At 71.4% G+C, this 57671-nt stretch carries 54 protein-coding genes (1 of these 54 only partly in view); 28 read left to right on the top strand and 26 right to left on the bottom strand.

What is annotated here, in order from left to right; all coding sequences use genetic code 11:
* The 8 genes from DEJ20_RS16580 to DEJ20_RS16545 form a co-directional block, all read right to left on the bottom strand.
* Nucleotides 1-1649 carry the 5' end (the start) of a type VII secretion EssC family protein gene (locus DEJ20_RS16580; RefSeq protein WP_111234672.1) on the bottom strand. 2722 nt of this gene lie to the left of the window's left edge, so only the first 1649 of its 4371 coding nucleotides appear in the window; its start codon is at nt 1647-1649; its stop codon lies beyond the left edge, outside the window.
* 736 nt (nt 1650-2385) lie between these two features.
* Nucleotides 2386-2967 (bottom strand): hypothetical protein, encoded by a 582-nt coding sequence (locus DEJ20_RS16575; protein WP_111234674.1) that lies wholly within the window; start codon nt 2965-2967, stop codon nt 2386-2388.
* Between the two features lie 22 nt (nt 2968-2989).
* Nucleotides 2990-4234, bottom strand: coding sequence for a hypothetical protein (locus tag DEJ20_RS16570; RefSeq protein ID WP_146245359.1), 1245 nt, complete (start codon nt 4232-4234; stop codon nt 2990-2992).
* A gap of 217 nt (nt 4235-4451) precedes the next feature.
* Nucleotides 4452-4976: a hypothetical protein gene (locus DEJ20_RS16565; protein ID WP_146245360.1), complete on the bottom strand. Its 525-nt coding sequence runs from the start codon at nt 4974-4976 to the stop codon at nt 4452-4454.
* Nucleotides 4973-5644, bottom strand: a complete 672-nt coding sequence (locus DEJ20_RS16560; protein WP_111234677.1) for a hypothetical protein — start codon at nt 5642-5644, stop codon at nt 4973-4975. The genes DEJ20_RS16565 and DEJ20_RS16560 overlap by 4 nt, the downstream gene beginning before the upstream one ends.
* Entirely contained in the window at nt 5641-6906 is a 1266-nt protein-coding gene (locus DEJ20_RS16555) for a WXG100 family type VII secretion target (RefSeq protein ID WP_111234678.1), read from the bottom strand. The genes DEJ20_RS16560 and DEJ20_RS16555 overlap by 4 nt, the downstream gene beginning before the upstream one ends.
* Nucleotides 6906-7199 (bottom strand): DUF6317 family protein, encoded by a 294-nt coding sequence (locus DEJ20_RS16550; protein ID WP_111089240.1) that lies wholly within the window; start codon nt 7197-7199, stop codon nt 6906-6908. Before DEJ20_RS16550 ends, DEJ20_RS16555 begins: the two co-directional genes overlap by 1 nt.
* 104 nt (nt 7200-7303) lie before the next feature.
* Nucleotides 7304-7597, bottom strand: coding sequence for a WXG100 family type VII secretion target (locus DEJ20_RS16545; protein ID WP_111089241.1), 294 nt, complete (start codon nt 7595-7597; stop codon nt 7304-7306).
* 120 nt (nt 7598-7717) lie between these two features.
* Here DEJ20_RS16545 and DEJ20_RS16540 point away from each other — a divergent pair, with 120 nt between their 5' ends.
* Nucleotides 7718-8227, top strand: a complete 510-nt coding sequence (locus DEJ20_RS16540; protein ID WP_181431462.1) for an FHA domain-containing protein — start codon at nt 7718-7720, stop codon at nt 8225-8227.
* Here the strand turns inward: DEJ20_RS16540 and DEJ20_RS16535 are convergent.
* From DEJ20_RS16535 to DEJ20_RS16520, 4 genes are all read right to left on the bottom strand, one after another.
* Entirely contained in the window at nt 8200-9012 is an 813-nt protein-coding gene (locus DEJ20_RS16535) for an oxygenase MpaB family protein (protein WP_181431463.1), read from the bottom strand. The two genes, DEJ20_RS16540 and DEJ20_RS16535, sit on opposite strands and share 28 nt — an antisense overlap.
* Nucleotides 9013-9077: 65 nt before the next feature.
* Nucleotides 9078-9443, bottom strand: a complete 366-nt coding sequence (locus tag DEJ20_RS16530) for a hypothetical protein (RefSeq protein WP_146245361.1) — start codon at nt 9441-9443, stop codon at nt 9078-9080.
* A gap of 50 nt (nt 9444-9493) precedes the next feature.
* Nucleotides 9494-9793, bottom strand: coding sequence for a hypothetical protein (locus DEJ20_RS16525; RefSeq protein WP_035809242.1), 300 nt, complete (start codon nt 9791-9793; stop codon nt 9494-9496).
* 184 nt (nt 9794-9977) lie between these two features.
* Complete coding sequence (locus tag DEJ20_RS16520) at nt 9978-11609, bottom strand: RecQ family ATP-dependent DNA helicase (RefSeq protein ID WP_111234681.1); 1632 nt, start codon at nt 11607-11609, stop codon at nt 9978-9980.
* Between the two features lie 224 nt (nt 11610-11833).
* On the opposite strand from DEJ20_RS16520, the gene sucC reads away from it, so the two are divergent.
* The 8 genes from sucC (at nt 11834) to DEJ20_RS16480 (ending at nt 23004) form a co-directional block, all read left to right on the top strand.
* Nucleotides 11834-13003, top strand: a complete 1170-nt coding sequence (gene sucC / locus DEJ20_RS16515) for an ADP-forming succinate--CoA ligase subunit beta (RefSeq protein ID WP_111024796.1) — start codon at nt 11834-11836, stop codon at nt 13001-13003.
* An 11-nt stretch (nt 13004-13014) separates the two neighbouring features.
* Entirely contained in the window at nt 13015-13902 is an 888-nt protein-coding gene (gene sucD / locus DEJ20_RS16510; protein WP_071404667.1) for a succinate--CoA ligase subunit alpha, read from the top strand.
* Nucleotides 13903-14006: 104 nt separating this feature from the next.
* The gene (locus DEJ20_RS16505) at nt 14007-16040 is read left to right on the top strand and encodes a cell division protein PerM (protein WP_181431464.1); all 2034 of its coding nucleotides are present in this window, start codon (nt 14007-14009) and stop codon (nt 16038-16040) included.
* Between the two features lie 41 nt (nt 16041-16081).
* A complete protein-coding gene (gene purN, locus DEJ20_RS16500) occupies nt 16082-16675 on the top strand; it encodes a phosphoribosylglycinamide formyltransferase (RefSeq protein ID WP_071404669.1) in 594 nt (197 codons plus the stop codon).
* Nucleotides 16672-18306, top strand: coding sequence for a bifunctional phosphoribosylaminoimidazolecarboxamide formyltransferase/IMP cyclohydrolase (gene purH / locus DEJ20_RS16495; protein WP_111234682.1), 1635 nt, complete (start codon nt 16672-16674; stop codon nt 18304-18306). Before purN ends, purH begins: the two co-directional genes overlap by 4 nt.
* Before the next feature lie 522 nt (nt 18307-18828).
* Nucleotides 18829-20637: an ABC transporter ATP-binding protein gene (locus DEJ20_RS16490; protein ID WP_111234683.1), complete on the top strand. Its 1809-nt coding sequence runs from the start codon at nt 18829-18831 to the stop codon at nt 20635-20637.
* 101 nt (nt 20638-20738) lie between these two features.
* The gene (locus tag DEJ20_RS16485; RefSeq protein ID WP_111234724.1) at nt 20739-22538 is read left to right on the top strand and encodes an ABC transporter ATP-binding protein; all 1800 of its coding nucleotides are present in this window, start codon (nt 20739-20741) and stop codon (nt 22536-22538) included.
* A 37-nt stretch (nt 22539-22575) separates the two neighbouring features.
* Nucleotides 22576-23004 (top strand): DUF805 domain-containing protein, encoded by a 429-nt coding sequence (locus DEJ20_RS16480; RefSeq protein ID WP_111234684.1) that lies wholly within the window; start codon nt 22576-22578, stop codon nt 23002-23004.
* Nucleotides 23005-23051: 47 nt separating this feature from the next.
* On the opposite strand, the gene DEJ20_RS16475 is transcribed toward DEJ20_RS16480, so the two are convergent.
* Both DEJ20_RS16475 and DEJ20_RS16470 read right to left on the bottom strand, forming a co-directional pair.
* Entirely contained in the window at nt 23052-23435 is a 384-nt protein-coding gene (locus tag DEJ20_RS16475) for an MGMT family protein (protein ID WP_258377101.1), read from the bottom strand.
* A gap of 14 nt (nt 23436-23449) precedes the next feature.
* On the bottom strand, nt 23450-23905 hold the full coding sequence (locus DEJ20_RS16470) for a GNAT family N-acetyltransferase (protein WP_027466669.1): 456 nt from the start codon (nt 23903-23905) through the stop codon (nt 23450-23452).
* Between the two features lie 85 nt (nt 23906-23990).
* Here DEJ20_RS16470 and DEJ20_RS16465 point away from each other — a divergent pair, with 85 nt between their 5' ends.
* From DEJ20_RS16465 to DEJ20_RS16455, 3 genes are all read left to right on the top strand, one after another.
* A complete protein-coding gene (locus DEJ20_RS16465; RefSeq protein ID WP_111234685.1) occupies nt 23991-25289 on the top strand; it encodes an ROK family transcriptional regulator in 1299 nt (432 codons plus the stop codon).
* Nucleotides 25290-25397: 108 nt separating this feature from the next.
* On the top strand, nt 25398-26351 hold the full coding sequence (locus DEJ20_RS16460) for a hypothetical protein (protein ID WP_181431465.1): 954 nt from the start codon (nt 25398-25400) through the stop codon (nt 26349-26351).
* Nucleotides 26352-26619: 268 nt separating this feature from the next.
* Complete coding sequence (locus tag DEJ20_RS16455) at nt 26620-29049, top strand: lamin tail domain-containing protein (RefSeq protein WP_181431466.1); 2430 nt, start codon at nt 26620-26622, stop codon at nt 29047-29049.
* 178 nt (nt 29050-29227) lie between these two features.
* On the opposite strand, the gene DEJ20_RS16450 is transcribed toward DEJ20_RS16455, so the two are convergent.
* A complete protein-coding gene (locus DEJ20_RS16450) occupies nt 29228-29740 on the bottom strand; it encodes a hypothetical protein (RefSeq protein ID WP_111234687.1) in 513 nt (170 codons plus the stop codon).
* A gap of 138 nt (nt 29741-29878) precedes the next feature.
* Between DEJ20_RS16450 and DEJ20_RS16445 the strand changes: the two genes are divergently transcribed.
* From DEJ20_RS16445 to DEJ20_RS16405, 9 genes are all read left to right on the top strand, one after another.
* Entirely contained in the window at nt 29879-30433 is a 555-nt protein-coding gene (locus DEJ20_RS16445) for a DUF805 domain-containing protein (RefSeq protein ID WP_111234688.1), read from the top strand.
* Nucleotides 30434-30442: 9 nt separating this feature from the next.
* Nucleotides 30443-31285 (top strand): PhzF family phenazine biosynthesis protein, encoded by an 843-nt coding sequence (locus DEJ20_RS16440; RefSeq protein WP_111234689.1) that lies wholly within the window; start codon nt 30443-30445, stop codon nt 31283-31285.
* Nucleotides 31286-31506: 221 nt separating this feature from the next.
* Nucleotides 31507-32865: an extracellular solute-binding protein gene (locus DEJ20_RS16435; RefSeq protein WP_111234690.1), complete on the top strand. Its 1359-nt coding sequence runs from the start codon at nt 31507-31509 to the stop codon at nt 32863-32865.
* Nucleotides 32866-33039: 174 nt separating this feature from the next.
* Nucleotides 33040-33990: a carbohydrate ABC transporter permease gene (locus DEJ20_RS16430; protein ID WP_027466664.1), complete on the top strand. Its 951-nt coding sequence runs from the start codon at nt 33040-33042 to the stop codon at nt 33988-33990.
* A 5-nt stretch (nt 33991-33995) separates the two neighbouring features.
* Entirely contained in the window at nt 33996-34889 is an 894-nt protein-coding gene (locus tag DEJ20_RS16425; protein WP_371830315.1) for a carbohydrate ABC transporter permease, read from the top strand.
* A 39-nt stretch (nt 34890-34928) separates the two neighbouring features.
* The gene (locus tag DEJ20_RS16420) at nt 34929-37964 is read left to right on the top strand and encodes an alpha-mannosidase (RefSeq protein WP_111234691.1); all 3036 of its coding nucleotides are present in this window, start codon (nt 34929-34931) and stop codon (nt 37962-37964) included.
* A gap of 364 nt (nt 37965-38328) precedes the next feature.
* Entirely contained in the window at nt 38329-39288 is a 960-nt protein-coding gene (locus DEJ20_RS16415) for a hypothetical protein (RefSeq protein ID WP_111235631.1), read from the top strand.
* A 119-nt stretch (nt 39289-39407) separates the two neighbouring features.
* Nucleotides 39408-40148 (top strand): histidine phosphatase family protein, encoded by a 741-nt coding sequence (locus tag DEJ20_RS16410; RefSeq protein ID WP_111235632.1) that lies wholly within the window; start codon nt 39408-39410, stop codon nt 40146-40148.
* Nucleotides 40138-41001: an NAD(P)H-hydrate dehydratase gene (locus tag DEJ20_RS16405; RefSeq protein WP_111235633.1), complete on the top strand. Its 864-nt coding sequence runs from the start codon at nt 40138-40140 to the stop codon at nt 40999-41001. The genes DEJ20_RS16410 and DEJ20_RS16405 overlap by 11 nt, the downstream gene beginning before the upstream one ends.
* 169 nt (nt 41002-41170) lie before the next feature.
* Here the strand turns inward: DEJ20_RS16405 and DEJ20_RS16400 are convergent, their stop codons facing one another.
* Nucleotides 41171-41608 (bottom strand): YdeI/OmpD-associated family protein, encoded by a 438-nt coding sequence (locus DEJ20_RS16400; RefSeq protein WP_111235634.1) that lies wholly within the window; start codon nt 41606-41608, stop codon nt 41171-41173.
* Nucleotides 41609-41792: 184 nt separating this feature from the next.
* Here DEJ20_RS16400 and DEJ20_RS16395 point away from each other — a divergent pair, with 184 nt between their 5' ends.
* From DEJ20_RS16395 to DEJ20_RS16380, 4 genes are read left to right on the top strand one after another with little or no spacing between them, the layout of a single operon-like run.
* Nucleotides 41793-42938 (top strand): ABC transporter substrate-binding protein, encoded by a 1146-nt coding sequence (locus tag DEJ20_RS16395; protein WP_111235635.1) that lies wholly within the window; start codon nt 41793-41795, stop codon nt 42936-42938.
* Between the two features lie 5 nt (nt 42939-42943).
* A complete protein-coding gene (locus tag DEJ20_RS16390) occupies nt 42944-43939 on the top strand; it encodes an ABC transporter permease (protein WP_258377182.1) in 996 nt (331 codons plus the stop codon).
* The gene (locus DEJ20_RS16385) at nt 43936-44850 is read left to right on the top strand and encodes an ABC transporter permease (protein ID WP_111235637.1); all 915 of its coding nucleotides are present in this window, start codon (nt 43936-43938) and stop codon (nt 44848-44850) included. Before DEJ20_RS16390 ends, DEJ20_RS16385 begins: the two co-directional genes overlap by 4 nt.
* Nucleotides 44847-45917, top strand: coding sequence for an ABC transporter ATP-binding protein (locus DEJ20_RS16380; protein WP_111235638.1), 1071 nt, complete (start codon nt 44847-44849; stop codon nt 45915-45917). The genes DEJ20_RS16385 and DEJ20_RS16380 overlap by 4 nt, the downstream gene beginning before the upstream one ends.
* 153 nt (nt 45918-46070) lie before the next feature.
* Here the strand turns inward: DEJ20_RS16380 and DEJ20_RS16375 are convergent, their stop codons facing one another.
* Together DEJ20_RS16375 and DEJ20_RS16370 are read right to left on the bottom strand one after the other, a co-directional pair.
* On the bottom strand, nt 46071-46277 hold the full coding sequence (locus tag DEJ20_RS16375; protein WP_258377183.1) for an NUDIX hydrolase: 207 nt from the start codon (nt 46275-46277) through the stop codon (nt 46071-46073).
* Nucleotides 46274-46555, bottom strand: a complete 282-nt coding sequence (locus tag DEJ20_RS16370; protein WP_258377184.1) for an NUDIX domain-containing protein — start codon at nt 46553-46555, stop codon at nt 46274-46276. The genes DEJ20_RS16375 and DEJ20_RS16370 overlap by 4 nt, the downstream gene beginning before the upstream one ends.
* A 60-nt stretch (nt 46556-46615) precedes the next feature.
* Here DEJ20_RS16370 and nagB point away from each other — a divergent pair, with 60 nt between their 5' ends.
* Nucleotides 46616-47401 (top strand): glucosamine-6-phosphate deaminase, encoded by a 786-nt coding sequence (gene nagB, locus DEJ20_RS16365; protein ID WP_111235639.1) that lies wholly within the window; start codon nt 46616-46618, stop codon nt 47399-47401.
* 15 nt (nt 47402-47416) lie between these two features.
* Here nagB and DEJ20_RS16360 read toward each other — a convergent pair whose 3' ends face one another.
* Together DEJ20_RS16360 and DEJ20_RS16355 are read right to left on the bottom strand one after the other, a co-directional pair.
* Nucleotides 47417-48592: a MalY/PatB family protein gene (locus tag DEJ20_RS16360; protein ID WP_111235640.1), complete on the bottom strand. Its 1176-nt coding sequence runs from the start codon at nt 48590-48592 to the stop codon at nt 47417-47419.
* Nucleotides 48593-48636: 44 nt separating this feature from the next.
* A complete protein-coding gene (locus tag DEJ20_RS16355) occupies nt 48637-49209 on the bottom strand; it encodes a TetR/AcrR family transcriptional regulator (protein WP_111235641.1) in 573 nt (190 codons plus the stop codon).
* A gap of 77 nt (nt 49210-49286) precedes the next feature.
* Between DEJ20_RS16355 and DEJ20_RS16350 the strand changes: the two genes are divergently transcribed.
* Together DEJ20_RS16350 and DEJ20_RS16345 are read left to right on the top strand one after the other, a co-directional pair.
* Nucleotides 49287-50177: an SDR family NAD(P)-dependent oxidoreductase gene (locus tag DEJ20_RS16350; RefSeq protein WP_111235642.1), complete on the top strand. Its 891-nt coding sequence runs from the start codon at nt 49287-49289 to the stop codon at nt 50175-50177.
* 101 nt (nt 50178-50278) lie between these two features.
* Nucleotides 50279-52726, top strand: a complete 2448-nt coding sequence (locus DEJ20_RS16345; protein WP_258377185.1) for a GH92 family glycosyl hydrolase — start codon at nt 50279-50281, stop codon at nt 52724-52726.
* 16 nt (nt 52727-52742) lie between these two features.
* On the opposite strand, the gene nagA is transcribed toward DEJ20_RS16345, so the two are convergent.
* The 6 genes from nagA to DEJ20_RS16315 form a co-directional block, all read right to left on the bottom strand.
* Complete coding sequence (gene nagA / locus DEJ20_RS16340) at nt 52743-53909, bottom strand: N-acetylglucosamine-6-phosphate deacetylase (RefSeq protein WP_111235644.1); 1167 nt, start codon at nt 53907-53909, stop codon at nt 52743-52745.
* Nucleotides 53906-54313: a YrdB family protein gene (locus tag DEJ20_RS16335; protein WP_111235645.1), complete on the bottom strand. Its 408-nt coding sequence runs from the start codon at nt 54311-54313 to the stop codon at nt 53906-53908. Before DEJ20_RS16335 ends, nagA begins: the two co-directional genes overlap by 4 nt.
* Nucleotides 54314-54321: 8 nt before the next feature.
* Nucleotides 54322-55182, bottom strand: a complete 861-nt coding sequence (purU, locus tag DEJ20_RS16330; protein WP_110861849.1) for a formyltetrahydrofolate deformylase — start codon at nt 55180-55182, stop codon at nt 54322-54324.
* A gap of 91 nt (nt 55183-55273) precedes the next feature.
* Nucleotides 55274-56605, bottom strand: coding sequence for an MFS transporter (locus DEJ20_RS16325; protein ID WP_111235646.1), 1332 nt, complete (start codon nt 56603-56605; stop codon nt 55274-55276).
* Between the two features lie 114 nt (nt 56606-56719).
* Nucleotides 56720-57154 (bottom strand): MarR family winged helix-turn-helix transcriptional regulator, encoded by a 435-nt coding sequence (locus tag DEJ20_RS16320; RefSeq protein ID WP_220035000.1) that lies wholly within the window; start codon nt 57152-57154, stop codon nt 56720-56722.
* 56 nt (nt 57155-57210) lie between these two features.
* Entirely contained in the window at nt 57211-57666 is a 456-nt protein-coding gene (locus DEJ20_RS16315; RefSeq protein WP_111235647.1) for a MarR family winged helix-turn-helix transcriptional regulator, read from the bottom strand.
* Nucleotides 57667-57671: the final 5 nt, after the last annotated feature.

Here is a 57671-nt window from a genome sequence, read left to right as displayed (position 1 = left end):
CGCTGCGCGGCGACCCGGATGCGTTCCGGCCCGACGGTGACGACGACGGAGCACTCCTCGGGCAGCAGCCGTGCCTCTTCCTCGATGCAGATCGCCCGGACGCCGACCGCCGGCCCTTCCTTGAGGATGCGGATCAGGCCGGGCAGTGCTCGGAGCCGCCGGGCACCGTCGAGCACGACGACGATGTCCGGGCCGGGGATCCCGCGCACGTTGGACTCACGCATGGCCCGCTGTCGCGCATCGATCAGCTGACCGACCTCGGCCACCCGGGCACCGAGCGTCTCGGCGTCGTTGCCGATCGCGATCACGGCGTCCTGCCCGAAGCCCGGCCGGGCCTGCGGGATCCACCGCAACCACGCCCACGCATCGGCCGACCGGGCGTCCGTCAGCACGACGAACTGCGTGTCGCGCGGACTCTGGAGCACCGCGAGCTGCGCCACGAACCACGACGTCAGGTGCCGCGTGTGCTCGTCTCGGCCCGCGACGCCGACGACGCCCTGCACGCCGAGGTCGACGATCACCGGCACGTCCTCTGCCAGCTTGTCGACCGCGCGACGGTGCTCAAGCGCCGACGGGTCCTCGAGCACGACGCCGGACGGGACGTCAGCGGTCCCGACGCGGAGCGTCAGGTAGTCGGGATCGGTCCGGCGGCGCTCCCACAGGCGAGCGCGACGCCGCAACGCGACGTCGAGCACGGTTGCGGGGTCTGGTGCGCTCGTCCGCAGCTCGCGCTGGTACCGGACCACTGCCTCCAGGGCGTCCGCCTCGACCGCCTTCTTGGTCTCTTCGTACTCGGCAACGCGCTGCTTGTGGGTCTTCTTGCCGTTCCGGCGGTCCCACCAGGCGTTGCCGAACATGATGATCGGCGACATCAGACCGAACGCGAGGTACGCGACGTTGTGGAAGATCGAGATCATCACGGCGGCCATGCCGAGCGGCGCGAGCGCCGCGATGATCGGGATGGACCGACGTGACTGCTGCGCCGGCACGGCCGGCAGCTTGAACACGGACGGGTGGTCCTCGGGCAGGAGCCGCGGCGGCCGGGTGTAGTCGAGCGAGCCGCCACCGGCGGTCAGGGTGATCGCCGCTCGGTCGGCGTCCGGCACCGCGACCGACAGCAGGGTGTCGCCGATCGTGACGATGCTGCCCGGCTCGACCGGGGTCTCGTCGTCGACCTCGGCGCGGTCCACCAGCACCGTGGAGCCTTCGGTCGGGGTGATCGTGAACCGACGGTTGAGGTCGAGCCGCAGGATCGCGGCGTACTCCGGGGCGGTGCGGTCCGGCAAGGGCACCGTCGCGTCAGGCGCGGAACCGACGTGGGCGATGCCCGCATCGAGCACCACCACGGTGCCGGCACCCGGTCCGCCGACGATCCGTACGCTCGGCAGGTCACCGGGCAGGGGCAGGACCGGAGCCGGGGCCCCGAACGTCAGCCGAGCACCTTCGAGCAGCACACCGTCGCCGATGCGCGCGTGCGGGGTGGTCGGGACGGAGTCGACCGCGACGTCGACGATCGACGCAGCCCCTTGCCCGAGCCGCTTGGCGACGACCTCGACGATCTCGCCGAGCAGGGTGTCCTCGTCGCACTCCACCACGAAGTCGGCGGAGGCGCTCGACGGAAGGTGACTCGCGGTGAACGTCAGGCGCACGTGGGGCGCCCCGCACCGGAGATCGTGGTCGTCGTGGTCGCAGCGCGGTGGTCGGACGAAGCCCCCCGCAGCGTCATGCTGCCGCTCATGGGTCGATTCTCGCAGGTTCCTGCGTCGTGCAGGCCGGGTTGCGTCCGGCTTGTGGATGGGCGCTCGGCCTGGAGGTGCGGTGTGGGGGAGCGGGTCGGTTCACCTCGACGCGGGCTCAGTGCAGCCCCCATCGGTCACGTCGCGCCGTGGATGCGTCGGACACGAACGGCCAGGTCATGCGCTGCACGTGCGCGGGCGGTGCGCCGCCGCCAGCGGGCGTCGTCATCGTCCGCCCCTCGATGGACGGGATGCCTTCAGGTGACGACTCCCAATGACGACGCCGACGACCAACGCGAATGCCCACACGACGTACCGGATGAGCCACGCGGTCGGTCCGTCCCAGGGACCCGTGTCGTACTTGCCACCTGGGAGGAGGGAGACGCCGACACCGATGACCAGCACGATCACCGTGTCGCGGGCGAATGCGGCCCAGCGGCGTCCGGGTGTGCGGGGGAGTCGTCGTGTCATCGCTTCCTTCGCGGGTCGGTGGTCGTGGTCGTGGTAGTTGTCGTGGTCGTTCTCACTCGGCATCTGGAGTGAGCACCAGCCCGAGGGCGAACTGGTCGACCAAGGGCGCGGCGAACGACTCGTCAGCTTCTGTCGACGAGCCGCTCGACCGTGCGACGGAGCTTGGCCACTTCAACGATCAGCTCTCGTCCTGAGTCGTCACGATGCTGAGGGCGAAGTCGTCCACCAGGGGCAGGACGAGCGGTTCGTCGATCGACCGAGGGATCACGGTCGAGAGGGTGATCGTGACGTCTCGAGGTGAGTCGGTGATGGGGCGTACCCACTGCACCTGGGTCGAGCCGGCCCCGCGAGCCCAACGACGCTCCACACCGCGGAAGCGCGTGACGATGCGATGGGCGTCTCCATGAGCGGTGTTGGTCATGGTCATCTCGTGATCGCCTGCCATGCCGGGGTGCTGCGCGAGAGCCGCCTCGAGGGTCTCCTCGAGGGCGTGCGGTGCGGAGTCGTAGGTGATGAAGGAGTAGGCGAGCAACTGCACGACCGGTGCATTGCTCGTGAGCACGAACGTGTCGTGTGCGCCGAGCTCGTCCCGGGCGACCGCGACCTGTGTCAGGTCGTCCACCAGCGCGGACAGCGCACGCCGTGAAGGTCGCTTCTCAGCCGACAGGACCGCCAGGTCGGCTGCCGTGGTCGCCACGGCACGCGCATCACCCTCGCGCAGTTTTGTCCACGCGTCCACATGGTCGAACACGATTCCCATCAGCTCTCCGATCCTTTGCCTGTCAACGAGGACACCCCGCTCGCAACCAGCGAGAGAACGGGAGGATCCCGCGACGCTCGCCGACCGCTCTGTGGCGGTAGAGCACCCAGACGAAGGGCGCTCCGGCGAGGCCGACCAGGATCGCGTATCCGCCGGTGCCCCAGTCCCCCGTCATCAGGAAGAACGCAGCGACGGCTGCTGCCGCGAGGTGCCAGATGACCAGGCGCAGGATCGTCTGGGCTGACGCCGGTGATGGCGCCTCGACCTGCGGCAGCCGGGAGCCGAGTTCCACCGCGGCCGTGATGAGCATGATGCACACGGAGGAAGAGAACAGGGCCGTCGCGGTGGCGGCCTGAGCGAACCCCCCGAGTTCACTCGCGGCCACCGCTGCGACCATCAGCTGGAGGACGGCGATGCGAAGCGGTGAGAGCAACGGGAGCACACCGAGCGAGGTCGGAGCGACCAACGACAATCCGGGTTCCTCGATGCGCGACAGGGGGTCCATGCGCCCCGTCCGAGCAGAGCGCCGATCACGTCCCTGTTCGATGACGGTACCTGCTTGGACGAGCAACGCGGTGACGGGCTCCTCGGGCCACAGCGAAAGAGGCAGCTCGGCACGGACCACGTCCTCGGCGTCGAGCACGAGCAGTCGAGGTCTGGAACCGCCTGTTCTGCGCGCGCGGACGACGGCGGAAGGGGAGAGCGTCGATCCGGGAGCCGCGAGGAGGAGCGCTACTCCACGTCCTGCATCGACCTGGAGTGCGCCGCGATCGCTCAGCCACAACGTTGCACGACGCCGGAACCACTTCGGACCGGCGACTGGCCGGACGACCGACCCCGTGGTTTCGGGTGCCGTCCGCACACGGCCAGTACACACGACGAGTGTGAACACCGTGCCTACGGCGGACGCGCCGCAGCAGACCCACACCCAGAACTCGGGCTCCCACCCCAGCGCCCGTCCGACGACGACGAGGAGCAACGGTCCGAGCAGGACGGTACCTGCCAACAGCAGTGCTGTGGCCAAACCGAGCCGCCGAGCGATGAGGTCGATTCGCCTTGATTGCGGGACATGGAGGAGCGGATCGCGAAGCGGTGGCGGCGTCTCGCTCTCCTCCGCGCTGATCAGTGGGACGTCGAGTTCTTCGACGAGTGTGCTGAAGCCACTCGAGCGAAGCGCGGTCTCACCGGTCGATGGCGGCGTGGGTGACATCCACCAATCGTCGATGGGAAAGAGGTGATCGCGATCGGCATCAGAGAGGATGACCACCCCAGCCGCGGAGATCGGTCGGCCCTTCGAGGGAGGGAGGGCGTCCCAAGGTGTCCACCGTGCGGCAAGGATCGGCCCCGTCAACATTTCGGTCGCACCGGTTCTCTCGACCGCCGTCACGAGTCGGTCCTGCACCGTCAAGCCGACGAACTGATGGCGTGCCCACCATCGATCGCTCACAGTCGCTGCGCGAACCAGCAACGGTGAGCGCGGGGCTTCATTCTGAATGACGAACTCCCTCGGCGATCAGATCGACCTGCGCTTCGACCCAAGCGGCGTGATCCAGGGACGTCGTGTTGGACCGGAGGACCAAGAGCTTCGCGTCGTCGAGCACCCAGGACCACGTGATGTTCACGCTGACGATCCTTGCATCCTCGTCATCTGCTGTCGGCAGTGGTACCGGGACGCGTTCCGAGATCTTGAGTGCCGGGCCGATTTCCGTCTCGCGAACCGCTTCGAGCCGGTCCCACGCTGCGTCCTCGCGGTGACCGAGCCGTACCTGCCCTGGTGTGCGGCCGTCGAGGCGTTCGATGGAGACTGCGATCCACGACGCGATCTCCTCGTCGTCCGGGTCGAGCAGCGCCCACGCCGCATCCTGGCCCATGGCGTGCAAGAGACTGCCGAGCGCGCGGAGGTCGTCACGGACCGTTTGGGGGCTCGCGTCGTCCGCAACTGCGAGACGAGCTGAATCGATGGGCAGCCGCACCATCGAGCCGGTCTCGGGCACCAGGAGCAGCGTCACGTGGTCCACCCGAAACCGGCCATGAGGAGATCGAAGTGCGCAACGCGCTCGGCAATGCGATGCGGTCCGGGGGCACTGAGGGACGCCAGAACGAATGTTCCTGGTTCGTCGGGTATCGGTGTGACGTAATCCACGACCGTCCGCTCGACCAACACGTCGCCCTGATGCGCGACGATTCGTTCCAGGTCGGCGACCATCGCTCGCGTGCTCGCGGAGAGAGGCGGGTCTGAGAGCACGTCATCTTGCGGGACCCGATCACGGGCCGGTGCAGTGGTGACCTCGAGCGATCGGATCATCAAACCGGCAGGGAAACGCACGACCTGGTGATCGCGGTCACCGAAGAGGCCTTCTGCAACCGTCTCAAGGGGCATCGCAGCAAGCGTGGGCCCGAGGTACAGGACCGAGATTCCGAAGGTCATCGGCAGCCGTTCGCCCTCCACGACACCTTCGAACGAGTACAGGTCCACGCCCCCGACGTCCGCAGCTGCTCGGAACGACGAGGCGAGCTCGGCCTTCACCTTGCGGCGCGCCAACACTGTGTCGGGATCGTCCCCGCTGCGGGACGGCGGGTTCGTTCGATCGACCAGCCTGCCTGCTTCGCGCTCGGGATCCGAGGTCAGGCGGACTCGCCACCAGCCATCCGGCAGCTGGATCCGGTACTGGGTCACAGGGATCCGATCTCCACCTTCGTCGCCTCACGCCAGTACGTCCCGTGGACGAGGTTTCCGCTGTCGTCCCAGAGCTGCTGGAAACCATCGAGTGTCGGCTTGAGGCCCAGCACCGAGGCGATGAGGGCGGGCCGGAGGATCTGGGGAAGTGCTTGCTGGGCGATGGGGCCGCCCTTGGCCAACGTGCGGATCAGTGTGGGTGCAAGTGCGCCGTTCAAGAAGATCCCGTCGAAGATCTTCACGCCGACGAAGCCCTCGATCTTGGCGACCTTCGCCGTGAGTTCTGCGGACTTGGCGGCCATTGCTGGTCCTTCTGCCAGGCCAGCACCACGAGCGAAGTTCCCGGCGGTCCGCACACCGGATCGGATCGTCGAGGTCGTCAGCGGACGCAGGAACTGTCCGGCAGCCTTGACGGCACCGACGCCCACGGCCGATGCGGCGACTCCCACGGCTGCCCAGAGCACGTCCTCCGTCGTTGCGTCACCGGCAGCTGCCTGCGCGGCGGTGATCAGGAAGACCGCGGTGGCGATCGCAACGCCTGCCCAGGCGATGGCGATGAGGACGTTGACGCCCGGGATGAACATCGCGACGACGAGAAGGGCGATGGCGACGACGTTCAGGACACTCTTGATCGCCTCGAGCACCCCCTTGGCATCGTGGATCGCCTGCTTCACGTGGTCGAACCAGCCGTCCTTCATCCCGTCGTCCGCACCGTCCCGGATACGGCTCGCAACACGGTCGGAGAGGTCCCCGTACTCGCCTGCCAGCCCGGACGGGCCAGCGATCCGGTGGATGATCGCCTTCGCCGCGTCGATGTCGCCCTGCGCCGCACTCAGCGCGCGGTCCTGCGCGTCGACCTGGTCCTGGTGGTCCGGGCTGTCGGCCGCGGCGGTGATCGTCTGGTTCGCCGCCGCGCGGTGCGCATCCCGCGCGTCCTGCGCCTGCACCAGGGCCGCGTCGGCCTCGCGCTGGATGCCCTCGAGCCCGTTCGCCCAGTCGTCGAGCGCCGCGGCGAGCTGGGTGTAACGCCCCTTCGCCTTCTCGATGGCGCCAGCGAGGTCACCGGCCGAGTCGCGGAACTTGGTACCCGACTCGCTCTCCCAACCCTCGCCGTCCTTGAGGGAATTGAGGCGGTTGACCTGCTCGGAGATCGCCCGTTCGATCGAACGAGCGCCCGATGCGGACTGGCGGATCTCCGCGGGATCGCCGGGCACCGGGTCGATCGGCAGGTCGACGGCGCTCCAGTCGGTGGGACGTGCCATCAGCTGTCCTTCCCGAGGATCTTGTTGGCGAGTTCGACCTCGGTCTGCGTGAAACCGTCGTGTGCGCTCTCAGCCATCTCGGCGACCGCCTTGATCGACTCCTGGAGTCGCCCCCGGCGGATGTCCCAGTTGCTGGCGAACTCGTCGATCGCACTGACGATGGTCGACGAGCCGACCCCGGACTTGTAGTCAGCAGCAGTCGAGGCGACGTGTTCGAAGTCGCCGTGCAGCCTCGAGAGATCAGCTGCCAGGCCGCCGATCATGTCGAGATCGAGTTTGAGTGTGCCGCCCACGGTCCCCCCGTTGGTCAAGTCGTCGTTCGAAGTGTGTGCTGCCGGAGCAGCGAGAGCGGTGGCCGGCATCCGAAGACGCCGGCCACCACCGTTCCGAGCCGGTCTCAGCCGATGCTGGACGCGAGCTGCTCGTCGGTCGACTCGAGGGTGTTCGCCGCGCTCTCGAGGAACCCGGCCATGCCGTCGATGGCCTGGATCGTCTGCGTCGCGCCGGAGTTGAACTCCGAGTACGTCGAGTCGAAGGCCTTCGAGGACTTGTCGGTGACGTACCCCGACGAGACGAGGTTGTCGATCTGGCTCTTGAGCTGGCTCAGCTGGTCTTCGATGGCCTTCTGGCCGTTGCGAAGCTGCGAAGCCTGGTTGCGAAGATCGTCGTAGGTGACGTTGACATTGGCCATGGCGCATGCCCTCCCGATGCGTATGTGAAGTACCGGGCGACCCCCGGCGCGGTTCGACCATACTTGATCGCGTTGCATCTCGCATCACTTCTGAACAATCACCAGAACGAGGGGTACACGGTGGCTCGACGCCGGAAGGACGACGACACTCCGAAGCGCCCGGCGGTCACGCGTGCCGACGTCGAGCGCGACCGGCAGGCCGGGTACCTGTCCCGCGCCTGGGTGCTGCCCGCGGCTCCGGTGTCGGACGACGAGCCGGACGCCGTCGTCCGGACGGAGCAGCCGCTGCCGACGATCGGCGTCGTGCCGCGACTCGTGCTCGAGATCGCGCCGGGCACCGTCGTGCCGCTCGACCAGCCGGTCGTCGTGGGACGGCGCGTCCCGACCGCGCCGGGGCGACGAGCCGTGCTGCTCGACGACCCGGGGAAGTCGGTGTCGCGCGAGCACGCCGCGATGCGGCCGACCGGGGACGGCGGCCTGGTGGTCGAGGACCTCGGCTCCTCGAACGGCACGGTGGTCGTCCGCGCATCCGGTGCGCAGGAACCCAGCGTGGGCGGCGCACAGGTCATCGCCCGGCCCGGTGACGTCGTGATGGTGGGGGACTACGCCGTGCGGGTACTCGCAGGCTGACCAGCACCAGCACCAGCACCAGCCGTCGCGTACCGCTCCGCGGTCCGCCGCATCGCCCGCAGCAGCAGCGGACCCGGCAGTCGCAGCAGCACCCTCGGCACGAGCGCCCGCACCCCGGCCACCACACGGACTGTGCGCCGGAAGCGCCGTTCCTCCCGCGGCCCCCACGCGAAGCCGTACGCCGTGCGCACCAGTTCCGGCAGCATCCCCACGGTCACGATGCGGACGAGGGGCATCGCCGCCCGCACCCACAGCGGCGCGAACCGCGGGTGCAGCAGGTCGCGGACGACCCCGCGGGCGTCGTCGGTGACCTCGAGCCCCTCCAGCGTCTGCTGCCAGTACCGGTCGAACGCCGCCACCGAGGTCGGCCAACGCTCCGGCGGCACCCGCAGCGCGGTGGCGATCGGGGCGTAGGCGGCGAGGACCTGCTCGGCTCGGGCCGCGGGGACGCGTGTGCCGAACAGGTCGTGCGCCCTCCGCGCGGAGTCGAACAGGGTCGCGGCCACCCAGAGCTGCCGGTCGACGTCGTCGGCGCCGGCGACGGGCCGGTGCCCACGGTTGACGAAGCCCGCTGCGGTCGCCGAGTCGGTCTCGGTGCCGATGACGACGGCGTAGACGAACATCAGGGTGTGGGCGAGCCGCTGCTGGGGTCGCCGGGCGAAGTCCGAGTGCCGCCGGACACCGGCCGCGACGACCGGGTCGGCGATCTGCAGCAGGATGGCGCGGCCGCCCGCGGCCACGGGCGTGCTGTCGGCGAGGAACCGACGCAGGTGACGGTCGTGCACGCGACCAGCAGGCGGACGGGAGGCACGGTGCGGGTCGTGTGTCGCGCCTCCAGGCCGTGGGGTGGTCACGCCGCACCGCGTCGGCGTCGCGCCCGCAGGACGGGCCGGAGGTCCACGGCGATCGCCGCCAGGAGCGCGACCGCGCCGACGACCAGGGCGACCAGTGCGGACGAGGCGTCGACGGGCGCGTCACCGGTCAGGGCGAGGAGCGTCGCGACGAGCCAGATCGCGGGGAGCGGCCAGAGGCGGGTCGGTGATCCGGTGACGACCGCACCGACGACGCCGACGACGAGGAGCGGGACCCAGCGGTCACCGGGCTCCGAGCGGGCGGCGAGGTGTGCCGCGGCGGCGACCAGCAGCATCGCCGCGACCGCCAGCAGCCGCGCTGCCGAGGGCATGCTGCGGACGCTGGAGCGGACTCGTCGGAACACGGCCCGATGCTACCGAGCCGTGTTCCGGGGGAGCCTGATCAGGTCAGCGCTCAGAGCGGCTTCGTGCCGAGGTCGTTGCCGAGGTCGGCGCGGTCCTCGTCCTGCTCGTTCTCGTGCTCCCACAGGTCGGGCGAGCCCTCGCGCGGGGAGCCGCCGGTCGGACCGTCGTCGGAGCCGTCACCGGGCTGCGGCTCCACCGTCTCACCGGCGACCGCGTCGTTCGTCACCGTCTCGAGGGACTCCTCGGCCTCGTCCACCTCGTACGGGCCGACGTGCTCACGGTCGATGTCGTCGTCGCGACGCTGCTGGGACTCGAAGTCGTCGACGGGGCTGATGCCGGGGTCGCTCATGGTGGTTCCTTTCCGTTGCGGGCTTCCTGCCTACCCGCCGGCGCTTGGCGACCGTCCGGTTTCGTGTCGTGTTCACCCGGGCGTCACCTTCCGGTCACACCGCCACGGCAGCATCGCCGATGCTCGGGGGAGTGGAGCGCGGTCGCCGACGGGTGGTCGAGCGACCGCGCCTTCCCCGCTTCGTTCAGACGCGTTCGAGCAGGTCGCGTTCTTCGACGTCGGCGAGTGCGAGGGTGCGGTAACCGGCGGACTCGAAGAACACCGTGATGCGGTCCTCTTCCGTGCTCATCACCACGCCCGTGCCCCACTCGGCGTGCTCGACGCGCGCATCCGGCGGCCACGCGTCGTCGTTCGCACCGTCGGCCACGTGGGCGGAGGCCTCGCGGGCCGTGCCGGACGAGCAGGTGTCGCAGTTGCCGCACGGCTCCGGCAGCTCGTCGCCGAAGTAGCCGAGCAGGAACTGCCGGCGGCACCCGGTCGTCTCGGCGAGTTGGCGCATCATCGCGATGCGGGACTCCTCGACCCGTTCCCGTTCGGCAGCACGGTCGGCGGTGGCACGGGCAGCACGGTCGGCGTCCTGCGGGCCGTCCGGCACCCGGGAGACACCGTCGACGTCGTCGCGCAGGGCGCCGGCGTCGAGCAGGGCGTTCAGTGCTCGACCGGCGGTGCGGGCCGACAGGCCAGCGGCCTCCACCAGTGCGGAGCGGGCGATCGAGCCGGTCGCCGGGACGGCGTCGAACACGGCCCGGACCGAGGCGGGTCGTGGCGAGCCGGACGCGAAGAACGTGCGCAGGCCGAAGTCCTCGGCGCGGTAGTGCAGGGTGGCGCCGGCCGGTTCGGCATCCCGCCCGGCCCGCCCGATCTCCTGGTAGTAGGCGTCGATCGACTCGGGGACGTCGGCGTGCACGACGTACCGGACGTCGGGCTTGTCGATGCCCATGCCGAACGCACTCGTCGCGACCACCACGTCGACGTCGCCGTCCAGGAACCCCGTGTGCACGGCCTCGCGCTCCGCCGCCCGCATGCCGGCGTGGTACGGCTGCGCGCGGCGACCGCGCGCGGCGAGGGCGTCGGCGTACTCCGTGGTCACGGCGCGGGTGGCGACGTAGACGACCGTGGGTCCGTCGAGCTCGGCCACCTGGTCGACCACGGCCTGACGCTTCTCGGCGTCCTCGGCGTGCCGGACCACCTCGAGCCGGATGCCGGGACGGTCGAACCCCGAGGCGAGCACGAACGGGTCGCGCATGCCGAGCCGCTCGACGATGTCGTCCCGCACCGGAGCGGAGCCCGTCGCGGTCAGGGCGAGCACCGGCGGGCGGCCCAGGCGCTCCGTGACCTCGCCGAGCGCCAGGTAGTCGGGTCGGAAGTCGTGGCCCCACGACGAGATGCAGTGCGCCTCGTCGACGGCGACCAGCGCGACCCCGGCGTCGCGGAGGCGCTCGAGCACGTCGTCCTTCACCAGCTGTTCGGGGGCGAGGAACACGTAGCCGACCTCGCCCGCGGCGACGGCGTCCCACGCATCGGCGACGTCCCGCGCCTTCTTCGTGGCGTTCAGTGCGACGGCGCGGGGTGCGTCGGGATGGTGCTCGAGCCCGACCACCTGGTCCTCCTGCAGCGCCACGAGCGGTGAGACGACCACGACGAGACCTTCCAGCCCGAGGCCGGCGACCTGGTAGATCGCGGACTTCCCCGATCCGGTGGGCATGACCGCCAGGGCGTCGCGGTGTTCGAGCACGGCGTCGATGACGGACTCCTGGTCGGGGCGGAGCTTCCAGCCGAAGACCTCGGTGGCACGGGTACGGAGTTCGGGTTGCACCGATCCACAGTGCCGAGCGCCAGCTTGGGGCCGGTCCCAGCGGTGCGCGCAGCGGCTCATGCGCGTCGGGGCGGACCGGGGCCTGGCATCCGTGCACCGGCCGTCCACCGAGCAGCGCTAGGCTGCGTGGCGGCCGTTGTCTCGACATCGAGCGACCCTCGATGTGGAGTGCGCGACCGGGAAACCGATGCCGATCGCACGAACCGTGCGGGAAGAAGAACAGCGTGGATCTTTTCGAGTATCAGGCCAGGGACCTCTTCGAGTCCTACGGCGTCCCCGTGTTGCAGGGGATCATCGCCGACACCCCCGAGCAGGCGAAGGCGGCGGCCGAGAAGATCGGTGGCGTCGTCGTCGTCAAGGCGCAGGTGAAGGTCGGCGGTCGCGGCAAGGCCGGCGGCGTGAAGGTCGCGAAGACCCCGGACGAGGCGTTCGAGCACGCGCAGGCCATCCTCGGCCTCGACATCAAGGGCCACACCGTCCAGCGCGTCATGGTCGCCCAGGGTGCCGACATCGCCGAGGAGTTCTACTTCTCCGTGCTGCTCGACCGGGCCAACCGCTCCTACCTCTCGCTCACCAGCGTCGAGGGCGGCATGGAGATCGAGCAGCTCGCCGTCGAGAAGCCCGAGGCACTCGCCCGGGTCGAGGTCGACCCGCTGACGGGCATCGACAAGGCCGCCGCGCTCGAGATCGCTCGGCAGGCGAACTTCCCATCGGAGCTGCAGGACGCCGTCGCCGACGTCTTCGTCAAGCTCTACGACGTCTACAAGGGCGAGGACGCGACCCTCGTCGAGGTGAACCCCCTCGTCCGCACCGGCGACGGCCAGATCCTGGCACTCGACGGCAAGGTCTCGCTCGACGAGAACGCCGACTTCCGCCACGAGGGCCACAAGGACCTCGAGGACACCGCCAGCGAGGACCCGCTCGAGGCCAAGGCGAAGGCCCACGGGCTGAACTACGTCAAGCTCGACGGCCAGGTCGGCGTCATCGGCAACGGCGCGGGGCTCGTCATGTCGACGCTCGACGTCGTCGCCTACGCCGGTGAGCGCCACGGCGGCGTGAAGCCCGCCAACTTCCTCGACATCGGCGGCGGCGCCTCGGCCGAGGTCATGGCCAACGGCCTCGACGTCATCCTCGGCGACCCGCAGGTGAAGAGCGTGTTCGTGAACGTCTTCGGGGGCATCACCGCCTGCGACGCCGTCGCGAACGGCATCGTCGCCGCGCTCGGCATCCTCGGCGACGCGGCCACGAAGCCGCTCGTCGTGCGCCTCGACGGCAACAACGTGGAAGAGGGTCGTCGGATCCTGGCGGAGGCAGCGCACCCGCTCGTCACCGTCGCCGCGACCATGGACGATGCGGCCGAGAAGGCCGCCGAACTCGCCGCCGCAGCGGCCTGAAGGGACTGACCATGTCGATCTTCCTCAACAAGGACTCCAAGGTCATCGTCCAGGGCATCACCGGTGGCGAGGGCACGAAGCACACCGCCCTGATGCTCAAGGCCGGCACGAACGTCGTCGGCGGCGTGAACGCCCGCAAGGCCGGCACCACCGTCACCCACGGCGACGTGTCGCTGCCGGTCTTCGGCTCGGTGCGCGAGGCCATCGACACCACCGGCGCCGACGTCTCGATCGTCTTCGTCCCGCCGGCGTTCGCGAAGGACGCGGTGATGGAGGCCATCGACGCCGAGATCCCGCTCGTCGTCGTCATCACCGAGGGCATCCCCGTGCAGGACTCGGCCGAGTTCTGGGCGCACGCCAAGGCGAAGGGCGGCACGACCCGGATCATCGGGCCGAACTGCCCCGGCATCATCACCCCGGGGGAGTCCCTCGTCGGCATCACCCCGGCGACGATCACCGGCAAGGGCCCGATCGGGCTCGTCTCGAAGTCCGGCACCCTGACTTACCAGATGATGTACGAGCTCCGAGACCTCGGCTTCTCGACCGCCATCGGCATCGGCGGCGACCCGGTCATCGGCACCACGCACATCGATGCGCTCGCCGCGTTCGAGGCCGACCCCGAGACCGAGGCCATCGTGATGATCGGTGAGATCGGTGGCGACGCCGAAGAGCGTGCGGCCGAGTTCATCAAGGCGCACGTCACGAAGCCGGTCGTCGGCTACGTCGCGGGCTTCACCGCTCCCGAGGGCAAGACGATGGGGCACGCCGGCGCGATCGTGTCCGGTTCGGCCGGTACCGCCGAGGCGAAGAAGCAGGCGCTCGAAGCCGCCGGCGTCAAGGTCGGCAAGACGCCGTCCGAGACCGCCGCGCTGCTGCGCGAGGTCGTCGCCGCTCGCTAGCGATCAGCGCCCGGCAGACGGCCGGGACGAAGCCGGGAGGCTCGGTGCGGGTTCCGCGCCGAGCCTCCCGTCGTTCCGGCTGCGGCTCACGTATCCTCGCTGCGATGAACCGCCTGGGAACCGCTCTGCTCGCCGCGATCGAGGCGGTCGTGACGGTCGGCGTCGGCATCGGGATCGCCCTCGTGCCGCTGACACTGCTCTGGGGGTTCGAGTACGGCCTGCAGGTCGACTGGGACGTGTTCTGGAAGGCCACCGGCAGCGTCTGGCTCGTCGGGCACGGCGTCGACGTCTCGTTCCTGCTCGGGTCCGCACTCGCCAAGAGCACCGGGGTCAGCGGCGCAGCCGACCCCATCCACGTGACCCTGGCGGCCCTCGGGTTCGCGGTCGTGACGGCCTGGCTCGGCGCCCGCGCCGGACGTCGGTTCGCGGAGACCGAGCACCGCACCACCGGGCTGCTGGTCGGGACCGCCGTCGTCGCGCTCCTCGGTCTGGCCGTCGCGCTGTCGTCGACCTCGGCTGCCACCCGCCCCACGCTCTGGCAGGCCGTGGTGCTGCCGGCGCTCTGGTTCGGGATCCCCGCACTCGCCGCCTCCGAGGTCTGCCGTCGTCGCCGTGACCTGCCCGCCGACGCCGGCACCCAGCGGGTCATCGACCTGGTCGACCGCATCCCCGCCGTCTGGCGGACCGTCGCCGGGTTCGGCCTGCGCGCCGGGACCGCCGCGACCGCCGTGGTCGTCGGCGTGGCCGCGCTGCTCGTCGGCCTGCTCCTCTTCACGTCCTTCGCCGAGGTCATCACCCTGTACGAGCAGTCGCACGCCGGGGTCATCGGCGGCGTCGCACTCACCGTCGGACAGCTCGCGTTCCTGCCGGACTTCGTCGGGTGGGCCACCTCGTGGCTGATCGGCCCCGGGTTCGCCATCGGCACCGGGTCGAGCGTGTCCCCGATCGCCACGACCCTGGGCCCGATCCCCGGGCTGCCGGTCTTCGGCGCGCTGCCGACCTCTGGTCACACGTTCGGGCTCGTCTGGATCCTCGTGCCGGTCATCGCCGGGTTCGCGATCGGCGGCTCGATGCGGCCGCGGTTGGTGCGGACCCTGGGCGCTGCCGACTCCGCGCTGCACCGTGCGCTCGGCGGTGTCGTCGCGGGACTCGTGGCCGGGGTGCTCACGGGGCTCATCGCCTGGGTGTCCTCCGGTTCGTTCGGCCCCGGCCGCCTGGCCGACGTCGGCCCGAACGCCCTCGCGGTCGGGGGGTTCGCCGCACTCGAGGTCGGCCTGCCAGCGATCATCGCCCTCGCTGCGGGCAGCGACCTGGTCCGGCTGCCGGACCGCGGATGGACGCGGGAGCGCTGGACCGAGTCCGAGGAACCCGACGATGACCAGCACACGGCGCGCGCCGGGGTCGACGTCGGCGAGGGGTCCCTGCTCGCCGCGCTCGACCAGGCCGGCGCCGGGCGGACCACCGACGTGCACCGCTTCGTGGTCGAGGAGTCCCACGACGGGTCGACCGCTGCACGGCCCCGCGCGACGACCGAGCACGTGACCGAGCCGGTCAGCAGCGCGACGATCGGCAGCGAGCCCGCCTCCGCACCCGCACGGCCCGCCTCCGCACCGACGCCCGTCGCACCGCGGGCCGGCGACACCGACCACGAGGTCGAGCTCCCCGACTGGGCGAAGACCGACGCGGTGGCCGCCGACCGCCTGACCGCCGCGCCCGAGCCGGAGCGCCGCAGTGCCGGACGAGCCGCCCTGGGTGGCCTCCGCGACCGCCTGGCCGGTGCGGCCCAGGGGGTCCGAGGACGAGCCGGTGCACTCCGCGACCGCGTGACCGGCTCCGACGCCGAGCCGGAGCGGCCCGGCTCCGAGCGGCCCGCAGCCCAGACAGCCGCGTCCCGCCCCGCACCCGCCCCGGAGCCCACCGACGCCCAGCCCGCGTTCCCGTGGAGCACCGAGGAGTTCGTCGCCGGCCGCGACGACGTGGACGAGACCGCCGAGGCGGACCGCGTGGACGTCGCGCCCGACACCCGAACGCCCGCCTCGAAGCCGGCGGAGCCGTCCCGCCCGGCGAGGTGGGACGTCACCGACCAGATCCCCGAGGACGAGCTGCCCTGGTGGCGGCAGCCGAAGGACGACCGGTAACAGCGCCCGTCGCGTGCGTGCCTGCCGGTAGGGTTGGTGCCGTGCTCGAACTGGTCGTCCTGATCTCCGGTACCGGGTCGAACCTCCGAGCCCTGCTCGAAGCGACCTTCGACGCCGAGTACCCCGCCCGTGTCGTCGCCATCGGTGCCGACCGTGACGCCGAGGGTCTCGGCCTGGGCGAGGAGTTCTCGATCCCGACCTTCACGGTCCCGTTCACCCGCTACGACTCCCGTGCCGAGTGGGGCCAGGCCCTGGCGGAGCAGATCCGCCCGTGGTCGCCTGACCTGCTCGTGCTCTCCGGCCTGATGCGCCTGCTGCCCCCGGCCGTGGTGTCCGAGTTCGCCCCGGGGATCATCAACACCCACCCGGCGTACCTGCCCGAGTTCCCCGGCGCCCACGGCGTGCGGGACGCCCTGGCCGCCGGGGTCACCGAGACCGGTGCGAGCGTCATCGCGGTCGACGACGGCGTCGACACGGGGCCGATCCTCGCGCAGGAGCGCATCCCGGTGCTGCCGGGGGACACTGAGTCGACGCTGCACGACCGCATCAAGCCGGTCGAGCGCCGCCTGCTCATCCAGACCATCCTCGACATCGCCAACGGCACCACCGACCTGAAGGGCACCCCGAGCGCATGAGCGTGCACGCAGCCGACCCCAGCCTCTACCGCGACCGCGACGTGGTCCCGGTCCGCCGTGCACTGATCTCGGTGAGCGACAAGTCCGGCCTGCTCGAGCTCGCCGGCGCACTGGCCGACTCCGGGGTCGAGATCGTGTCGACCGGCTCCACCGCCCAGACCATCCGCGACGCGGGCTACGCCGTCACCGACGTCGCGAGCGTCACCGGGTTCCCCGAGTCCCTCGACGGCCGGGTGAAGACGCTGCACCCGTCGGTGCACGCGGGGCTGCTCGCCGACCTGCGGCTCGAGTCGCACGAGCAGCAGCTCGCCGACCTCGACATCGCGCCGTTCGAGCTCGTCGTCGTGAACCTCTACCCGTTCGTCGAGACCGTGGCGTCGGGTGCCGACACCGCGACCGTGGTCGAGAACGTCGACATCGGCGGCCCCGCGATGGTCCGCGCCTCGGCGAAGAACTACCCGAACGTGGCGATCGTCGTCTCCCCGGCGTCCTACCCCGAGGTCGTCGAAGCGGTCCGTGCCGGCGGCACGACGCTCGAGCTCCGGAAGCGCCTCGCGGCCCAGGCCTTCGCGCACACCGCCGCCTACGACACCGCGGTGGCGTCGTACTTCGCGAGCGACGTCGTCACCGCCGCTGCGGCCCCGACGACCGCCGGCGACATCCGGACGCCCGGTGCGTTCGACGAGCACCTGGCGGTCGAGGCCGAGCTGTCGGCGACCCTGCGCTACGGCGAGAACGCGCACCAGGCCGCGGCGCTCTACACGACGTCGGGCGGCACCGGCATCGCACAGGCGACGCAGCTGCACGGCAAGGAGATGTCGTACAACAACTACGTCGACGCCGACGCAGCGGTCCGTGCGGCCTTCGACTTCGACGAGCCCGCCGTCGCGATCATCAAGCACGCCAACCCGTGCGGCATCGCGATCGCCCCGGCCGAGTCCGCCGACCCGATCGCCTCGGCCCACGCCGCCGCGCACGCCTGCGACCCGCTCTCGGCGTTCGGCGGGGTCATCGCCGCGAACCGCCCGGTCACCGTGGCGATGGCCGAGACCGTGAAGGACATCTTCACCGAGGTCGTCGTCGCCCCCGGGTTCGACCCCGAGGCGCTCGAGATCCTGTCGCGCAAGAAGAACATCCGCCTGCTCACGCTGCCGGCCGACTTCGCGCTCGCCGACCGCGAGGTCAAGCAGATCTCCGGCGGCTTCCTGGTGCAGGACGCCGACCGCTTCACGGGGTTCGACCAGGCCACCTGGACCCTCGTCGCCGGCGAGCCCGCCGACGAGCAGACCCTCGCCGACCTGGCCTTCGCGTGGCGTGCGAGCCGTTCGGTGAAGTCGAACGCCATCCTGCTGGCGAACCAGGGCGCGAGCGTCGGCGTCGGCATGGGCCAGGTCAACCGGGTCGACTCCTGCCACCTCGCGGTCAACCGGGCCGGTGACCGCGCGACCGGCAGCGTGGCGGCGTCGGACGCGTTCTTCCCGTTCGCCGACGGCCTGCAGGTGCTGCTCGACGCCGGTGTCCGTGCGGTGGCGCAGCCCGGTGGCAGTGTCCGCGACGACGAGGTCATCGCCGCGGCGAAGGCCGCCGGCATCACGATGTACTTCACGAGCGAGCGCCACTTCTTCCACTGATGTGAACAATCGGTGGCGAACCATTGCGCGCCGTGAGTCACTGTGAATAGTCTGTAAGGCTCCGCGGCAGGCAGCCGACGATCCCTCGGGACCGGCGGCACCGCGGACACAACGGTGACGAAGACGACGACTGGAGTGACGATGGACAACATGACCGGAACCGTGGCGACGGCCGCCCGTGCAGGTCTCGTGTCCGTCGTGGGGACCACTCCCGCACGGCGATCCCTGATCGCACCGCGGCCCCGCGCCGCGGCCGCCGTCTAGTCGGGCCGTTCCCACGGCCCCGCGGCGCAGCACCACCGGCGTCCGCGAACCACCCGCCTGAACCCGGGGGACGACTGTCCCTCGGTGCCTCCGGCCCGACCGACGTCACGCGAGTGACGGCGGAGACGCGACCACGCGCCCGGCCGATGATCACCACGCAACGCCACACCGAGCCTCCAGGCCGAAGCCGCCCACGCACGCACGCAAGCGAGCAGCAGCGCGACCCGGGGACCCGGCAGACGCATGAGGACGCAACGCATGTCCAAGTCGCCCACCACGGCGCGCCCGTCCACCTTCCGCGCGATCGCGCGGATCTACCCCTACGTGAAGCCCTACCAGGGGCGCCTCATCGGCGGCATGGCCGCAGCGATGGGAGCCTCCCTGGTGGCGCTCGCAATCCCCTACGTGCTGCAGTGGCTCGTCGACGGTCCGCTGTCATCGCGCGACTCGGCACAGATCTGGCCCGCCGGGCTCGGGGTGCTCGCCCTCGGTGTGCTCGAGGCGTTCTTCATCGCCTCGCGCCGCCGGCTGGTGATGCGCCCCTCGACCCGCATCGAGACCAGCATGCGCAACGCGCTCTACGCGAAGCTGCAGGACCTGCCGGTCGCGTTCCACGACCGCTGGGAGTCCGGGCAGCTGCTGTCCCGTTCCGTGTCGGACCTGTCGCTGATCCGGCGCTGGCTGGCCTTCGGCGTCGTCCTGCTCGTCGTCAACATCGTGACGATCGTCGTCGGCTTCGTCGTGCTGTTCACCTTCGGGTGGATCCTCGGGCTGATCTTCCTGATCGCGTCGATCCCGCTGTGGATCAACGGCCTGCTGTTCGAGCGCCGGTACTCCGCCGTCGCACGACGCAGCCAGGACCAGGTCGGTGACCTCGCCACGAGCGTCGAGCAGTCGGTGCACGGCATCCGCGTGCTCAAGGCGTTCGGTCGCGGCGGCGCCAAGCTCGAGGAGTTCAGCGAGCAGGCCGAGGCGCTGCGCGGCACCGAGATCAAGAAGGCGAAGGCCATCGCGGGCATCTGGCTGTGGCTGCTGCTCGTGCCGGACGTCGCGTTCGCCCTGTGCCTGCTCGCCGGCATCTGGCTCGCGTCGCAGGGGCAGCTCAGCGTCGGGCAGCTGTTCGCGTTCTTCGCGACGGCGACGGTGCTGCGGTTCCCGATCGAGTCGATCGGCTTCCTGCTCTCGATGACGTTCGACACCCGCACGGCGGTCGACCGCTTCTTCGAGGTCATGGACTCCGAGAACACCATCACGGACCCGGAGCACCCGAAGACGATCGCGGAGCCGCACGGTGCCCTGTCGTTCAACGGCGTGCACTTCCGGTACCAGGACTCGGCACCGCAGTACCCGGACCTGATCAACGGCGTCGAACTGCAGCTGCAGCCGGGCGAGACCATGGCGCTCGTCGGGCTCACCGGCTGCGGCAAGACGACGCTGCTCTCGCTCGTGCCGCGTCTGTACGACGTGACCGGCGGTTCGGTGACGATCGACGGGGTCGACATCCGCGACCTCACCCGCGAAGAGCTGCGCCGGCACGTCGGCGTCGCCTTCGAGGACGCCACCCTGTTCTCGTCGACGGTGCGTGAGAACGTGCTGCTCGGTCGACCGGACGTGCAGGGTGCCGAGGCCGAGGCGCTCATGCGCGAGGCGCTCGACATCGCGCAGGCGTCCTTCGTGGACGACCTGCCCGACGGCGTCGACACCCGGGTCGGTGAAGAGGGGCTGTCGCTGTCCGGTGGGCAGCGCCAGCGTCTGGCACTCGCCCGCGCGATCGCCGCGCGGCCGTCGGTGCTGGTGCTCGACGACCCGCTGTCGGCGCTCGACGTCGACACCGAGGCGCGGGTCGAGGCCGGCCTGCGACGCGTGCTCGCCGACACCACGTCGCTCATCGTGGCGCACCGTCCGTCGACGGTGACGCTGGCCGACCGGGTCGCCCTGATGGAGAACGGCGTCGTCACGGCCGTCGGGACCCACCACGACCTGATGGCCACCAACGAGCACTACCGCTACGTCATCTCGTCGCTCGACGACGACGACGCGACCGCACGACAGGAGGCGATGGCATGAGCCAGCAGACCGACCAGAACCTGCCGGGAGGCACGGCGTCCGTCCCGCAGGAAGCTCCGGACGAGCAGGCTGCCGCCCCCGTCACCGCCTCGATCACCACCATGGGCGTGCGCGGCGAGGAGCGTGAGGACTTCACGAAGGCCGAGAGCAAGCGCCTGCGGCGCCGGTCCCTCGCCCTGCTCGGGTCCCTCGCCGCACCGCTGAAGCTCCGGCTGGTGCTGCTCGGCATCGTGGTCGTGGTCTCGACCGCCGGCACCGTCGCGGGTCCGGCGCTCATCGCGTGGGGCATCGACAACGCCCTGCCCGCGGTGATGGACCAGAACGACTGGGTGCCGGCGTTCGGCGTCGTCGCGACGTACATCGTCGTGGCCGTCCTCGGCGCGGTGCTCACCGCCTGGTACACGGTGCTCGCGGCACGGATCAGCCAGGCGATCCTGTTCGACCTGCGCAAGCGGGTGTTCCTGCACACGCAGCGGCTCTCGCTCGAGTTCCACGAGACCTACACGTCGGGCCGGATCATCTCGCGCCAGACGAGTGACCTCGACTCGATCCGCGAGTTGCTCGACTCCGGGCTGAACCAGCTCATCCAGGGCGTGCTGTACATGGCGTTCACCGCCGTGGCCCTGGTGCTGCTCGACCCGACGTCCGGGCTCGTGCTCGCGGTGTCGCTCGTGCCGCTCTGGTTCCTGATCCGCTGGTTCCAGACGAACTCGCAGACGCTGTTCCGCTCCACCCGTGTCACCTCGGCGCGTGTCATCGTGCACTTCGTCGAGACGATGACGGGCATCCGCGCGGTGCAGGCGTTCCGCAAGGAGTCCCGCAACCGTGACGAGTACGGCGGCTACGTCGAGGACTACCGGGTGGCGAACACGAAGGTGTTCAACCTGTTCGGGACCTTCGACCCGGTGCTCGTGCTCATCGGCAACGCGACACTCGCCGCGGTCGTCATCGTCGGCGGCTTCCGGATCGTCGGCGGGACGCTCGAGGTCGGTGCGCTGCTCGCGGTCGCGCTGTACGCCAAGCGCTTCTTCGACCCGGCGCAGGAACTCGCGATGTTCTACAACGGGTACCAGTCGGCCTCGGCGGCGATGGAGAAGATCTCCGGTGTCCTCGAGGAACGCCCGAGCGTGCCGGACCCCGTGAAGCCCACCCGTCTGGCGGACGCCACCGGGAAGATGGACTTCGACGACGTCGTCTTCGCCTACAACAAGGGCAAGGTCGTGCTGCCGGAGTTCGACCTGCACATCCCGTCGGGGCAGACCATCGCCCTCGTCGGGTCCACCGGTGCCGGCAAGTCGACGCTCGCCAAGCTCATGGCGCGCTTCTACGACCCGACCCAGGGCTCGGTGCAGCTCGACGGCGTGGACCTGCGCGACCTCGACACGAAGGACATGCGCCGCGCGATCGTCATGGTCACACAAGAGGCGTACCTGTTCTCCGGCACCGTCGCGGACAACATCGCGCTCGGCAAGCCCGGTGCGTCGCGTGCGGAGATCGAGGCGTCGGCCAAGGCCGTCGGCGCGCACGAGTTCATCATGGCGCTGCCCGACGGGTACGACACCGACGTGAACAAGCGCGGTGGCCGTGTCTCGGCGGGTCAGCGGCAGCTGCTCTCGTTCGCGCGGGCGTTCATCGCGGACCCGAAGGTGCTCATCCTCGACGAGGCCACGGCGTCGCTCGACATCCCCTCGGAGCGACTCGTGCAAGAGGGCCTGGAGACCCTGCTCGCCGACCGCACCGCGGTGATCATCGCGCACCGGCTGTCCACCGTCGCGATCGCCCACCGGGTGCTCGTGATGGAACACGGCCGGATCGTCGAGGACGGCACCCCCGCCGACCTCATCGCCGGCACCGGGCGGTTCGCCCAGCTGCACGCGGCCTGGCGCGACTCGCTCGTCTAGGCCCCGGTCGGGCTGCACCACGTGGTTGGCTTGCTCCATGAGCAACGACAGCGTGGTGCAGCCCGGCGGCGTCGCCCTGCACGACCCCTTCTACGGTGCCCCCTTCGCCGAGGCCGTCCGACGGTTCTGGAAGAAGTACACCGTGTTCACCGGACGGGCCTCGCGCGCCGAGTTCTGGTGGTGGTGGCTGACGTCGTTCGCGATCGGGCTCGTGCTGCAGCTCGTGCCGCAGGTGTTCACGCCGGACACCCCGGTGCTCGAGAACCCCGTCGGCTCGTACCTGTTCATGCTGTGGGTGCTCGCGACGCTCATCGGGTCGCTCGCGCTCGGCGCCCGACGACTGCACGACGCGAACCTGTCCGGCTTCTGGCAGTTCCTGCACGTGCTGCCGGGCCTCGGCTCGCTCATCGTGTACGTGCTGTGCCTGCTGCCCGCGAACCCGAAGGGTGCGCGCTTCGACCGCTGACGGCCGACCCGTGGCGGACCCGGCGGGCCGACCTGCGTGGCCGGCGATCAGAACGGGTCGTCCGCGTCCGTGGCGGGTGACCAGCGCGCACGACGCATGTCGAGCCTCCAGGCCGTCGTCCCCTGCACGAGCGGCGTCCCCTCGACGCGGTAGTGCTCGAGCGCCCGGGCCTCGTGGTGCAGCGGCGGGTGCCCACCCGCGCGCACCACGCGCCACCACGGCAGGTCGGCGCCCTCGTGCGCCATCACCTTGCCGACGGCACGCGACGCCCGCGACCCGAGGGCTGCGGCGACGTCGCCGTACGTCATGACGTGACCCGGCGGGATCATCTGCACCACCTCGGCGACGGCGGCGCCGAAGTCGACGGCGGCGTCTTCGAAGGGCACAGTGTCGGACGGCACGGCGTCGGATGCCACGTCGTCGGAGGGCACGTCGTCGGGGAGTGCTAGAGCGTCAGGACCGCGAAGTGGTCGCCGTACTGGGTCTCGCGCACGACCTCGAAGCCCACGGCGCGGAAGAACGCCTCGGGGCTGTCGTCGCCGCCCGGCTCGTACACGACCGTCAGCCGCTCGAACCCACGGCTGCGTGCCTCGTCCGCCAGACCGTGCACGGCGAAGCGACCGACGCCCCGGCCCTGTGCGCTCGCCGCGACGTTGACGCGCCAGATGCAGCTGCGCAGCTCTTCCTGCGCGTTGTCGGCGTCGAACGAACCGATGATCAGGCCGAGGACCTCGTCGTCGTCGAGGACGACACGGGTCCACGCGGAGCTCGGCTTGACGTCGGACTCGGCGACCCCGTAGGTGGTCGGCTGCACGAACTGTTCCTGGCCCGGCTTGAGCGTCAGGGAGTTGGCCGCGGCAGCGGTCTTCGCGGAGAGTTCTTCCAGGCGCAGGTCGGACATGCGGCCAGGCTAACGGTGCGACCCCTGTGGGGGCCAGTGACGACGGCAGACCGAGACCGCACCGTTGCCGCGGTATGGTCGCGGCATGGCAGAGCATCGACGCGGAGCGAACCTCCCGTCGATCGGCGGGTTCAACCGCACCGTGGTCCTGGACGCCGTCCGCCGCTCACCCGACGGCCTGAGCCGCGTCGAACTCGCAGCCCGCACCGGACTGAGCGCGCAGACCGTGTCGAACGTCACCCGGTTCCTGATCGAGGCCGGCATGATCGTCGAGTCCGGCACCGTCGTGTCCGGCCGCGGCAAGCCCCGCACCATCCTGCGGCTCGAACCGGGCAGCCGGTACGCGGTCGGCGTGCACGTCGACCCGGCCGTCGTCACCTACGTGCTGCTCGACCTCGCCGGCACCGTCGTCGCCGCGTCCACGACCTCGACCCCCACCGCCGACGACCCGTCCGAGGTGGTGCGCACCATCGCCTCGGCCGTCGACGGGCTCGTCGCCGACGCCGGGGTGGCCGTCGACAGCGTGCTCGGCGTCGGGATCGCGAGCCCCGGACCCATCGACGTCGAGGCCGGCATCGTGGTCGACCCGCCGTTCCTGCCCCGGTGGCGGGACGTGCCGCTGCGCGATGCGCTCGCCGAGGCCACCGGCTACCCGGTCCTGCTCGAGAAGGACGTCACGGCCGCCGCGGTCGGCGAGATGTTCCTGGCGGGGGAGTCCTCGGCCCGGAACTTCGCGTTCGTGTACTTCGGCACCGGGTTCGGCGTCGGGCTCGTCGTCGACCACGAACCCGTGCGCGGGGTCGGGTCGAACGCGGGCGACGCCGGGCACATCATGGTCGACCAGGGGTCCCTCGCGGGCACCCCGGACGGCTCGGGCACGCGCGGCGAGGTCGGTGCCGCCGTCGCACCGGACCGGCTGGTGCGGATCGCCCGGTCGCGGGGACTCGCGTTGTCGGGCGGCGGCGCGGTCGCCGAGGCCGCTGCAGACGCCGCCGATGCCGCCGATGCCGCCGATGCCGCCGATGTCGACGCCGTGAACGCCGCGTGGGACGAGCTCGCCGCGGCCATCGCGGACGGGGACGACACCGCCGTCACGCTCGCGGCCGATGCCGGCACCGTCATGGGCAACGCCGTCGTCCTCATCGTGAACCTGCTCGACATCGACCGCGTGGTGTTCGGCGGCCCCTTCTGGTCACGCATCGCGAGTGCTGCCCTGCCGGCCGCGCGGACCGCCATCGTCGGGTCGCCGCTGCTCGTGCCGAAGCACGCCGTGCAGGTGGTGGAGAGCGACCGCGGTGCCGACGTCGCCGCCGTGGGTGCCGCCTGCCTGGTGCTCGACGCCGCGCTCTCGCCGCGGGCCAGCACCCTGCTCATCCGGCGCTGACGGCACGGCGCCGTCGCCCGGCGCCCTGCTCGGCCGGAGCACTCCGCCCCGGCCCGCTACGCTGCGATCCGACGCAGCCGCCCGGTGTGCGGGGACGACGGGGGACACATGACGGACATGACGGCCATGACGGACAGCACGAACGACACGGACGGCACGATGGACCCGCGGTGGGCGAGGGTGCGCCCGCTCGTGTTCCGGACGATCATCGGCGCGGTCGTCGCCGCGGGCCTGGTCGGCATCGCCGCGGTGCTGCTCGGCGACTTCGGACGGGTCGCGGTGCAGCTGCTCCTGACGATCGTCGTCGTGGTCGTCTTCGCGCTGCTGTCCTGGTACGACGCCGACGTCTCGTCCAGGCGGTCGGGGATCTTCGCGTTCGCGAGCATCGCCACGTCGATGTACCTGCTCGTCGCCGGTCTGTACAAGGTGTGGATCGTGCCGACGGGCATCTCCGGTGACGGCATCTGGTTCGTCCTGGAGCACTTCTGGCACTGGATCTGGCTCGTCGGCGTCGCCCGGGTGGCGCTCCTGCACGTCCACCTGCTCCTCGTGATCCACCGGCGGTACCCGACGCCCGTCCTGCAGGTCGTCGCCAAGGCCACCGTCGGCGTCATCGCCCTGCTCGCGCTGCTGCTCTCGATCCCGCTGCTCGCGCCGGACGTCGACTACGCCCGTGGCTACTGGCGGCTCGTCTGGGTGGTGGTGATCCTCGACCTGCTCGGGACCGTCGTGGTGCCCCTGAGCAACGCCCTGTTCCGTCCGCGAGCCACGCTGCCGTCGGCGACGTGGCCGGTGCCCGAGCAGCAGCCGGCGTGGAGCGCGACGCCGACGCCCGCGGCTCCCGCACCTGCTCCCGCACCCGATGTGTCGCTGCCGCCCGCGCCTGCGCCTGCGCCTGCCTCCACCCCCGGGCCCGGAACGGTCGTCGCGTCCGACGGGCGTCGCTACGCGTCCCGTCCGTCGGCCTCGCGCGCCCTGGCCTGGCCCCGCTACGTCGACGGCACACCGCTGCCCGCGCTGCCCGACGGGACGCCGGACTTCTCGGAGGTCACCGAGCGCTGACACCTCGAGCAACGAGGGTGGAGAAGACGTCGGGTTCGCCATGCGGACCCGACGTCTTCTGCTCACCATGCGCGGTGAGCGCGACCGCAGGGCGGACGGGAGGCGCGGTGCGGGCCCGCCCCGCGCCTCCCGTCCGCATGCCGCGCGTCCAGGGCGCATGCGCGACCCGGGACACCGTGCGTTCACCCCGCGGCCACCGGCCGGTCGCGTGGATGCTGAACAGTCGTGCAGGTCTTCGCCCGCTCTCTCCCCCCGAGAAGGACCCTGCATGCGCGCTCCCGCCCTGCGCCCGCCCACTCTGCGCCCGCCCACACTCCGCATCGGCGCCGCCGTCGCGACCGCCCTGGTCGTCGCCGCCGGTGTCGTCACCGCCAGCCCGGCCCTCGCCGCCGTCGGTGACGACGACCCGTCCGTCGGCGCCGTCGCGGCGAACGGCCTCGTCGTCAACGAGGTCGAGTCGAACGCCGACGACACCGACTGGGTGGAGCTCAAGAACACCTCGGGCACCGCGATCGACCTGACCGGGTACGCGTTCCTCGACTCCGACGGCTCGCACGACGCATACGTGCTGCCCAGCGGCTCGACGATCGCCGCCGGCGGGTACTTCGTCATCGACCAGCTGTCCGCGACCGCCCCCGGCTTCGACTTCGGGCTCGGTGGCGCCGACACCGCGCGCCTCTACGACCCCGCCGGCGACCTGATGCTCCGGTACGCCTGGACGGCCCACGCGGGTGTCACCTACGGTCGCTGCGCCGACGGTGTCGGGCCGCTCGTGGACACCACCGCCTCGACCAAGGGGGCCGCGAACGACTGCTCCTCGCCCGTGCGCATCAACGAGGTCGAGTCACAGGACGGCACACCCGGCGACTGGGTGGAGCTGACCAACACCGGCAGCACCACCGTCGACCTCGGCGGGTACGTGCTGCGCGACAGCGAGGACGACCACACGTACACGATCCCCGCGGGCACGACCGTCGCGGCCGGGGGCTTCACCGTCCTCGACGAGGCGGCGTTCGGGTTCGGACTCGGCAAGGCGGACTCCGCGCGGCTCTTCGACGCCCGTGGTGCGGTCGTCGACTCCACCTCGTGGACGGCGCACGCCGCCACGACGTACGGCCGCAACCCCGACGGCACCGGGGACTTCGCCGAGACGGCAGCAGCCACGAAGGGCGCGGCGAACCGGTTCGCCGGCGTCGTCACCGCCGAGGCCTGGCCCGGCGGCCCGGACGAGACCGTGCTCGACGACGAGGGCACCTTCACCGGTGACCTGAGCGGCCTCGACTGGACGACCTCGACGGCCTCGCGGGACGGGCAGCTCTGGGCCGTGCAGAACGGCGACGGTCTGCTCTACCACCTGACCTCGGACGGCTCGGGTGGCTGGACGCCGTCGAACGCCGCGGGCACCGACCTGCGCTACGCCGACGGCACGGGCACCCCGGACGCCGAGGGCGTGACCGTAACGAGTGACGACCCCGGCGCCGTCTACGTGTCGACCGAGCGGAACAACGACGTGTCGAGCACGAGCCGTCCGTCGGTCCTGCGCTACGCCACGACCGACGGCTCCGAGCGCACCCTGCGGGCCACCGACGAGTGGAACCTCGCCGCGGACTTCCCCGGGCTCGGCGCGAACGCCGGGCTCGAGGGCGTCACCTGGATCCCGGACACCTGGCTCACCGCGCACGGCTTCGCCGACGAGCGCACCGGCGCCGCCTACGCACCGTCGAGCTACGCCGGACACGGCGAGGGGCTGTTCTTCGTCGGGGTCGAGGGCACCGCGAGCGTGTACGCCTACGCCCTGATGGACGACGGGTCCTCGGCGCGGGTCGCCACGATCGCGACCTCGCTCGCCGTCGTCGCCGACGTGCAGTTCGACCCGACGCTCGACGCGCTCTGGGTGGTCTGCGACGAGGTGTGCTCGGGTCGGACCGCGCTGTACGAGGTGACCGACGGGGCCTTCGCCGCGTCGACGCTGTACGAGGCGCCGTCGGCCGCCGACCGCACGCTCGCCAACGAGGGCTTCGCGATCTCGGGCGTCTGCACCGACGGGGAGCGCGCGACCTTCTACGCCGACGACAACGACACGGACGGGTTCTCGCTCCGCACGGGGACGTACCCGTGCGAGGGCGGCGACACCGACCCGGGCACGGAGCCCACGCCGACTCCGACGCCGACGCCGACCCCGACCCCGGGCGACGGCGGCACGACGCCGACGCCGACCCCGGGTGGGACGCCCACCGCGGTCCCGACCCCGGGTCCCTCGGCTGCCCCGGTCGTGCCGGTGGCGCCGTCGGAGTCGTTGTTGACGGAGGCGAACCGTGGCGGGGTGTCGGCTCCGGCGTCGGCTCGTGCGGGGGAGACGATCACGGTGACGGTCGGTACTGCGTCGGCCGTTGACGTCGTCAACGTGTGGTTGTTCTCGGAGCCGACCCTGATGGGCACGGCTGTGGTCGCATCCGACGGGACGGTGCGGGTGACGATCCCGGCGGACACGGTGGCTGGCGTGCATCGTCTGGCGGTGACGGCTGCGGACGGGAGTCTGATCGGGTGGACCCCGATCACGATCACCACGGACGGGCAGCTCGCGTTCACGGGTGCCGCAGGGATGGGTGCCGGTGCGCTGGTGGCGTTCCTGCTGCTCGCGGCGGGTGCGGGCGTGCTGATCGTGCGTCGCCGGAGGACCGCGGTCGCTGCGGAGTAGTCCCCACGCCCCACGGGGGCGGATGGTGTGCAGGAATGGTCGGGTCCGCAGTGGGGACCCGACCATTCCTGCGCACGGTGGGCGGTGGGCGCGGCCGCGCGACGGACAGGAGGCGCGGTGCGGGGCCGCCCCGCGCCTCCAGGCCGCTACGTGCGTGCGTTCAGTGCTCGGTGCTCATTCAGTGCTCCGTGCCGTGCATGGTCTGGGTGTCGTCCTGACCAGGGATGGCGTCCTCGGTGGTCCAGCCGTACCAGCGGCCGTCGATCTCGGTGACCGCGCGGCCGTCGCCGCAGGTGACCAGGCTCTTCGTCGGGAGCTCCTCGGGCAGGAAGTCGGCGGTCATCGCCGTGCCGCCGTACGACTCGTCGAGCGGGGTGCAGTCGTCCACGTCGACGCCGTCCTCCGACGCGAACCCGATGACGTACCCGGGCTGCGAGACGTGGAGGCGGACGTCGATGTCCTTCGCGTCCTCCGGCACCCACTTCGGCATGAAGAAGGCCAGGTCCTCGGACTCGCCGGATCGCGGCGCATCGGAGTACGCGTCGAAGTGCTTCTGCGGGGTCTTGTTCGGCACGATGTCCTGGATCGCGCTGCAGCCGGCGGTCAGCAGCAGGGCGGACACCGCGGCGCTGGAGGCGAGGGCGATCCGGAGGGTGCGGCGGGCGGTGGTGGGTCGCGTGTCGGTGCTCATGGATCCAGTCTCGCGACGGACGCGTCGCTGAAACATCACGTGCGCACCCGGAAGCGGTCGGGGGTTAGCCCCACCTGCCACGCCGGGCCTGCCGAGGAGTGCTCAGGAGTTTCCAGGTCGCCCCGGTAAGCAGGTCCGGTGCACCAGACGCAGCAGCCACCGGTCGGGGTCCCCTGGCGCCAAGCCACCTTCACCGCCTCGTTCTCGCGGTTCTGGCGGGGGTACCTCGTCTTCCGGGGCCGTGCCGCTCGCGCCGAGTTCTGGTGGTGGGCGCTGTGGTGGATGATCATCTCGAGTGCGATCAACGTCGTGTCCGGCGTCGGACTCGTCACGATGCCGCCGCCGATGACGAGCCCAGAGGAGGCGCGCGTCCTCGACGAGGCGCTGCGGTCCTTCAACCCGTTCCCGGTCTGGTGGTTCCTGCTCACGTCGATGCCGGTCTTCGCCCAGATCGCACTGGGGGTCTTCGTGGTCGTCGGACTCGCGGCGCTGCTGCCCTGGATCGCCATCGCGGTGCGGCGGCTCCACGACACGAACCGCTCCGGGTGGTGGGTCCTGCTGTACCTCGTGCCCGCCGGCTACATCGTGCTTGCCGTGTTCCTCGCGCTGCCCTCGGAGCCACCCGCGGCACCGCAGCAGTCCGGGCCACCCGTCGGTGATCGGCCCGCGCACCCGGTCGTGACGCCGCAGTAGCGTCGGGGCATGCAGCAGGAGATCCTCCGGTACACCGCCTTCGCCGCCGAGCCGGGCGGAGGCAACCCCGCCGGGCTCGTGCTCGACGCGGCCGGACTGTCCGACGACCAGATGCTCACGATCGCCCGGCAGGTCGGGTACCCCGAGACCGCCTTCGTCGTGGGTGCGACGTCGACCGGGCCGCGGGTCCGCTACTTCTCGCCGAGCGCCGAGGTCCCGTTCTGCGGGCACGCCACCGTCGCCCTGGCCGTCGCGCTGGCCGAGCGCGAGGGGCTGGGCCGCCGGGTGTTCACGACCCTGGCCGGCGAAGTCGCCCTCGATGCCACCGTCGGTGCGGACGGCGCGGTGCAGGTCGCGATGACGAGCGTCGAGCCGGCGACACGGGACATCGACCCGGCCCTGCTGGCGCGGCTGTTCGACCTGCTCGGGCTCTCGGCCGCGGACATCGCTCCCGGGTTCCCGGTGCTGGAGTCCTTCGCCGGCAACTGGCACCCGGTGCTCGTGCTGCACGACCGCGAGCTGTTCCACCAGTTCCGGTTCGCGCCGGGGCCCCTGGCCGAGCTCAAGCGCGAGGCCGGATGGGCGGGGACCGTCACGGTGCTGCACCGCACCGGCGACCGGGAGTACGAGGCGCGCAACCTGTTCCCCGCCGGGCGCATCACCGAGGACCCGGCGACGGGATCGGCAGCGGCGTCGACCGGGGCGTACCTGCGGCAGATCGGTGCAGTGCAGCCGGGCGACCGCGTCACGATCCGGCAGGGGCGACACGTCGGGCGTCCGAGTCTGCTGCTCGTGGACGTGCCCGAGGCCGGCGGGATCAGGGTGACGGGGAGCGCGACCCCGATCTCCTGACGGACGTCCCTTCCCAGAACGCACGCGATGGGAAGCGGAATCGGGCGTACCTGGTCGAAACTTCCGACCCGGTACGCCCGAATCCACCCGGTACGCCCGAATCCGCCCGGTAGGCCCGAATCCGCCCGAGAAACTCCTTGACACGGTTAAGTCAATACGGTGGACTAATCCTGCGCGCGGGCGATGGTGCCCGCGGACATCACCCGTGCAAAGGAGCACCGATGAAACGCACCCGCATCATCGCCGGACTCGCAGCTGTGGCCGTGGCCGCAGTCGGTCTGGCTGGCTGCTCGAGCTCGGGGTCCGCCTCGAGCGACACGATCAAGATCGCGTACCAGAAGTTCGGCGCCTTCCAGCAGCTCGACGCCCAGATGAAGGTCGTCAAGAAGCAGTACGAGAAGGACAACCCCGGCAAGAGGGTCACCCTCGTGCCCATCCAGGCGCAGGGCAACGACTACTACACGAAGCTCGCGCTCATGAACAAGGCGCCGGCCACCGCCCCGGACGTCATGTACGAGGACACGTTCCTCGTCAAGGCCGATGCCGAGGCGGGCTACCTGCTGCCACTCGACAAGTACACGGACAAGTGGGACGAGTGGGACCAGTTCTTCGACAACGCCAAGCAGGCCGGACAGGGTGACGACGGCAAGATCTACGGCGTCCCGATGGGCACCGACACCCGAGCCCTCTGGTACAACAAGGACATCTTCAAGAAGGCCGGGCTCGACGTCCCGTGGAAGCCGAAGACGTGGGACGACGTGCTCGCGGCGGCGAAGACCATCAAGGACAAGCAGCCCGACGTCATCCCGTTCAACATCTACTCGGGCAAGGCGCAGGGCGAGGCCTCGACCATGCAGGGCTTCGAGATGCTCCTGTACGGCGCCGACGGCTCCGGCAACACGCTGTACAAGGACAAGAAGTGGGTCACCGGCTCGAAGCAGTTCGAGGACTCGCTCAAGTTCGTGAAGGACGTCTACCAGGGCGGCCTCGGCCCGACACCGCAGCAGGCGCTCGACACGAACGTCGGCACGACCATCGCCCAGACGTGGCTGCCGAAGGGCAAGCTCGCGATCGACCTGGACGGTTCGTGGCAGTCCGGCACGTGGCTCAAGTCCGGCACCGCGCCGTGGCCCGAGTGGAACGACGTGATGGGCCAGGCACCCATGCCGACCCAGAACGGGCAGGCTCCCGGCTACAACTCGATGTCGGGCGGCTGGACCCTGGCGGTCGGCGCGAAGTCGAAGAACCCGCAGGCGGCGTTCGACTTCATCACGAGCTTCCTCGACAAGGACGGTTCGCTGAAGTACGACACCGAGAACAGCCAGATCGCCGTCCGGAAGGACGTCGCGGACGACCCGGCCTACACGGCGGCGAACCCGACGTTCAAGTTCTTCTCGGGGCTGGTGGAGAACACCAACTTCCGCCCGGCGACGAGCGACTACTCGCAGGTGTCCAACGCGATCCAGGTCGCGATGGAAGCGGTCATGACCGGTCAGCAGTCGCCGAAGGACGCGGCTGCCGCCTACGACAAGGCCGTCACGCAGGTGGTCGGCAAGGAGAACACCGTCTCCGCTGGTTGACGGACGTCACCCACTGACGGACTGGAGGCGCGGGGCGGTCCCGCACCGCGCCTCTCCCAACCGCACGGCCGACGCGCCGCTCCGCAAGCTCCGCGGCGCGTCGGAACCGGCGGTCGGGGCCCAGTCCGCTCTTCCCCACCTTCGGAACCCCTCCGCACCCGGAAGGCACCCATCGTGTCCAGCACCCCCCTCGCGCCGACGCTGTCGGCGCCCGGTGCGCCGAAGCGCACCGATCCACCCGTGCCGCGCAAGCGGCGACCACTGCGGAACGTCGGACGAGCGGTCCCGCTCATCCCCGCCCTGGTCCTCCTCGTCATCTTCCTGCTCGGCCCCGTCATCTCGTCGTTCTACGGGTCGTTCACCAACTCCGCCTTGACCGGCGCCAGCGCGGCCGACCAGCAGTTCGTCGGGTTCCAGAACTACGTCGAGCTGTTCCAGGACCCGGACTTCCCGAAGTCCGTCATCCTGACCGTCGTCTTCCTGCTGGCCTCGGCCGTGGTGGGACAGAACGTGCTCGGTCTCGGACTGGCCCTGCTGATGCGTTCGGCGAACAAGGCCGTCCGGGCGATCGTCGGCACCTTCGTGGTGGCCGCGTGGGTCCTGCCGGAGATCGTGGCGTCGTTCGCGGCGTACGCGTTCTTCAACGACGAGGGGACGCTCAACACGTTCCTCGCGTCGATCGGGATCACCGGCGCGAACTGGCTCTACACGTACCCGATGCTCGCCGTGATTCTGGCGAACATCTGGCGCGGCACCGCGTTCTCGATGCTCGTCTACTCGGCCGCCGTGCAGGAGGTCCCCGAGGAGATCACCGAGTCCGCCGAGGTCGACGGAGCCACCGGCTGGCAGCGGCTCGTCTACATCACGCTCCCGGTGATCCGCCGGAGCATCTCGACGAACCTCATGCTCACGACGCTGCAGACCCTGTCGGTCTTCACGCTGATCTTCGTGATGACCGGTGGCGGTCCGGGCACGAACTCGTCGACCCTGCCGATCCTGGCGTACCAGGAGGCGTTCAAGTTCTCGCAGCTCGGCTTCGGCACCGCGATCGCGACCATCCTGCTCGTGGTGGGGGCGGTCTTCTCGATCATCTACATCCGGGCCCTCAAGCCGGAGGTGGACTGATGGCCATGACAGCCCCGTCCCTCGACCAGACCACGACCCGCTCGGTGACCGCGCCGGGGTCGATGCACATGACGTCCCCGCGCGGCCGCACGATGCGGTGGGTGTCGAACGTCGTGCTGCTCGTCATCGCGGTGTGCTTCGCGGTGCCGCTGCTCTGGCTCGTGCTCGCCTCGTTCGACACCCAGGCGTCGCTGTCGGTGAAGCTGCCCTCGCAGTTCACGCTCGACAACTTCGCGAAGGTGCTCACCCCCGAGCTGTCGTTCATCCCGCTCGCGAACAGTCTGCTGCTCTCCGGCGGCACCGCGGTCGTGACCGTGGTGTTCGCCCTGCTCGCCGCGTACCCGCTGTCCCGGTACAAGATGCGCGTCAACAAGCCGTTCCTGTACAGCATCCTGTTCGGCACCGGCCTGCCGATCACCGCGATGATGGTGCCCGTCTACGCGCTGTTCGTGTCGCTCAACCTGATCGACAACGTGTGGGGCTGCATCTTCTTCCTCGCCGCCACGTCGCTGCCGATGGCGATCTGGATGGCGAAGAACTTCATGGACTCGGTGCCGATCTCGCTGGAAGAGGCGGCGTGGACCGACGGCGCCTCGATGCTCACCACCCTGACCCGCATCGTGATCCCGCTCATGCGTCCGGGCATCGCGGTCGTCTTCATCTTCGTGTTCATCCAGGCGTGGGGGAACTTCTTCGTCCCGTTCGTCCTGCTGCTCTCGCCCGAGAAGGTGCCCGCCGCGGTGAGCATCTTCAACTTCTTCGGGCAGAACGGGGCGGTGGCGTACGGCCAGCTCGCCGCGTTCTCGATCGTCTACTCCGTGCCCGTCATCGCCCTCTACGTGATCGTGTCCCGAGGCCTCGGCGGCGGCAACGCCCTCGCCGGCGGCATCAAGGGCTGATCCGCCGGTCCACCCCGGCACACTCTCGAAAGGAAGCACATGCACCAGGACGAACCGCTCGTCGAGGCCCGGATCGCCCGCCTCGTGCGCGACCGTGTCGACCCCGCCGTCCTCCGTCGCTCGGCGCCGGTGACGATCGAGGCGTGGGAGGTGCCGGGCGAACCGGTGCCGTTCGACGCCGCCGTGGGTGAGACGTACACACCGTTCACGGTGGGGTCGCACTGGGGCGGACGCCCGTGGGGCACGACGTGGTTCCGGGTGACCGGGACCGTGCCGGCGGACTTCGGCACCGCGCCGGGGACCACCGCCGAGCTCCTCGTCGACCTGGGGTTCACCAAGCGGCAGCCCGGGTTCCAGGCCGAGGGACTCGCGTTCCGCGCCGACGGCTCCACGATCAAGGCGATCGAGCCGCGGAACGACACCGTGCCGCTCGAGGTCGGCCCGGGGGAGTCCTTCGAGCTCTGGATCGAGGCCGGGGCGAACCCGGACATCGGCGGCGACTCGTTCCAGGGTGCGACGCCGCTCGGCTCGCGCTCCACCGCCGGCGACGACCCGATCTACCGCATGAAGGCCCTCGAGGTCGTCGAGCGCGACGACACCGTGTGGGAGCTGCAGCAGGACCTCTGGGTGCTGCGCGGGCTGATGGCCGAGCTCCCCACCGACGGCACCCGCGGCGCCGACATCCTGCGGGCACTCGAACGCGCCGCCGACGCCCTGGACCCGGACGACGTCGCCGGCACCGCCGCGGACGCCCGTCAGGTCCTGGCGCCCGTGCTCGCCGTCCCCGCCAGCCCCGCCGCCCACCGCGCGATCGCCGTCGGGCACGCCCACATCGACTCCGCCTGGCTGTGGCCCGTGCGCGAGACGAAGCGCAAGTGCGCCAGGACGTTCTCGAACGTGCTCGACCTGATGGACCGCGACCCCGACTTCACCTTCGCCTGCTCGTCCGCGCAGCAGTACGCGTGGATCCGCGACGAGTACCCGTCCATCTGGACCCGCATCAAGCAGCGCGTCGCCGAGGGCCGGTGGATCCCCGTCGGCGGCATGTGGGTCGAGTCGGACACCAACCTGCCCGGCGGTGAGGCCCTGGCCCGCCAGTTCGTCGCCGGCAAGCGCTTCTTCCTGAAGGAGTTCGGCATCGACACCCCCGAGGCCTGGCTCCCCGACTCGTTCGGCTACTCGGGTGCCCTGCCGCAGATCGTCCGCGCCGCCGGGTCGAAGTGGTTCGTCACGCAGAAGCCGTCGTGGAACGAGACGAACGTCATCCCGCACACCTCGTTCCACTGGGAGGGCATCGACGGCTCGCGCGTCCTGACGCACCTGCCCCCGGCCGACACCTACAACTCCGACGTCTCGCCCGCAGACCTGCGCCGCGGTGAACGGAACAACAAGGAACGCGGCACCGCGAACACCTCGATGCTGCTGTACGGCTTCGGCGACGGCGGTGGCGGTCCGACCCGCGAGATGGTCGGCGCGGCTCACCGCCAGCACGACCTCGACGGGTCCCCCCACGTCACGCTCGGCACGCCGGCGCAGGTGTTCGAGCAGCTCGAAGCCGAGCTGCCGACGCCCGGGGTCTGGTCGGGGGAGATGTACCTCGAGTTCCACCGCGGCACCTACACGTCGCAGATCCGCACGAAGCAGGGCAACCGCCGCTCCGAGCACCTGCTCCGCGAAGCCGAGCTCTGGGCAGCGACGGCATCCGTCCGGCTCGGCAGCGAGTACCCGTACGCCGAACTCGAGGACGCCTGGCACACCGTCCTGCTGCAGCAGTTCCACGACATCCTGCCCGGGTCCTCGATCGCGTGGGTGTACGAGAACGCCGAGGAGCAGTACGCCCGGGTCGCCGAGGTGCTCGAGGGGCTGATCGGCAGCGCGACGACGGCGCTCGCCGCAGGCGGGAGCGGTACCGCTGCCGGCGCAGCCGACGACACCGCGTCGGTCGTGCGCTTCAACGCTTCACCGGTCGCGGCAGGGGACGCGACCGCCCTGGCAGGTTCGGTGGTCCACGCGCCGCGACCCGTGCCTCCCGTCCGGAGCGGCGACCACTTCGTCTTCGACACCGGCGTGGTCACGGCGACCATCGACGCTGCCGGCCACGTCGTCTCGTTCGTCGACCACGCGACCGGACGCGACGCGATCGCACCCGGCGCCGCGGCGGCGGAGTACACGGTGTTCCGTGACACCCCGAACCAGTGGGAGGCCTGGGACATCGACCGCGCGTACCAGCGCAACGGCACGCTGCTGTCGGCGTCGTCGGTCGCGATCGCAGGTGACGAGCTCGTGGTGGAACGGTCCTTCGGATCGTCGACGCTCACCACGCGCTACTCCGCCGTGCAGGGCGAACCGGAGCTGACCGTCGAGACCGAGGTCGACTGGCACGAGCACCAGAAGCTGCTGAAGCTCGCGTTCCCGATCGACGTGCTCGCGTCGTCGGCCTCGAGCGAGATCCAGTTCGGGCACATCGACCGGCCGACGCACCAGAACACCTCGTGGGACCACGCCCGGTTCGAGACCTCGGCACACCGCTGGGTGCACGTCGCGGAGCCCGGGTTCGGCGTCGCCGTGGCGAACGACTCGACCTACGGCCACGACATCACGCGCGAGACCCGGCCGGACGGCGGGATCACCACGCTCGTGCGGGAGTCGCTGCTGCGCGGGCCGACGTTCCCGGACCCGAAGGCCGACCAGGGGCACCACGTGTTCCGGACGGTGCTGCGGATCGGGGCCTCGGTGCTCGACGCCGCCGACTCCGGGTACCGGCTGAACCTGCCGGTGCGGAGTGTCCCCGGGTCCGCCGAGGTCGCGCCGCTCGTCACGGTGTCGTCGCCGCAGGTGTTCGTCGAGGCCGTCAAGCTCGCCGAGGACCGCTCCGGAGACGTCGTCGTGCGCCTGTACGAGGGGCTCGGGGGCCGGGCGACGGACGTCGGGGTCGCCTTCGGGTTCGACGCTGCGTCGGTGTCGAAGGTCGATCTGCTCGAGCGGCCGCTGGAGCGCTCGTGGTCGGCCGGGGAGCCGGTCGTGCTGACCCTGCGTCCGTTCGAGATCGTGACGCTGCGCGTGCGTCGGGCCTGAGGCAGCGGGCCCGGCGTTCGGTCGGGGAGAGACCGCGGCGCCGGACGGGACACGGGTGCGTTCCGTCCGGCGTCGTGTTGCGTGGGTTGGGCGCGCGCGGACGGGGTGGCGCGGGCGCTGGCCGGGTGGGCGGGCGCGGGCCGGGCCGGGTGGGCCGGGGTGCGACCGTGTGGAATCGGGCGTAGCTGGTCGAATCGGGCGTACCTGGTCGGAACTTTCGGCCAGGTATGCCCGATTCCGCTTGGTATCGCGCGCGTTCTGGGAAGGAACGTCTCCCCTCCACAACCGCTCAGTCCTGGAGGCCCGTCCACAGTTCCCGACATCGGCCCCAGGAGCGCGTGGTTGAGCGGGCATCGTCACGTGCATGAACGAGTCGCTGCCCATCCTCCGAGCCTCCGCCATGCACGAGGCCGGCCTCGATGCCACCACCCTGCGTCGCCGAACCCGGACGCAGGGTGTCGGCCGCCTGGTCCGGGTCGGGCCGAACGCCTTCGTCGACGGTGCCGCGTGGGACGCTGCCGGGCCTCGTCAGCGGTACGTCACCCGGGTCTTCGCGCGGCTCGGCCGTCTCGGCACACGGGCGACGGCATCGCACCTCTCCGCCGCGGCCCTGCACGGCCTCCCGGCGCTCGGCGGGTGGGACGTCCCGGTGCACGCGACGGTGCCCGAGTCGATGTACCGGGGCCGGAGCGCCGAGCTGGTCCTGCACACGAGACCCGTCGGCCGGGGCGAACGGGCCACGGTCGGTGCGATCACGGTCACCTCCGTCCCCCGGACCGTCGTCGACGTGGCGATGACCGGCGACCTGCGGGCGGGCGTCGTCATCGCGGACGCCGCACTGCGACGTGGGTTCGACGACGCCGATCTCCGACGAGCGGTTCCTCCGAAGGCCCGCGCCAGAGCCCTGGCACAGCAGGTGCTCGACCTGGCCGACGGGCGCTCCGGGTCACCGGCCGAGTCGCTCGCTCGGGTCGTGTTCCGGGAGCTCGGACTGCCCGCGCCGGTACTGCAGCAGGAGTTCGTCGTGGACGGCCGCCGGTCCGCAGTCGACTTCTGGTTCCCGGACGACGGGGTCATCGTCGAGATCGACGGACGGGCCAAGTACTCCCAGGAGCGCTACCTGGGCGGCCGGAGTCCCACCGAGGTGTTCCTCGACGAGAAGCGGCGGCACGGTCGGTTGCTCAGCGTGCCGGGTGTCCGGACGATCATCCGGCTCGAGTGGCGTGACCTGTTCGACCTCGATGCGCTGGCACTGCGACTCCGGGCGGCGGGGCTCCCGTGCGCGGTCCGCCCGGTCCGGAGCGCTCGGCGCCGCGCGGGGTGACCGTCCGGCGCCGCGCGGGGTGACCCTCCGGCACCGCGCGGGGTGACCGTCCGGCGCCGCGCGGGGTGACCGTGCTGCGCCGGTGAACCGGCACAGCACGCTCTGGCTAGCGTGGCGGCATGGCAGTGCAGGAGATCTGGCTCGTCCGTCACGGCGAATCGGTCGCGAACGTCGCGGCGGCTCGGGCCGAAGCCGCGGGTGAGGACGTGATCGACGTCGAGTTCCGGGACGCCGACGTCCCGCTCAGCCCGCTCGGCACCGATCAGTCTCGCGCCCTCGGCCAGGAGCTCGCCGACCGCGGGATCGACGACGTCCCCGTCGCGCTGTGGGTGTCGCCGTACCTCCGCGCGCAGCAGACCATCGCGATCGCGCTCGAGGCAGCCGGCATCGCCGAACCCGAGAAGCGGGTGGACGAGCGCCTCCGCGACCGCGAGCTCGGCGTCCTCGACCTGCTGACCCTGCAGGGCGTCCGCAACCGGTACCCGGACGAGGAACGCCGCCGGCAGTGGCTCGGCAAGTACTACCACCGGCCGGCGGGCGGGGAGTCGTGGGCCGACGTGATGCTCCGGCTCCGGTCGCTCCTCGGCGACGTCGAGCGGGTCGACGGTGCCGAGCGCCTGGTGATCGCCGCGCACGACGCCGTGGTGATGCTCGCCGTCGCAGTCTGCCTGGACCTCGACGAGCCGGCGCTCATGGAGTTCGCCCGGACCCACGCCGTCGCGAACGCCTCCCTCACCCGACTCCGTCGCGACGACGCCGGATCGCCGTGGGTGCTCGAGGAGTTCTCCTCCGTCGGACACCTGGACGACGACGAGGTCACCCAGCACACCGGCCGGAAGGACGACGAACATGTCCACTGAACCCGTCACCCCGAACTTCCTGCGGGACTGGCCACTGCCCGAACCCGGTGCCGGCAAGTACGGCCGCGGGCAGGTGCTCATCGTCGGCGGCGCCGCTCGGACTCCCGGCGCGGCGATGCTCTCCGCGCTCGCCGCACTCCGGGTCGGCGCCGGTCGTCTCACACTGGCGGTCGGCCGGAGCGTCGCGAACGAGGTCGCGGTCGCCGTACCCGAGTCCGGGGTCGAACCCCTCGACGAGGACCAGGACGGACACATCGCCGTCGGTGCGATCGAGGGCATCGCCGGCAGCGCGTCGAGTGCCGACGCCGTGCTGGTCGGGCCGGGGCTCGACGAACCGGACGGTTCCCGTGACCTCGTGGCCGGACTCGCCGACGTCGTCGGTCCGCACACCACCGTCGTGCTCGACGCCTTCGCCCTCGGGTTGGCCGCCGACGTTCGGGACCGCCTGGAACCGCTGCGTGGCCGGCTCGTGATGACGCCGAACTCCGGCGAAGCCGAACGCCTGCTCGGGCGGGAGTGCAGCGACGACGACGTGGCCGACGCCGTGGCGATCGCGAACCGCTTCGGAGCGGTCGTGGCGCTCGGCGACGCCATCGCCACACCGCAGGGCCGGGCGTGGCTCAAGGGCACCGGCTCCGGCGGTCTCGGCACGAGCGGCAGCGGGGACGTGCTGTCCGGTGCGGTCACCGGCCTGCTCGCCCGCGGCGCCGATCCGGCACAGGCCGTGGCGTGGGCGTCCTACGTGCACGCTGCCGCAGGCGACCGGCTCGCGGTGCAGGTCGGGCCGCTCGGGTACCTGGCGAGTGAACTCGTGACCGAGATCCCGCGGGTCCTGGTCGAGCTCGGGGCCTGAGGGCGCACGTTCTTTCCCAGAACGCCCGCGATACCCGGTGCTTTCGGGCATACCTGCCGAGAACTTCCGACCAGGTACGCCCGAAACGTCCAGGTACGCCCGAAACGACCAGGTACGCCCGAAACGACCAGGCCGCCGGACCCCGCCCGCCCCGCCCGCCCCCGCAGCACTACCCCCGCAGGGACTCCACGGCCTTCTCGATCCGCCGGGCCCGGGTCTCCGGGGCCTTCGCCTGCGTGACGGGATCGGCGAGTGCCCGCTGCCGCGAGTTCGACAGGGTGTCGAACGCCGCACGCACGCCGGCCTCCTGCAGTGCGGCGGCCAGGTCCTCCGGCAGGTCGACTGTCCGGGGCAGGGTGTCGACCTCGAGCGAGACCTCGACGGTGTCCCCGGCGGCGATCCCGGCGGCCTCACGGTGCGAGGCCGACAGCGGCACCAGGAACTGCTCGTCCATGACCCCGACGGTGGAGCGGTAGGTGTAGCCCCGGTTGATCGTGACGACCACCGCGGGGCGCTTGCCGGATCCGAGCGCCTCGATGACGGACTCCGGGACGGGGAGTCCGGTCGCCGTCTTCCGTGCTTGCAGGACCGTCGTCGTGAACCGCATCCGTGCCTCCAGGCCTGGGGTGGGCGCGACCGTGCGCCCAGAACGAGCAAAGCGTACAGCCGCACCCGCTGTTCCGCCGCCGTTCACCACCGGAGCACGGGCCGGAAACCGGCCGCGTCCACGATCGACCAGAACCCGGACCCCCGGTCACCGCAGCACCTTCCCCCACCCGAAAGGCCCACCCGTGCAGCACAAGCGCACCCTGGCCGGCGTCGCCCTGGCCGCCGCAGCGATCGTCACCCTCGCCGGATGCTCGGCGACGAGCTCCGCGACCGCCGGCTCCGACGGCGACGCCGACTGGAAGACCGCCACCAGCGCCGAGACCGCCGGTGGCATGGACGCCCTCGTCAAGGCCGCCAAGGCCGAGGGTCAGCTGAACGTCATCGCGCTGCCGCCGTCGTGGGCCAACTACGGCAAGATCATCGACGGCTTCACCGAGAAGTACGGCATCAAGATCAACTCCGCGAACCCGAACGGCTCGAGCGCCGACGAGGTCGCCGCCGTGAAGTCGCAGAAGGGCCAGTCCACTGCGCCCGACGTGCTCGACCTCGGCAACGCGGTGCTGCAGGAGAACCTCGACCTGCTCGCCGACTACAAGGTCGCGAACTGGGACGACATCCCCACCGACCTGAAGGAGAAGGACGGCGCGTGGACGCGTGACTACACCGGCCTGATGTCGATCGGGTACGACTCGTCGAAGATCTCCGACGCCCCGAAGGATCTGCAGGACCTGCTCGGCAGCGAGTACAAGGGCAAGGTCTCGATCGCGGGTGACCCGACGCAGGCCAACCAGGCCGCCTCGGCCGTGTACCTGGCGGCGCTCGAGAACGGCGGCTCGGCCGACGACATCACGAAGGGCGTCGACTACTTCGGCGACCTGAAGAAGGCCGGCAACTTCCAGAACGTGCTGCCGACGCAGGCCACGGTCGCCTCGGGTGAGACCCCCGTGGTCATCCAGTGGTCGTACAACAACCTGGCGTGGGGGCCGGCAGCGGGCGCGAGTGGCAACAAGGACTGGAAGACCGTCGTCCCGAAGGGGCAGGCGCTCGGCTCGTACTACTCGCAGGCCATCACCAAGGACGCTCCGCACCCCGCGGCCGCCCGCCTGTGGCAGGAGTACATCGCCAGCCCGGAGGCCCAGAACCTGTACCTGCAGGCGGGCGCCTTCCCCGCCACCCTGTCGGCGATGGAGAAGTCCGGCAAGGTCGACCAGGACGCCCTCGACGCCGCCGGTGGCGCGCCGAAGGACTACGTCGAGCTGACCGATGCGCAGGTCGCGGACGCCGCGACGGTGCTCAAGGCCAAGTGGTCCTCGACGATGGGGTCCTGAGCAGCATGACCACTGCATCGGCAGACGCGCCCGCGGCGAGCGGCGCAGCCGCGACCGACGCCGCACCGGCGACGAGCGCGACGAGCCCCGTGCGCCCGACGTCCGCGCGAGCGTCCGCCGATGCCGTCCGACGCAGCGCCGGACCCCGTGTCCGGCGCCGCGTCGGCCTCGCCTGGCTGGGGCTGACGCCCTTCGCCGCCTACGTCCTGCTGTTCCTCGCCGTCCCCGCCGTGATCGCGATCGGCAGCGGTTTCTTCGACGGCTCCGGAGCGTTCACGTTCGCGAACCTCGCGGCCTTCACCGACCCGTCCGTGCTGCGGGCGTTCGGCGGGTCGTTCGGCCTGTCCGCCGCCTCTGCGGTCATCGGTGCCGTGCTCGGTGCGGTCGTCTGCTGGGCGCTCTCGGCGCTGCGGCCGGACGGGCTGGTCCGGTCGATGGTCGACTCGGCGGCCAGCGTCCTCGCCCAGTTCGGCGGCGTCATGCTCGCGTTCGCGTTCATCGCCACGATCGGTGTGCAGGGACTCGTCACGACCTGGTTGGTGACGGTCTTCCACGTCGACCTCAACGCGGACGGCGCCTTCCTGTACACCGTGCCCGGGCTCGTGATCCCCTACGTCTACTTCCAGGTGCCGCTCATGGTCCTCACGTTCATGCCCGCGCTCGAGGGCGTCAAGGCCCAGTGGGGCGAGGCCGCCGCGACCCTCGGCGCCTCGCGCCTGACGTACTGGCGCCGGATCGCGTTGCCTGTCCTGGCGCCGGCGTTCTGGGGGTCGCTCCTGCTGCTCTTCGCGAACGGCTTCTCGTCGTTCGCCACCGCCGCGGCCCTCATCTCGCAGGGCGGCATCGTGCCGCTCACGATCCGCACGCAGCTCACCAGCGAGACGCTCGTCGGCCTGCAGAACGTCGCAGGGGTGCTCGCGTTCGGCATGGTGGTCGTGATGGCGGTCGTGATGGGCGCCTACTCGCTGCTGCAGCGCCGTGCCGCGAGGTGGCAGCGATGAGTGCGGCGGCCCCGGTGCCGCCGGTGCGACCGGCGCAGCCGGTTCGGCTCGGAGGCCCGTCCCGCGTCCGCCGCTTCGGCACGGCGCCGTCCCGTGGTGCGGCAGCGATCGTGCTCACCGTGATCGGGCTGCTGTTCGCCGTCCCGCTGGTCGCCCTGCTGCAGTTCACGTTCCGGCAGGGCACCGACGGCGGCCTGACCTTCGCGCACTGGGCAGCGATCGGCGACCCGGCCAACGCGTTCACCTACCAGCCCGTGTTCGACGGGCTCGGGGCGTCGCTCCTCATCGTCGTGATCACCGTCGGGATCGTGCTGCTCGTGCTGCTGCCCGCCCAGATCATCACCGCGCTCCGCTACCCGAGGCTCCGACGCATCCTGGAGTTCGTCTGCATCGTGCCGATCACCGTGCCGGTCGTGGTGCTCGTCGTCGGGTTCATCCCCGTGTACCAGGTCGTCTCGCAGGTCTTCGGTTCCGGCGCCTGGACGCTGGCGTTCGCGATCGGCATCGTCACACTGCCGTTCGCGTTCCGCCCGATCGCCGCTGCCATCACCGCGACGGACCTGATCGTCCTGTCCGAGGCGGCCCGCTCGCTCGGTGCCTCGTGGTGGACCGTCACCTGGCGCGTGCTCCTGCCGAACCTGCGCCGGGGCATCACTGCCGCGTGCTTCCTCACGATCACCGTGGTCCTCGGCGAGTACACCCTCGCCGCGTTCCTCTCCCGCAGCACGTTCCAGACCGGGCTCGTGCTCGTGCAGGGGACCGACCCGTACGTCGCCGCGATCTTCTCGGTCGCCGCGCTCGTGTTCGGCTTCGTGCTGCTCGTCCTCATCGGCCGCATCGGGACCCGTCGCACGGGCCGGGCCCGCCGCACCCGCACCATCCGTCGTCCCCGCACCCAGGAGTCCGCATGACCGTCACCGCTCCGGCAGCACCGGCCTCCCTCGCCACCACCGGTGCCGTCGTCGAACTCCACGCCGTCGAGAAGCACTACGGCGCGCACCGGGCCCTCGCGGGACTGTCCCTCCGCGTCGAGCCGGGGGAGTTCGTCTCGCTGCTCGGCCCGTCCGGCTGCGGCAAGACGACGGCGCTCCGCGCGCTCGCGGGGCTCGAGGAGATCGACGCCGGCTCCATCCGCATCGACGGACAGGACGTCGCCGACACCCCGGTCAACAAGCGCGACATCGGCATGGTGTTCCAGCAGTACTCGCTGTTCCCGCACATGACGGTCCGGCAGAACGTCGCCTTCGGCCTCGAGATGCGCCGGGTCCCCGCCGTCGAGCGCAGGAGCCGCGTGGTCGAGGCCCTCGACATGGTCCACCTCGGCGAGTTCGCCGAGCGCTACCCGCACCAGCTCTCCGGCGGGCAGCAGCAGCGCGTCGCCCTGGCTCGTGCCCTGGTCACCCGCCCCCGGGTGCTCCTGCTCGACGAGCCGCTGTCGGCCCTGGACGCGAAGGTCCGGGTCTCGCTGCGCGACGAGATCCGCCGCATCCAGAGCGACCTCGGCATCACCACGGTGTTCGTGACGCACGACCAAGAGGAGGCGCTCGCCGTCTCCGACCGGATCGCCGTGATGCAGGCGGGCGACATCGAGCAGATCGGCACGCCCGAGGAGCTCTACCGCTCGCCGTCGTCGGCCTTCACGGCGGACTTCGTCGGGCAGTCGAACCGGCTGCAGGGCGACCTGCGCGGGGGTGACGTCTTCGTGTACGGGTTCCGGGTGCCGGCGCTCGACTCCTCGGCCCCGGACGGCCCGGTCCTCGCCTACGTCCGGCCGGAGGACATCGTCTTCGGCCCCGAGGGCATCACCGGCACCGTCGTCACCTCGAGCTTCCTCGGGTCGATCCGCCGCACCACCGTTCGCCTGGACGACGACACCGTCGTGACCGTCCAGCACGAGGTGGGCGACCGCCGGGTCACCGGCGACCCCGTCGCCGTGCGCCTGCTCGGCGCGCCGGTGGCGGTCGCCCCGCTCGCGTAGCGGCGGCTGCGGCGACGTTTCGCGCTGAGCGACAGTCCACGCGCGACCAGACGCGTGGACTGTCGCTGCGCCTGAAACGTCGCCGGGACGCGGACGGGAGGCCCGTGGCGGCCTGGCACCGCGCCTCCAGGCCGGTGGGGCCAGCGCTGGAAGTCAGCGCTGGAAGCGCGCCTCGCGCTCGTCCGCCAGCCCGGCCTCGACGCGTGCCCGCATGTTCTCCGACATGTCGGGCAGGGCGTCGAGCCTTGCCCAGAACGCCTCGGTGTTCTCGCCGTCGGCGGGGTTCGGCGTCCCGGAGACGTACCGGCAGGCGAAGACCAGGTCGAGGTACTGCGACCGGTCGCCGTTCGGGTAGGTCATCTCGGGCAGCACCTGCACCCAGGCCAGGCCAGGCGTTCGGCGACGGCGACGACGTCGGCTTCCTCGAGGACCTCGCGCTCGGCGGCGACGGCGGGTTCCTCGCCCGGGTCGACGATCCCGGTCACCGGCGTGTACGCGCCCGTGTCGGCACGCCGCACCACGAGCAGTTCGCGATCGGCGCCGGAGCCGCGCGTCACGATCGCGCTCACGCCCGACAGCCAGAGCGGCGCCGTGCCGATCTTCTCGCGCAGGGACAGGACGAAGTCGGGGGTCGGCATGCCTCCACGCTACCCACACGACCCCTGTCGCAGACTGGTCATGACCAGTAGGCTGGCCGTGTGGAGATCATCATCCTGCCCACGCCGGACGAGGTCGGTCGCGTCGCCGCGGCCAAGATCGCGTCCGTCGTCGCCAAGAAGCCGTCCGCCGTCATCGGTCTCGCCACCGGATCCAGCCCGCAGGGCATCTACACCGACCTGCAGCGCCGGGTGCAGGCGGGCGAGATCTCGTTCGCCGAGGCCCGTGGGTTCGCCCTCGACGAGTACGTCGGCATCCCGCTCGAGCACCCCGAGTCGTACGCGGCCGTGATCGCCCGCGACGTCGTGGCACCGCTCGGCTTCGAGGCCGCACGCGTGCGGGTGCCGGACGGCCGTGCCGCCGACCTGGAGTTCGCGGCCAAGGAGTACGACGCAGCGATCCGTGCCGCGGGCGGCATCGACGTGCAGATCCTCGGCATCGGGGCCAACGGCCACATCGGGTTCAACGAGCCGACCTCGTCGTTCGCCTCGCGCACCCGCATCAAGACCCTCGCGCCGTCGACCCGTGACGCCAACGCGCGCTTCTTCGACTCGCCCGAGCAGGTCCCGACGCACTGCATGACGCAGGGTCTCGGCACCATCCTCGAGGCCCGCGAGCTCGTCCTCGTCGCCCAGGGCACGTCGAAGGCGGCGGCCGTCGCCGCTGCGATCGAGGGCCCGCTCAGCTCCTTCGTGCCCGGTTCGGCCCTGCAGCTGCACGAGCACGCGACCGTCGTCGTCGACGAGGAAGCCGCCGCCGGGCTGCAGCTCGCCGACTACTACCGGTACACGTACGCGAACAAGCCGGCCTGGCAGCGGTTCGAGTAGGCCCCGGGTTCGGGTTCAGGCGCGCGCGGCTGCGGCGAGGCGGCTGAGCCCCTCGTCGAGGGTCTCCGCCGAGCACCCGAAGTTCAGCCGCGCGAAACCCCGGCCCTGCCGTCCGAACGCCGGGCCGGAGCCGAGCGCCACCTTCGCCCGGTCGACGAGCTCCGCCGCGGGGTCGTCGCCCCACGGCAGCGCCCGCAGGTCGAGCCACGCCAGGTACGACGCCTGCGGCTGCCGGTACTCGGCGCCGGGCAGCACGTCGCCGATCCGCTCGGCCAGGGTGCGCCGGTTCGCCGCGAGCTCGGTGAGCAGCGAAGCCAACCACGGCTCGCCCTCGCTGAAGGCCGCGACGCTCGCGGTGTAGCCGAGGATGCCGGTGCGCTCGACGACCTCGGTGGGCAGTCCGTCGAACCAGGCCCGGGCCCGCTCCGAGGCGCCGATCATCAGCGCGCACTTCGTGCCGGCGAGGTTCCAGGCCTTGCTCGCACTCGTCAGGGCGACACCGAGCGATGCGGCCTCGGGGCAGGACTCCAGGAACGGCGTGAACACCGCGTCGGCGTGCACGAGCGGCGCGTGGATCTCGTCGGACACCACGACGGCGTCCCACTCGGCGGCCAGCTCCGCGAGTGCGACGAGCGATGCACGGTCGTGCACCAGGCCGAGGGGGTTGTGCGGGTTGCAGAGCAGCACCGTGCGGGCGCCGTCGGCGAACGCCTGCGCGAGGCCGTCCAGGTCCATTCGCCAGCCGGCCGTCGTGTCGAACGGGTCGGCCGGGCCCGCGGGGGCGAGCAGCGGGACCTCGGTGACGGTGCCGCCGGCCTCGGACACGTACTCCCAGAACGGCGGGTACACGGGCGGCATGATGACCACCTGGTCGCCCGGCTCGATGACCCGGCGCAGCACCTCGACCGCCGCGACCGACACGTCCGTGGTGGTGCGGACCAGATCGGGGTCGACCCGCCATGCCCAGCGGCTCTCGGCGAAGTCGGCGAACGCCTCGGGCAGGGCCCGCCCGTGCCCGACGTACCCGGTGTCGCCGTTCGTCACCGCCGTGACCAGGGCGTCGCGGATCGGTTCGGCGAGCATGCTGTCCATCTCGGCGACGAACATGGGGAGCACGTCCGGCGGGTAGGCCGTGTACTTCTCGCTCGTGCGGGACCGGTACGCATCGAAGACGGACACCATGACGCTCATGCGCCCATCCTGACAGCGAGGCACGCGGGACGCGAGGGTGGTGGTCAGGCCGGGCGGAGGCCCGCCAGCAGCACCTCGACGTAGCGCTCGGGGTCGTGCACCCGGGAGCCACCCGCCACGGCGGCCGCCCGCATCCCGCACAGGAGCCGTCGCAGGTCGTCCGCGTCGACGTCGGCACGCACGAGCCCCTCGGCCCGTGCCCGTGCGAGCAGTGCGTCGACGGACACCACCAGGTCTCCAGCGAGCGCAGCGGTGTCGGCGCACGAGAACCCGCCGTTCGTCAGCAGGTCGCCGAGGGCCGCGTCGTCGACCATGCTCCGGAACGCAGCCGTCACGACCCCGCGGAGCGCGTCCACCGCGTCGGGCAGCGCGACGGCGACACGGACGAGGTCGAGCATGTCCTCGAGCGCGTCGATCGCGAGCGCCTCGAGCAGGTGCTGCTGCGACGGGAAGTGCCGGTAGGCGGTCCCGACACCCACACCGGCCTCGTGTGCGACGGCGTTGAGGAGCGGCTGCTCGCCCCGCTCGACGAACGACCGGGCGACGTCGAGCAGCGCGGTCCGGTTGCGCTGCGCATCGGAGCGCAGCGCTTCGGGTCGGGCCATCGCGATCGTCATGCGGACACACTATCCGCTTGTGCTAGCGTTCCGGATGGATCATCCGATTCCAGACGACGAGTGAGCAGGAGACGACCATGGACACCTTCGAGTGGGAACCGTCCGCGATGCCCGACCAGCGCGGCCGGACCGTGGTGGTCACCGGCGCGACCGGCGGACTCGGGCTGGTGGTCGCGACCCGGCTCGCCGCCGCCGGAGCGCGCGTCATCGCGGTGGTCCGCAACCCCGACAAGGCGGCTCGCGTCCTGCCCGTCGGCCTGGAGGCGCGGGTCGTCGACACCGCGTCGGTCGCTTCGGTCACGGCGTTCGCCCGGCAGCTCGTGTCGGACGGCATCGTCGTGGACGCCCTCGTCAACAACGCCGGCGCGACACTGGGCGCGTTCGGGTTGACCGACGAGGGCATCGAGCGCACCTGGGCCACCAACGTCGTCGGCCCGGCCGTGCTCGCCGACGCGATGCTCCCGGTGCTCGGCGGACCGTCGCCCCGGGTCGTCCTCGTCGGGTCGAACCTGTCGCAGCGCACCCGCCGCGTGCCCGCACCGGGCGGGGTGGACGATCCGAGCGACTACTCCCAGCTCGCCGTGTACACCGACTCGAAGACGGCGGCGACGGCGCTCGCGGTCGACCTCGGTGAGCGGCTCCGCGCGGCCGGCTCGGACGTCCGCTCGGTCATCGCCCACCCCGGGATCGCGGCGACGGGGATGAACGACCAGGCCGAGACCCTCGCGCAGCGCCTCGGCGGCATGATCGCGCGCAGCATGGCCCGGACCGCGGAGGACGGCGCTCGCTCGACGCTCTGGTCGGCCACCGCGCCGGACGTCGCCGAGGGGATGTTCGTCGGGCCGGCGCTGCGTCGGGGTGACCGGCGGCTGCACGTCGTGCCCGTCCGCGGGGCCGCCGCGGATCCGGTGTTCCGGCAGCGGGTCCGCACCTTCGTCGACGAGGTCGCCGCGCGCACCGTCGTCTGACCGGGTGGGGCCGGGCCCGTCGCCGAACCCGACGTGAACAGCGGGAGAGCGCTCGGTGACGCAGGCGGCGTCCCCCGTCCGAGGGGGCTAGCGTCACCGATGTGAACCGATCTCGCGTGCACCGTCGCCCGCTCGTCCGTCCGCTTCCGCTCGCCGCGGTGGCCACGATCGCCGCACTGCTGGGCACGGCGATCGTCGCTGCGCCGGCCGTGGCCTCGCCGTCGACGCAGGCCGGACGGACCGTCAGCGATCCCGCGCGGTACGTCGACCCCTTCATCGGCACGAGCAACAACGGCAACACCTGGCCGGGTGCCACCGCGCCGTTCGGCATGATGCAGTGGAGTCCCACGGGCACCGCGGGCGACCAGACGTCGACCCCGGTCGCGAACGGCTACTCGTACGACGTGAACCGGCTGCGCGGCTTCAGCCTGACGCACCTGAACGGTGCCGGGTGTGCTCCCGGGGCTGCCGGCGACGTGCCGATCATGCCGGTCACGACCCCGGTCACGACCTCGCCGTCGGCCGACTCGAAGGACGCTGTCTACGCCGCCGGGTACTCCCACGACCAGGAGTCCGCGAGCCCCGGCCGCTACGGCGTCACGCTCGACAACGGCGTCCGCACCGACCTGGCCGTGACCACGCGTGCCGGCGTCGGCGAGTTCACGTTCCCGGCCGGCAAGGACGCGAACCTGCTCTTCCGCACGTCGAACTCGATCAACGGCAGCGAGGCCGCGATCACCCGCGTCGACCCCCGCACCCGCACGGTCAGCGGCAGCGTACTGACGGGCGGCTTCTGCAGCCGCCGCGCGAACGGCGGCGGCGCCACCAACCCGGACCGCCGCAGCTACTACCGCCTCTACTTCACCGCGACCTTCGACACGGCGTTCGCGAGCACCGGCACCTGGAAGGACGGCACGGTCCAGCCTGGAGGCACGTCCTCCTCCGGTGGGGAGGGCTACCTGACCGGCGCCGACCGCGCCGGACGCGGCTCCGGCGCGTGGGTCGGGTTCGATGCGCGTCGCGGAGCGACGGTGCAGGCGAAGATCGGCATCTCGTACGTGAGCGCGGCCGGGGCGGTCGCCAACCGTGACGGCGAGGTGACCAAGCGCTCGACCGTCGCCAGCGTGGCGGCCGGCACACGGGCCTCCTGGAACCGTGAACTGTCGCGCCTGCGCGTCGGTGGCGGCACGGCGGACCGGACCACCCAGCTGTACACGTCGGTCTACCACGCACTCATGCAGCCGAACACGCTGAACGACCGCGACGGGCGCTACCTCGGCCCGGACCTGCGGGTGCACCGGATGGACCGCGGACACCGGGCCGTCTACGGCACGTACTCCGGGTGGGACCAGTACCGGGCGCAGATCCAGCTGCTCGCGCTGCTGCGGCCGGACGTCGCCAGGGACATGGCGCAGTCGATGCTGCGGTTCGCCGAGCAGAACGGCGGGGTGTGGGACCGGTGGCTGCACCTCGGCGCGCCGACGCACGTGATGACCGGCGACCCCTCGGCCGCGACGCTCGCCACCTGGTACGCCATGGGCGTCCGGAACTTCGACGTCCGGGCCGCCTACGCCTCGCTGAAACGCCAGGCGACGGTCGAGAACGCGGACGCCGAGAGCGACATCGGGTGCCCGGGGCAGTGCCTGGCGCAGCGGCCCGCACTCGACGAGTACCTGGAGCGGCAGTACGCGGCGAACGACGACTGCTCCTGCTGGGGCGGTGCGGCCGAGACCCTCGAGGACTCGATCTCCGACAGTGCGCTCGGGTACTGGGCGGGTTCCCTCGGGCTTCGTTCCGACGCCCGGATGTTCGCCGAGCGCGGGACCTACTGGAAGAACACCTTCAACGCCGCGGTCGGCTACCAGGCCGCGCGGCAGGCCGACGGCTCGTGGACGCCGGGTTGGTCGCCGTCGACGGGGACCGGGTTCGCGCAGGGCACCAGCGCGCAGTACACCTGGCTCGTGCCGCAGGACGTGCAGGGGCTGTCCAGCGCGCTCGGCGGTGACGACGCCGCGACCGCACGGCTCGACGACTTCTTCCACGACGCCTCGGGCAACTGGGCCGTCACGGGTGGCGACGCCACGAAGTTCGACCCGACGAACGAGCCCGACATCCACACGCCGTGGATGTACAACGCCCTCGGCAAGCCCTGGAAGACGCAGGAGACCGTGCGGCAGGTCGTGGACGACGCCTACTCGACCGGCCCCGGTGGGCTGCCGGGCAACGACGACCTCGGCACGATGAGCGCCTGGTACGTCTTCGCCTCGATCGGCCTGTTCCCGCAGACGCCCGGGCGAGCGGAGATGCTCATCGGCAGCCCGACGTTCAGCACGGTCGACATCCGGCGCGCGAGTGGCGAGCGGATCGTCATCCGGTCCTCGGGGACCGAGCCCTATGTGCAGGGAGCCCGATTGAACGGGCGGACCCTCGAGCAGTCGTGGGTGCCGGCGTCGTTCGTGACGCGGGGCGGCACGTTGTCGCTGCGGGTCGGGGACACGGCGGACACGGGCTGGGCGAGCGGCGAGCGGGGGCGCCCGGTCGACCACTGAACACACGCTGCGCGCCTCAGCGCAGCTCGCGCCCGCCGCCCCAGACGCGCTCGACCTCGAGCGACGGCGACAACGCCACGAGGTCCGCGGCGAACCCCGGCGCCAGCCGACCCAGGCGGTCGCCGAGCCCGAGCGCCGCGGCCGGCACACTCGTCAGCGCCCCCACGGCCTCGGGCAGGGTCCGCCCGGCGAGCGAGACCGCGTTGCGGAGCGCCACGTCCTGCGTCAGCGTCGATCCCGCGATGGTCTCCGTCCCCGCGACGTGCGCGACACCGTCGGTCACCGTGACGTCGAGCGACCCGAGCCGGTACGAGCCGTCCGCAGCGCCGGCGGCACCCATCGCATCGGTGATCAGCGCCACCCGACCCGGCGTCGCCCGGAAGAGCGTGTCCGCCACGACCGGGTGCACGTGCACGGCGTCCAGGATGAGCTCGAGCGTCACGCGGTCGTCCGACACGGCGGCGCCGATCGGCCCCGGTGCGCGGTGGTGCAGCCCGGGCATCGCGTTGCAGGCGTGGGTCAGGATCGTCGCGCCGGCGTCGAACGCGGCTCGGGCCTGGTCGTACGTGCCGACCGTGTGGCCGACGGCGACCGTCACGCCGGCGTCGACGAAGCGGCGGACGGCGTCGAGCGCTCCGGGCAGCTCGGGCGCGATCGTGACCTGGCGGATGACACCCTCGCCCGCTTCGAGCAGGGCGTCGACCGCGGCGGGGGTCGGCTCGATCAGGAACGACTCGTTGTGGGCGCCCTTGTTGTGCGGGGACAGGAACGGCCCCTCCAGGTGCACGCCGAGCACGAGCGGGTCGGTCGCCATCACGGCGCGGACGTGGGCCAGCGAGGCCGCGAGCGCGGGGACCGGGTTCGCGACGAGCGACAGGACGGAGCGGGTCGTGCCGTGCGAACGGTGCATCGCGAGCGAACGGTCGAACGAGTCGTCCTCGTACGCCTCGGTCGCCCCACCGTGCCCGTGCAGGTCCACGAAGCCGGGCGTCAGGACCGTGTCGCCCAGGTCGACGACCCGGTCGGCCGCGGGGGCCTCGGGGCCGGAGCCGGTCGCGTGGATCGTGTCGCCGACGACCAGGACCCAGCCGTCGGCCGTGGTGCCGGCCGCGTCGACGACGCGGGCTGCGCGGACCAGCGTGCGCTGGGCCTCCTGGCCGGTCTGGAGGCCCGTGGTGCTCATGCGGTCTCCTTGCGGAACGCGATCACGCCGCTCAGGGCGGCGATCACGATGAAGACGATCCCGACGACCGGGTGGCCGATGGAGATCCAGGTCGCGCCTGCGGCGACGACCAGGGCGACCTCGACGATGGTCTTGCCGACGATGTCGGTCTCGATCGGGGACCGCGGCGACCGGAAGAAGTACCAGACGACCGCGGCGAACAGCGGGGCACCGACCATGAACAGGTAGCCGGGGAGCGGGAGCTGCCACGACCAGTAGCCCCAGAAGGCCAGGGACAGCAGGCCGAACACCATCACGGTGATCCGCAGGACCATCCAGGCCTCGAACCGCCGTCGTGGCTGCCGGACGGCGGCCGGGTCGGGAACCGATTCCCAGTCGACGGGGGACTGCGGGGCGTTGGTCATGGTGCTGCCTACTTGAAGATGATGGTGCGGGCGCCGTCGAGCAGGACGCGGTCCTCCGCGATCCAGCGCACCGCCTGGGTGAGCGTGCGGGACTCTTCGTCCTGCCCGATGGACACCAGCTCGGCCGGTTCCTTGGTGTGGTCGACGCGGACGACGTTCTGCTCGATGATCGGGCCCTCGTCGAGGTCGCTCGTCACGAAGTGCGCGGTCGCACCGATGAGCTTCACCCCGCGGGCATGCGCCTGCCGGTACGGGTTCGCGCCCTTGAAGCCGGGCAGGAACGAGTGGTGGATGTTGACGGCACGCCCCTCGAGTGCGGCGCAGAGTTCGGGCGACAGGATCTGCATGTAGCGGGCGAGGACCACGAGCTCGATGTCGTGCTCCTCCACCGCCTGCAGCACGCGCCGCTCCATCTGCTCCTTCGACTCGGCGTCGGTGACCGGGCGGTGTTCGAACGGCACGGAGTAGAACGCGGCGAGCTCGGACAGGTCCGCGTGGTTCGACAGCACGAGGGGGACCTCGATCGGCAGCTGTCCGCCGCGCTGCCGGTAGAGCAGGTCGTTCAGGCAGTGGCCCGCCTTCGACACGAGCACGAGGGTGCGCAGCGGACGACCGACGACGTCGAGCTGGACGCGGGCGTCGTAGCGGGCGGCGACGGGGGCGAGCGCGGCCTCGAAGGCGGCGCGGTCCACCGGCGCCATCACCTGCAGGCGCATGAAGAAGGTGTTCGTGTCGGCGCTGGAGAACTGCTGCGACTCGGTGATGTTGCCCTGGGCGGCGACGATCGCTCCGGAGACGGCGTGCACGATCCCGGGCTGGTCGTCGCAGACGAGCGTCAGGGTCCAGTGCGTGGGGGTCGGGTCGGTCACCGGATCAGGGTACCGGCCGCGGGGGATGTGCTTCGTGAGCAGGAACGGTCGAGTGGGCAGCGGCGACTCGACCGTTTGTGCTCACGAAGCGTCAGCGTCGGGCGTCGGCGTCCCGCAGGCGCCGGTCGGCCAGGGTCAGCACGGTCAGGAGCACCGCGACGCCGAGGATCACCCACGCCAGCACGTGCAGGTCCGGCGTCGTCGGGGCCTGGCCGAACACACCGCCGATGAGCGAGGACGCCGCGATCGCCCCGATGTACACCGCGGTGCGGGACAGCCCGGCCGCGGTGCCGATGTACTCCGCGGGGACGAGCCGGTACAGCGCCGCTTGGTTCGACACCGACGCCAGGGCCTGCGGCACCCCGAACAGCGCCGGGGTCAGGGCGAGCAGGACGACGGGCGACCCGGTGTGCAGGAAGAGCAGGAGCACGCCGCCGACGATCGGCACCAGCGCGGCGACGACGAGCGGCCCGCGGATCGCCGTCTTCCGTGCGACCACGAACGAGGCCACCCCGGCGACGATCGCGGCCGGCAGCTGGATGTACCCGGCGACGTCGCTCGGGTAGCCCGCGACGTCCTGCACCCACTGCGAGAACCCGTAGGTCATCGTGTAGGCGAGCAGGTAGGTCAGGAACAGGCGGCCGTACGTCCGGGACAACGCGCCGTTCCGGGCGAGCAGCCGCACGTCGACGAACGGTCGCACGGCCCGCAGCTCCCACACCACCAGGGCGACGAGCAGCACGACGGCCACCGCGAGCAGCCACCACAGCCCGGCGGACAGGTCGAGCAGGAAGACGAGCAGCGCCGAGACGGTCCCGGTCATCAGCACCATGCCGAGCGGGTCGAGCGCCTGCAGCACCGGTAACTCGGCGTCGTCGCGCGGACGCAGCCGGTCGGACGGCAGCCAGAGCGTCGCCACGACGATGCCGAACACCGCGAGCGGCACGTTCACCAAGAAGATCGCGTGCCAGCCGAACGCGGCGATGAGCGCCCCGCCGAGCGGTGGGCCGGCGGCGGCGGACACGAGCGACGTGATCGACAGCGCCCCGAGCACGAGCGGCGGCGTCGGCTTCCCGATCCGGGCGGAGTGCTGCCGGAGGGTGGTGAGTGCCGCCGGGTAGGCGGACGACGTCCCGATGCCGATGAGCACCCGGGCGAACACGGCGCCGCCGAACCCGGTCAGCACCTCGGGCACCACCCCGGCGATCCCGACGATGCCGAGCCCGGTCAGGAACACCTTCTTCGGGCCGAACCGGTCGGCGAGCTTGCCCATCGTGGGCTGCGCGATCGCACTCGCCAGGTACAGGGCCGCGACGAGCCAGATCGCCTGCGCCGCACCGATGCCCAGGTCACGGGAGATCGGGGTGAGGGCGACCGACACCATCGTGGTGTTGATCGGGTTGAGCAGGGGCCCGACGAGCACCGGGATGAGGAGCTTCGGGCCGAAGCCGCTGCCCGTGGTCGTGTCGGGGGTCGTGGTGGTGGTGGACGTGAGAGCGCTTCTTCCGGTTGCAGGACTGGACGAGGGGTGCGCGGGTCAGGGATCGACGATCGGCCCGAGCAGGTCCATCGCCCGCGCGACGACGCGACGGTCCGCCTCGGGCAGGGTCGCGAGCCGCTCGGCGAGCTCGCGGTTCCGCGCGGCCCAGGCGGCCTGGCGTGCGTCCCGACCGGCCGCCGTCGCGCTGACGATCGACCGCCGGCCGTCCGTCGGGTCGGGCTGCCGCTCGGCCAGGCCGAGGTCGACCAGGGCCTGGACGGTCGCGCCCATCGACTGCGGTCGGACACCCTCGGCTCGGGCCAGGTCGGCGATGGTGGCCGGCCCGTGCCGCAGCAGGCGCCCGAGGGCGGCGGTCTGCGAGGCCGTGACGTCGTCCGACTTCGAGGCCAGCAGCGACCGCCGCAGCCGTCCGTGCATCGTCAGCACGGCGTCGGCCAGGTCGGTCGGGTCGGTCTCCGGTGCGTCGGTCACGCCCCGGAGGCTAGTCCGTCACCAGCCCACCTTGCAAGTTTGCCTTCCGATACCGGTTAGGGAACGACGAAACCGACGTCGCCCGCGTCCGGCTCGAGCAGCGGGAGCAGGGTCGCCGAGACCGGCTCCGCGCCGTCGCCGAACCACGCGTTGCTCGCCCGGACGATCGGGTGGGCGCGCGCCAGCAGCGCCTCGCCCTGGTCGGTCAGCCGCATCCGGGAGGCCCGTCCCCGGCCCGGTGCGGCGCCCCGCTCCACGAGTCCCCGCGTCGAGAGCCCCCCGACGAGCGTCGTCATGCTCTGCGGTCGGACGCCGACCGCTCGCGCCAGGTCGGCCTGGCTGAGCTCGCCCGCCGCCGCGAGCTGGATGAGCGCCCCGAACTCCACGGGTGTCAACCCGAGTGGCGCCAGCTCGGCCGCGAGCTGGCGGGAGAGCGTCCGTGCTGCCCGGATCACCGTCCACGCCACGATGCCGTCGACGTCGTCGCGCGGGGCTGGGAGTTCCTGGGGCACGGGGC

The organism is Curtobacterium sp. MCSS17_005, from assembly GCF_003234225.2.
Taxonomy (GTDB): Bacteria; Actinomycetota; Actinomycetes; order Actinomycetales; family Microbacteriaceae; genus Curtobacterium; species Curtobacterium flaccumfaciens.
This window is presented reverse-complemented; position numbering and strand designations above follow the sequence as displayed.

Excerpts from the sequence above, each read along its gene's own strand:
- DEJ20_RS16575 (WP_111234674.1), bottom strand. The coding sequence starts at position 2,967 with ATGGGAATCGTGTTCGACCATGTGGACGCGTGGACAAAACTGCGCGAG.
- DEJ20_RS16555 (WP_111234678.1), bottom strand. The coding sequence starts at position 6,906 with ATGGCACGTCCCACCGACTGGAGCGCCGTCGACCTGCCGATCGACCCG.
- DEJ20_RS16545 (WP_111089241.1), bottom strand. The coding sequence starts at position 7,597 with ATGGCCAATGTCAACGTCACCTACGACGATCTTCGCAACCAGGCTTCG.
- DEJ20_RS16525 (WP_035809242.1), bottom strand. The coding sequence starts at position 9,793 with ATGAGCGACCCCGGCATCAGCCCCGTCGACGACTTCGAGTCCCAGCAG.
- sucD (WP_071404667.1), top strand. The coding sequence starts at position 13,015 with ATGTCGATCTTCCTCAACAAGGACTCCAAGGTCATCGTCCAGGGCATC.
- DEJ20_RS16505 (WP_181431464.1), top strand. The coding sequence starts at position 14,007 with ATGAACCGCCTGGGAACCGCTCTGCTCGCCGCGATCGAGGCGGTCGTG.
- purH (WP_111234682.1), top strand. The coding sequence starts at position 16,672 with ATGAGCGTGCACGCAGCCGACCCCAGCCTCTACCGCGACCGCGACGTG.
- DEJ20_RS16490 (WP_111234683.1), top strand. The coding sequence starts at position 18,829 with ATGTCCAAGTCGCCCACCACGGCGCGCCCGTCCACCTTCCGCGCGATC.
- DEJ20_RS16485 (WP_111234724.1), top strand. The coding sequence starts at position 20,739 with ATGGGCGTGCGCGGCGAGGAGCGTGAGGACTTCACGAAGGCCGAGAGC.
- DEJ20_RS16480 (WP_111234684.1), top strand. The coding sequence starts at position 22,576 with ATGAGCAACGACAGCGTGGTGCAGCCCGGCGGCGTCGCCCTGCACGAC.
- DEJ20_RS16470 (WP_027466669.1), bottom strand. The coding sequence starts at position 23,905 with ATGTCCGACCTGCGCCTGGAAGAACTCTCCGCGAAGACCGCTGCCGCG.
- DEJ20_RS16465 (WP_111234685.1), top strand. The coding sequence starts at position 23,991 with ATGGCAGAGCATCGACGCGGAGCGAACCTCCCGTCGATCGGCGGGTTC.
- DEJ20_RS16460 (WP_181431465.1), top strand. The coding sequence starts at position 25,398 with ATGACGGACATGACGGCCATGACGGACAGCACGAACGACACGGACGGC.
- DEJ20_RS16455 (WP_181431466.1), top strand. The coding sequence starts at position 26,620 with ATGCGCGCTCCCGCCCTGCGCCCGCCCACTCTGCGCCCGCCCACACTC.
- DEJ20_RS16450 (WP_111234687.1), bottom strand. The coding sequence starts at position 29,740 with ATGAGCACCGACACGCGACCCACCACCGCCCGCCGCACCCTCCGGATC.
- DEJ20_RS16440 (WP_111234689.1), top strand. The coding sequence starts at position 30,443 with ATGCAGCAGGAGATCCTCCGGTACACCGCCTTCGCCGCCGAGCCGGGC.
- DEJ20_RS16435 (WP_111234690.1), top strand. The coding sequence starts at position 31,507 with ATGAAACGCACCCGCATCATCGCCGGACTCGCAGCTGTGGCCGTGGCC.
- DEJ20_RS16425 (WP_371830315.1), top strand. The coding sequence starts at position 33,996 with ATGACAGCCCCGTCCCTCGACCAGACCACGACCCGCTCGGTGACCGCG.
- DEJ20_RS16420 (WP_111234691.1), top strand. The coding sequence starts at position 34,929 with ATGCACCAGGACGAACCGCTCGTCGAGGCCCGGATCGCCCGCCTCGTG.
- DEJ20_RS16415 (WP_111235631.1), top strand. The coding sequence starts at position 38,329 with ATGAACGAGTCGCTGCCCATCCTCCGAGCCTCCGCCATGCACGAGGCC.
- DEJ20_RS16410 (WP_111235632.1), top strand. The coding sequence starts at position 39,408 with ATGGCAGTGCAGGAGATCTGGCTCGTCCGTCACGGCGAATCGGTCGCG.
- DEJ20_RS16405 (WP_111235633.1), top strand. The coding sequence starts at position 40,138 with ATGTCCACTGAACCCGTCACCCCGAACTTCCTGCGGGACTGGCCACTG.
- DEJ20_RS16400 (WP_111235634.1), bottom strand. The coding sequence starts at position 41,608 with ATGCGGTTCACGACGACGGTCCTGCAAGCACGGAAGACGGCGACCGGA.
- DEJ20_RS16390 (WP_258377182.1), top strand. The coding sequence starts at position 42,944 with ATGACCACTGCATCGGCAGACGCGCCCGCGGCGAGCGGCGCAGCCGCG.
- DEJ20_RS16385 (WP_111235637.1), top strand. The coding sequence starts at position 43,936 with ATGAGTGCGGCGGCCCCGGTGCCGCCGGTGCGACCGGCGCAGCCGGTT.
- DEJ20_RS16380 (WP_111235638.1), top strand. The coding sequence starts at position 44,847 with ATGACCGTCACCGCTCCGGCAGCACCGGCCTCCCTCGCCACCACCGGT.
- DEJ20_RS16375 (WP_258377183.1), bottom strand. The coding sequence starts at position 46,277 with ATGACCTACCCGAACGGCGACCGGTCGCAGTACCTCGACCTGGTCTTC.
- DEJ20_RS16370 (WP_258377184.1), bottom strand. The coding sequence starts at position 46,555 with ATGCCGACCCCCGACTTCGTCCTGTCCCTGCGCGAGAAGATCGGCACG.
- DEJ20_RS16360 (WP_111235640.1), bottom strand. The coding sequence starts at position 48,592 with ATGAGCGTCATGGTGTCCGTCTTCGATGCGTACCGGTCCCGCACGAGC.
- DEJ20_RS16355 (WP_111235641.1), bottom strand. The coding sequence starts at position 49,209 with ATGACGATCGCGATGGCCCGACCCGAAGCGCTGCGCTCCGATGCGCAG.
- DEJ20_RS16350 (WP_111235642.1), top strand. The coding sequence starts at position 49,287 with ATGGACACCTTCGAGTGGGAACCGTCCGCGATGCCCGACCAGCGCGGC.
- nagA (WP_111235644.1), bottom strand. The coding sequence starts at position 53,909 with ATGAGCACCACGGGCCTCCAGACCGGCCAGGAGGCCCAGCGCACGCTG.
- DEJ20_RS16335 (WP_111235645.1), bottom strand. The coding sequence starts at position 54,313 with ATGACCAACGCCCCGCAGTCCCCCGTCGACTGGGAATCGGTTCCCGAC.